This window comes from Candidatus Wallbacteria bacterium (assembly GCA_028687545.1).
GTDB lineage: Bacteria > Muiribacteriota > JAQTZZ01 > JAQTZZ01 > JAQTZZ01 > JAQTZZ01.
This window is the reverse complement of sequence record JAQTZZ010000032.1, coordinates 1-46504: the sequence shown is the minus strand read 5'-3', so window position 1 is coordinate 46504 and position 46504 is coordinate 1. Positions and strand designations below refer to the sequence as shown.

Genomic DNA, 46504 nt, shown 5'->3' with positions numbered 1-46504 from the left:
TAAACAGGAGATACTTCAGCCTGGAGTCAATGGAACTGATTAAGGGCTTGTATTGCAAGGAATTGAGGGCTGCTTAGGTTGACAGGAGTAGCCGATGGAAATTTACACCACTTGACGGGACGTAGCTCTTTTTTATACAATTTTAACATATTAACAAGTAAAGCATTATTCAGAAATTTACTTATTGTTTTTTCGAATTTAGACAATTAAATATTTACTTTTGATCGGATCGAATAATCCGGAAAATATCTCCTTAGCCCTTAGCGGATGGGATTGCACGATTATAAACATCCACCAATAAAAAAATCGCTCCAAAATAGGCGGAAAAACGGGGTTGTGTGAGAAATCCACTAAGAGTTTTTTACTGCCTGCGTTCACCGCGTCTGATTTCCCGCGCGTACACCGGGTAGATTGAAAACCGGTACCACCGGCACGGTCGAAGCCGGGAGGGCCGTATCCAATTATCCTTCCTCTTATTTTTCCGTCAGTGTGTGAGACCGACAAGACACGCCCAGTGAAAGACAAAGCAATCAGATATTTCCGCCAGTTCTATCCCTCGTCGCGCTTTCCCCTGAAACCGATCTGCGGTTTAGGCTTTACGGGTTGATCTGTGATCTGCGTTATGATCCGCTTGAGCACCTCTGAAATCTGTATAAGCTTCTGATCGTGTTCGTCGATCTTTTTCTTGATTTCTTGGCTCGTGCTCAGGATTTCCCTCAGCCTGGTAAACGTCCTCATGATCTGAATATTGACCATGATAGCGCGTTCACTGTTCAGGACGGATGACAGCATAGCTATGCCATTTTCCGTGAACGCATAGGGTAAATACTTAGTGTTTCGGCCTCTTCCGCTGTTCAAGGTCACAATTTGTGACCTTGAATGTTGTATCTCGTTGTCTTTCAACTGAAACATGAAATCACGGGGAAACCTTTTCAGATTCCTTTTCACAGCCTGGTTCAACACTTTCGTCTCGACCTCGTACAGCTCGGCAAGGTCTTTATCAAGCATCACCTGCTTGCCCCTGATCATGAAAATTTTGCTCTCTACAATCGGCTTCGTTGTCAACTCGGTTTTCTTTTTCGTCATGGCTTTACTTGGTTGTATTTATTTACAGGATGCTTTTCTGTCCAATCAGCCGCCATTTTTTGAGCTTCCGCAATTTGTGCAAAGTCCAATACTTCTAAAAAAGCATCTCTTTTCTTTTTCACTTCTTCGTTTCCAGAAGCTGCTGCAAGGTTATACCAGAGATAAGCTTTCATAAAATCTTGTGGAACGCCATCACCAGAGCCATAAGAATTCCCAAGATAAATTTGGGCATTGACATGCCCCTGATCAGCGGCTTTCTGAAACCATTGTATAGCTTGACTTAAGTCTTTTGCTCCACAATACCCTAAAAGATGAAACAAGCCCAGACGGAACTGCGCGTCTGCGTGATTTTGATCAGCAGCTTTCTTAAACCACTTAGCAGCCTGTGAATAATCCTGTACTTCCCCTTTCCCAATTGAATATGCAACTCCCATACGGAATTGAGATTCTGCAAAACCTTTCTCTGCTGATTTCCGAAAAAGCTGAACAGCCTGTTTATAATCTTGTTGCACCTGATCACCTGTATAATATTCACAGCCAAATACGTATAAAAGTTCCGCTTCAGTCAATGTGTGGTTGTCTTTTTTACCGGCATAACTTTGATCTGCTATTATCAGAATTACCAGCAAAATTAGAGGCATTGTAAAAAAACCAAGTTTCATATCATCACCTCTGCTTTTTTTATCTATTTTAACATAAAAATTTGCAGGATTCCTGAGCATCAAATCAATATCTTTTATCAAGTAAACATCAACTGTTACCAAAATAGAGCAAACCCTGTATTTGCAAAGGATTTGTCAATGTCCTATAAGACCTATTACGCAACCTTTGAATGCACTCTTGGCCTGGTATTGTTTTTACTTCAAACTGAATTGTGAGTAATTTACTTCGCAGATTATTTTTATTCTAGCCGGATCGTAATTCGATGAATTGCTTTCGCATAGCGGAACAGGGATAAACTTGCCTTCTTCTTTCATTACATCAAAATTCACCTGTTCTTTTTGGTAACTGCTGGAATTCTGATTCGGTAAATCTAGGTAATTAAAACTCATAGATAAGCATCCTCTCTCATGTTTAATTTTACATCAAAATAATGTTTTCGTCTAATCCATTTAAACCCTTCATGCCTTGTAATTGTTGCTATTTCTACAGGACCTCCAACTGTCTGCGCTCCTGGCATGAATCTTGAATAATTTATGGTCAGATTTACTAAAAATTCAGTGAGATCAATCGCATCTTGTATTGGCATTGCTGGAGAAGTTATCGGGGCTTCAAGTTTAGGTAATAGAGTTGTAGCCAATTCTAGAATTTTGGGTTCGGGAATTTGAGCCATTTCCAGTATCTTAAAAATATTTTGACTATATCCTTTCACTAAGCGAAAGATCGGTTCCGGTTCTCCGCTCCAATTAATTCCGCATTCTTCTTTTTTCCTTAAAAGTAATGGGCCGCTACATTTTCCATTAACAATATTAATCTGCCATTCTTCAGAATGAATACTTCCACTGGAATAACCTGCAATTGTGAATCCAATCAATGGTTTTAGAAGCCAGGTATTAAATTCTTTCTCATATAAATCGCAGATGAATTTATTGAAATGGTTGGCAATTTCTTCTATCGTATAATTCTCTTTTAATTCTAAGGTTTTCCGGTAATCCTTGATAATTGTGGAAATTGATGATAATCCCATACTACCCGCGCCCCACGTGATAATTCCGATCGGATGCCCTTTTTTCAGATTAAACAACTTATTGGCATTATTATAAACATTGACTACGCCTTGTTTACCATCCGCTTCCTGAGCTACGAGTGTGGAAGCACTATCGGTAGCTAAAACAAGACCATCATTGACTTTCACGCTGATTGCAATGGTCATGTTGCTTCCTTTGATTTCATTGATAGGGAGTTACCTGATGCGGATGATTGTGAGCTGATGTTCATGAACCCCCGGCAGCCAGCGCCCGGCTGCAGAATTAGTATCTCACATTCTTTATTGTTCGGTCAAACAACCCGGAAGTTAAATTTCACATCCAAGCTGGTTGTTCATTTTTCACATGCTGTCTCCAGCATGTGAATGAGGGTAAACTAACGCTAAGGCTTTCTTGAGATTTTAATAACATCCCCGGATTTATATCTCGGATGTTTAATTGGTTTCTCAATATATTGCCTTTGCACATCAGATTTAAAGTAATCGCTTGATTTAGAAACGAAAAACAAATTGACGAAACGTCTCCATTGACCAGAACTCAATACTGAATTTCCCATTATTGTTTCATCAAAAAAGATATGATGTTTTTCTTTGATTAAAAATAACAAGGCCCTGCCTAGTGCATAAGAAAAATCAATTATAGCACTGCAATTCAGAGGATCATGATAAATATTAATTGTGAGCGGAAACTTTTTATGGATTCCAATAGGAACTGGATATCTTGTTTCAATATAAGCTGCTTCCAAGCATGTCAATGCTTCTTCTCCTGATAAATTGTCATACTTTGTTTTCAAGATAGATGGGATATCACAATTCGGATTATCGATTCCAATTTTTTTAATTACTTTCTCAATTTTGTGACTGATATCTTTTGCTATTTCGTCAATTTTTGTTTTAGCTTTTTCAAATTCTAAACTCGAGAAACTTGCACTGTTTTCTGCAATGATGAAAGCTTTACACAAAAGTTCAATTCCCATATAACAAAAATAAGGCTCAAAATGTGAATTTATTGGAGAAACATCATCTATTTCTTCTAAAGCTTTACCTGCAACAAAATGTAAAAAACTATGGTAAATCCACCAATTAACAGCTTGCTCTTTTGAAAGTTTATCCATCGATGACCCCACTCATGGTTCACTTCATAAACTTCAACACCTTCGAAAACTCATACGAAATATACTCTTTCTCAGCGGTTTTCAAATAGGCTTCTTCCTGGTGGGACAACTCGCTCGCTTTTGTTGCGGACATTGCTGTAATCTTCTTTTTTACAGTTGCCATTACTTCCAACTCTTCGGGGCTGAACATTGATATGTCGGGATTTTTAGCTGAAGTATAAACCTCCCCAATGCAGCTGCCGGAAAAATCAATTTCTTTTACCTTGAGAATCCCATCATGTATAGCAACAGCATAAATAAATTCGTAATCATCCGGAACTGGGCCAAACTGGAGTTTGACGTATCTGGAACCTGTGATTGAGAGATTGTATTTTTTAAAATTCAGAAAATCAGAATAAAAAAGAGCTTTATTGAGTATTGTTTTCAGCATTCCTTTCCCTGAGCATAGAAACAGAATAGCATTTTCCATTCTGCTGAAATCATGACTTCTGTTTCCGTTAGTATAATCAGGCGGAAAATTCCCCAGGTGACTGTTCAGTATTTTTTGCCAGCTTCCTGAAGAAAATTTATTTTTCCATATACAAAGCAGTTCACGTTTTCTTTTTTCGGCAATGCTTGAATTGGTTTCCATAAGCCGGATCAGATTTTCCGGATTTTGCGCCAGTTTCAATACCTGATCATGTGTTTCGTCCTGTAATGCTCCATTTTCATATCTACTTAAAGTAACCTCACCAAAACCAAGCAATGAAGCAAGCTCTTTTTGAGTCAAGTCATACTCTTTTCTCAATTTCCGGATTTCTTCAGGTTTCATCCATTTGAATTTCTCCCGGTAGATCTCATAAGCCATTTTCAGGCAATCTTCTTTGGATTCAGGATCTTCAAATTCCTCATGACATTTTTTACATTTCAGAAGCTTGGTTTTTACTTGAATAGCTTCATTTCGAATTTTGAAAGTCTCGGTTTTAGTGATCCTCTCAACCTCGCGTTCATCTTCACAATAAGGGCAGAAGTTTAAAATTTTGTTCATCGAAAGCCTCCAGTTTTTCGGCGGATCAAGCCTTATCGTAATGGATAAGTCATTCCGCTCTCTGCTTCATGGAAAGAGATGCAGATTACTTTGCATTGTCCTTGCACAATTTTCACTTTTATATATATTTCTCTTCCCATCAACTCTTTCCCAAACTCCCACACTTCACCCGGTTTGTCCCGATCAGGGGTCGGTCCCTGGTAGTAATTTTCAGCTTCAAGTTCCCGGACAGTACTTTTTATCATTTCTCTGGTAATTCCAAGTTCAGCTGCGAATTTCAGATTTTTGTCCCTGTCAATCAGATAGAATTTTCCTGTGTCTATGACTTCCTTCAGCTCACTCAAAAAATCGACGACGGCTTGCCTTATTTTCTGCAATTTCAAAGTGTTGAGACTAATTTTACCGCTCACAAGTTAATTATATATCATATGATATATATTATCAATAATATTATCATATGATAATTTTTCTTTGCGCAATTTTACTGAGTTTAAAAAGGAAAGCACCCCTAGTTTCTTGAATACATAAGCCTTTGATCGTGTGCCTCCCTAACTTGGAATCACAATTTGTGATTTCAAGTGTCCGATATCGTTGTCCCTCAACTGAAACATGAAGTCAGACGGAAACCTTTTCAGGTTCCTTTTCACAGCCTGATGCAGTGTCCTGGTATCGATCCATTGAGATGATTATTATTAGAGCCTATTTCTTTTTCTTCCCGTCCTTGACCGGAACGCTGAAGTCGAATCCGTAGACGTCGGTATGCCAGGCCGCATTGCGGCCGGAAATGCCGTAAGTGATCTGCATGGCCAGCAGCTGATTCCCGTATCCGGCGTTTTTCAGAAATTCCTGGAACGAATCATCCTGATGCTTGTCCAGATCCATGCTGTCTACCCGTTTCCTGAAATCCGCGGACATGTACCCGAAGCCGCCTGTACCTCCGTCAAAAATGAAAACCAGGTGGCAGCAGTGGCTGGGCTTTACCCTTTCCTTTCTATCTCCGGCAATGCTCTTCCCGCAGACTGGACAGTGAACGGCAGGAGGTCCGTTTTCGAACGGCTGCTCGATTTCGACAAACTGGGGCTGTACTGCTTTTTTCGCCATGATTTCTCCTCATTAACTGTTTGTTCAGAAGTTTAGTTTACTCAATCCTGGGGTTTAATAAAATATTTCTGGATTAATCTGAAGTCCCCTGTTCGTGTCTAGGATTTCCCGCAGCCTGGTGAATGTCCGCATGATCTGGATATTGACCATGATAACAGGTTAGACTTAATAATGATTCCTTCTTCATTTTTCTCTAAAATTGCCGATAATTTCCATGATACACAATGGGCCTGACCGGAGAAAAGCAAATGATATTGATTGATGCAAATTGATGCTTTACATGCCGGCAGAAGTATTGGATTATGTGCAAAAGGGGGAAGAGTGAAAAAGATTGTATCAGTCCTGTTCGTCTGTATCGTTTTCACCAGTATTGTTTCAGCTTCAGAGACAGCCGGCTTGTGGAGCGAACTCGGGACATGCCTGAGAGCGGACCTGCTGTCAGGGCTTTATTCTGATCAGGACCAGCTGGTGATCCGGAATGTAATCAAGAGCGCTGAACAGAAAAGCATTTCCTTCATCTATTCCCCATCCCTGGACGGGATGATAGTCGGCCCGGCAAGGTCTCAGGATTACAGGGGTGATTTTTACAAATCCCGTAATCCTGAATTCAGGGAATTCCTTTTAAGAATTTTAAACATCCTGAGGGATAAATACATTCCTGATCATCAAGGCAGAGAATTTGAATGCACCTTGAACATTTCCAGGGGGGCTGAATTCGAAGTCAGGGCCAGATTCGACTTCACAGGCGAAGACATCCCGGCAGGTTTCAATATTTCACTAGCTGAATTCGAAACCATGCTCCTTGGAGAATCCCTGTAAATTGCTCAAAGTCCTGCAGCCTTACTCTGATGTTTCTCGATCCACTCAGCCGCCATTTTTTTGGCTTCAGCAATCTGTGCAGGTGTCATTTTTTCTGCCAGAGCTTCCCGTTTTTTTCTTGCTTCTCCCAGTCCTGAAGCAGTGGCCAGATTAAACCAGAAGTGAGCCTTCACACAGTCTTTCGGCACTCCAGCCCCTTCGGCATACAATCCCCCAAGATTGTATTGAGCCTCAGCCACACCCTGGTCAGCGGCTTTCTGATACAGTTCCACAGCTTTCTTGTAATCCTGCGGCACTCCCCGGCCTGTGTCATAGATGACACCAAGATGGTACTGGGCCTGGCTATCTCCCTGATCAGCGGCTTTCTGGAACCAGGCTGCAGCCAGCTTGTAATCTTTTGGTACGTCTAAGCCGGTTTCATAGATTAATCCAAAACTGTACTGGGCCCGGGCAATACCCTGATCAGCGGCTTTCTTAAACCACTTTGCAGCCTGCTTGTAATCTCTGGGAACCCCCCCGGCATTGCCATACATAGTCCCAAGATTGTATTGTGCATCGGCATTACCCTGTTCAGCTGCTTTCTGGAACCAGACTGCTGCCTGTCCATAATCTTGAGGGACTCCCAGGCCATCTTGATACATTAAGCCAAGGTTATATTGTGCATCAGCATGTCCCTGATCAGCAGATTTCTGATAGTACAGCATAGCTTTCTTGTAGTCCTGGGTTATACCCAGTCCCACCTGATACATGTAACCAAGACTGTACAGGGCATCAGCATTGCCTTGATCAGCGGATTTCTGGAACCAATCCATGCCTTTCCGGCAATCCTTTGATACGCCCTGGCCATTGTAATACATGACAGCAAGATCATACTGTGCCACAGCCGCTCCCTGTTCAGCTGCCTTTTGAATCCACTGCAGGGCCTGCTTGTAATCCTGTGGTACTCCTGAACCTCTGAAATACATGTCGCCTAGACTGCACTGTGATTCTTTATCACCTTTTTCAGCTTTTTCCATCAGTACTTCCAAAGTGCTTTTTTCTCCGGCTGGACATTGTTGAGAAAATGCCAGAAATATCAGCAGGGCTGCGCTGATTGTGACCAGAATCTGTTTCATATTCCACCTCAGCTTTTTCCTCCATTTTAACAGATCATAGAATTTAAGTCAGGCATACATAGACCTCATTCTGGAATCAAGGTCCAAATTGAATCCTAAATCACTGTTGTGTAAACTGGGATTTAAATCCACTGGAGGAATCATGAACAAAATCACATTTTTTTTACTGTTCTGCGCAATCACAGTTTTTGCGGCTGACTCAGCCCTGGCGCCGATCAAGCTGAATCAACCACGCCTGAACCATGGCAAGCTCCTGATGGAAGCGCTTTCCGCGCGTCACACTGAACGCTCGTTTGCCACCACTGAAATCACGATTGAAGTGCTCTCAGACCTGTGCTGGGCGGCTTTCGGGATCAACAGGGCTGACGGGAAGCGGACTGCCCCCAGCGCGATGAACAAGCAGGAAATCGACATATACGCCGCCATGGCATCCGGACTTTATCTCTATGACCCTAAAAACAATCAGCTGACACCTGTTTTATCCCAGGACCTGCGGCCGCTGGCAGGGAAACAGCCTTTTGTCGCTTCAGTCCCGCTCTGCCTGATCTATGTGGCGGACACAGCCCGCATGGGTAAAGACAGCGCTGCCAATGATTTCTATTCCGCTGCTGACACAGGATTCATCAGCCAGAATGTCTATCTGTATTGCGCTTCAGAAGGCCTGGTTACAGTGGTGATGGGCATGGTGGATAAGGAAAAGCTGGCTTCTGCAATGAAGCTGCGCCCAGAACAGAAGATAATCCTCTCTCAGGCAGTGGGCTGGCCAGGAAAATAAAAGTTCCTAGAACCCCTGCTCTGCTTTTGCCTTTTCGAGCAATTTCACGATCTCATCGTATTTGTTAAGCCTGGCGATCCCCAGAGGCGTGATTTCTCCATACATGTCCAGTTGCGGGCGCCGCTCCAGAATCAACTTCACGATTTCGGGTTTTCCTAGAGCGCAGGCATACATCAGAGGGGTCCATCTGTTATAGTCATGCGAGTCGTAATTCTGGGAATTGACATCTGCGCCTTTGTCCAGCTGTTTTTTTACTTCAGCCGTATCTCCGGAATTAATCGCCTTAATCAGTTCAAGAACCAGATTCTCATCCTGCGCTGGAGACTTCACTTCTTCAGTGACCTGGGGATTTCTCAGAAATTCCCGGATGGATTGATTTCCAAAATACAGTTCTTCCAGAGCAGCTTTGCCACCTAACACTCTCACTGTAACATAGGCATCTCTGCGCTTGCCAGAGCTGAATTTCCGGTAAGCTTTCTCAGCTTCAGGAGCCAGGTCCTCAGGTAGAAAATAACGGTTGAAATTGAAATTAATCGTGGCTGTCTTCGTGGTATCAACCTTTTCTTCAGATATCCACCCCATCTTGGTCCTGATAAAATCACCCTGAGGGCAGTCGGCGGTTACAGCCTCGACTTTGGCAAAACCCTCAGCATCGTTCGCAATCAGGGCATAAGCCCACTGATTGCTTTTTACGCCGCGGCAGCATTCAAGCGGAACAGTGCCTGCCTCCATTTTGAGTGCGACATAGCGCCCCCTGAAAGCGTCATACGGATCAACAGGTGCGGTTCTGAATTTGAACTGGTGTCCATCCCTTAGAATGATTTCCCGTTCGTAAATCATCCAGGCAGGAACCAGCAATTGAATCAAAGCCAGCAGCAGGAAAACACAGACTGCCTTTTTAACCATTCGCCCTCCCTGAGCGGAATCCGCTTTTCGAGACGAACAGATTGACTCCCAGAAACAGCGATCCCAGCACGATGAAAATCACTCCTCTCGTTAGCAGACCCAGGTCGCTGTCGAAGAATCGCGCCATGATCAGGACCATCACTGCGATCATGCCCAGATTCAATGTACTGAGGCGGCGGACTTGAATCCCCTGCCAGATTTTTGTGCATCCCAGAGCGAGGAAAAGCAAATTATAAATCCAGTTCATCCAGCTTCCAAGCGGTCCGAAACCCGAGGCTGCAAAGGCGGAAGTTGAAAGCAGGGGAACCGCCAGTACCAGAGATTCCAGTTCAAGCCTGTGCAGATATCGCGCGGCCAGAATCAAAAAGCCTGCAAGCAATAATCCCGCCAGCACATAGTCCATCTGCCAGGTGGTATAATCGATTCTCCATGTGTAAGCGCGAGGGCTTTTATCCCAGCCGATGTCTCTCCAGGTATCTGAAAAAGTCAGGATAAAGCAGATTATCAGGGAAACAAAATAACCGATCAGGCGCAGCGGATTTTTTTTTAGGCTTTCCATCCGGTCGAAAAACAGCCTGCCGCAAAGATACATGCTCCCGAAAAGAGAACTGTAAACCACAATCCAGAGTCCCCGGACATGTCCTCCAAACGTGCAGGCCACAGCCGGAGCGAGCCAGATCGAAAAAGCCCAGGTCAGGATCAAGCTGCGAACCGAAAATAAATCCCGCTTTAAAACAATCAGCAGGTAGATAATCGCCACAGTTGAAAGCAAACTGAAAAACAGATAAAAAAAAGGCAGTTCGTTTCTGCCGTATTCTGTCCAGAAGAGGATGCCATACAAATAAAAAATTGAGATTGAGGCAGAATCCAAAATAAAGATCAGAGGAGCTGAAAGCAGCATCCAGGTAAGCACAAATTTTCCAGGATCACCTTCAATGTGATATGTCTGTCCGACAAGAGCGATTGAGGAACCGATGGCGAAAAAAAGTAAGATCCCTGCACCTTCTTTCCAGGGAATCGAATCCTTTTTTCTGTACAGGGTGAACAGAACCGCACTCTGCCCAATCAGCAGGGGAATAAAAGAGAGAAAAGTCCTGGCAGGCCTCGACAATAAATCCCAGTTGTGAGCCAGAATCAGGATCACGCCCGAACCGATCAGTGTTGTTCCGATGATGCTCAGCAGCACCATCCCCCAGTTAATCCCCGGCTTTACTTCTTTCCCATAATACTGCCTGAGATTTTCAATGGCATCCTCCTGCAGTACGCCAAGTTTTTTTAACTGCAACAATTCATTCCGCAGCCATTCTGTGTGATTCATCGATCCTCCGGCTTTTAAACTTCCCGGATTTCAGTATATCCAAAACATTAGTTTGATAAAACTGCCAAAAATGGTCTTCCGGTGTAGTTAAATTGACCTGTTTCAGATGCAATCTCGTCTGCGTTACACCGCAATTATTTTTAATTCTTAACAAATTGCAGCTTTATTTGTTTCCTGCTTTCAGGTATAATTTAAACAGGTCAACTTGAAAGCGAAATGGGGATCGCCTCAAGTTGGAACAAAAATTCTTGACGGAGGTTTTGTGAGTCCCAAAAAGGTCGGGAACGGTAAAAAGAAGCAGAAAAATTCAGTCGGTGCAGTAGTGAAACCAGAGGGGGGCGAAACAGTTCGACTTCAAGTGCAATTTTCGGATAATCAGAATCAGATCAAATCAAAGTCGCTGCAACGCCCGAAATAAGATCACCCTCCTCCTACGGGGATCATCAATTGCAACGAGTCGCCCTGGGTCAGCAGTGTGAAATGGCTCAGGCGTTTGTCGTGCCTGAAAACCTGAATAAAGTTCAGCTGTTCTTTCTTGAAATGCAGAGTCTCGAGAAACTTCCTGACCGAGATTTTATCCGCAACATCGAATTCCTGAATTTCACTGTAAGCCCCTCTGTCAATGGCTCCGATAAATTCAACTGTGATTCGCATGGTCACCTCCGTCGCATCCTTTATTGATCATTAATGCCGTAAAGTATACCTTGAAATTCCTTCGGCACTATGGTGCCGTTTTCGAAAATGTTATAACTTACGGCGCAAATGCTCAGTAAGATTGCCGCACACATGGCAGGCCGGGTTCCGCTCTATTTTCATTTTCTGGAATCTGTTTTTCCAGGCGTCAAATACAATCAGTCTTTCCTCGACTTCTTCTCCAAGCAAAATCTTCAGCGCTGTTGTACAGCTCACTGCGGACATGATCCGGACGATTGAATTCAGGATCCCACAATTATTAACCCCAGGATAGTCGTCAGAGTCAGGAATGTCCGGCATGAAGCAGGAGAAACAGGCGCCATCCGGCTTAAATGCCAGCGACTGCCCGCAAGCTCCGGTTACTGCAGTATGCACCCAGGGCAGGGATAATTCGAGGCAGGTCTGATTGATCAGGAGTCTTGCCTGAAAATTGTCGGTAGCATCCAGCACCAGGTCGAACCCTTGTAAAAGTTTCCGGATATTATGCTGATCAGCTCTGACAATCACAGTTTCCAGGCGCACTGAAGAATTGATCCTGAACAATTTTTCTGAGGCAGCGAAACATTTCAATCTGCCAAGATCACGCTCATCGAAAAGGGTCTGCCGCTGGAGATTGGAAAGCTCCACCCGCTCCGGATCGATCAGACGCACTCTGCCTATGCCGCCCCGTGCAAGCTGTTCTGCCAGGTTTGTCCCAAGTGCTCCAGCTCCAAGGATCACTACTTCTGCAGCAGACAGCACTTTCTGCCCTTCCAGTCCAATGCCTGAAAAAGCGATCTGCCTCGAATAACGTTCTAATCCCATCTCTGAATTTTATTCAATTTTACAGTTTAAAACAACTCTGATATGCTGTCTTCAAATCAGTTGAAAGGAAATATGATGGGAAAAATAGTGATTTTGATGTTTTCAATCGCGTTCTGCACCTGTCTGCTGGGAGAAGATAAAGTGCCTTTGGCCGGAAGCAATGAAATCGCCTCAGACAAGGACATCCCTCCGGCAATTGCCAAAACAACCTCGGAAACTGTAGTGGAAAAACCGAAATGGCAGAGATTTGAAAATGAGTCTGCTGTGATCAGCCTGCTGTTCGACAAGGGCAAGAGTTTGCACTATATGAAGCTGAGCAAAACTTTCACGCTGGGATCGACTTTTTTCGAATTCTGCGCTTTTTATCCCTCCTCCAAGAAAGGCACAGCTGAAGTAAAAGGCGGAATTTCCACGATGATTGTGGAAAGCACCGGCTTTGACGCTCTAGGTACTCTGTATTATAAGGAAAATCAGAATCACATCCAGCGGGACTTGGAAAAAAATCCAAAAAACATCACTGAAAGCCTGGACAAGTTGAACTCCGAATTTTTTAAACTTGATAAACTCAACGAAAATTTTTTCAACGAATTTGTGGTCTCAGTGGCACAACTCTCAGAGTATCAGCATGAAACAAAGGAATATTTCTGCCCGCTCGGGAAAGTATTCCTGGAAGGATTTGTAGTGCTGATCGAGCGTTACGAATACAACAACGCTCTCAAGGCATCGCTGCTCCAGTTTCCGGAAGTGGAATGAATTTTCGGATCAGTCGCCCAGAAATCCTTTCTGCTGAAAGTACTTCCTCGCCCCTGGGTGCAGCATTCTGATTGAGATTCCCTTCAGGGCTTCAGAGAGCTTGATATCAGCTGCCCTGGGATGCAGGGTAGCCAGATATGGCGTATTGTCAAAGATCAGGCTGAGCATGGAATGGATCATTTCCTCATCGATGTTGTCAGTGGTAGCGAGAATCGCCCGCAGACCAAGAGAATGGATCTCGAACTTCTGCCCGTAAGTGCCTGCCGGGATAGTTTCCTTGCTGTAGCAGGAATATTCTGACGAAATTTTTTCCAGGATCGGATCCGGGAAGGACAGGATCCGGATCGGTTCCATTTTTGCGAGCATGCTCACGCCTTCTCCGGGAATGCCGCCGGTCCAGAAGATGGCATCGACATAACCATTCTGCAGCGCATCAGTGGCCTTGGTGAATTCCATGTATTTTGCGTTGTAATCTGTACTTTTCAATTCGAAATACTTCAGTACAAACTCTGCGTTCACCGCTGATCCCGAACCCTGGGCTCCAGGAACGATGTTTTTCCCCTTGAGATCTGCAATGCTTCTGATTTCAGAGGATTCCAGCACGATCACATGAATGATCTCGGGATACAGAGAAAGCACAACTCTGAGTTTAGTCACAGGCTGCTCGAACTTTCCCTGTCCCTTGAAAGCGTCCAGCAGTACATCGCTCTGGACAATGGCAAAAGCGGCATCGCCTTTATCCAGGTATTTGATATTGTCAACTGAGCCGGTCGTTGGTTCGGCGAGAGTAACAATCTGAGTGAGCCTGGAGTTGAACAGTTTGCTGAGTGCAAGACCTACAGGGTAATAAGTGCCATTGATGCTTGCCGTGGCAATGGAATAGAACTGCTTGGAGGAAACGATCTGCAAGGCTTCCCCGGCTCCTGCAAAGTTCAGACAGGAAAGCAGCAAAACCAGAACCAGCTTGTTAACTTTCATTTTTTTCTTCCATTACATCTCCCATGTCTTCATCGTAGAGACTGGTGCGGTTTCTCCCGCAGGATTTTGAACTGTAGAGCGCAATATCGGCGTGACTGATAAGTCCCCCCTTGTCCCCTGCCATCTTTGGATATTCCGCCAGGCCAAGGCTGATGGTGACATGCAGAGGATTATCCTGTCCGGGAAAAGGATATGATTCGACCTTTTTGCGCAATCTCTCTGCCAGGATCATGGCCTGTTCTGCTGCGGTGTTGGGAAGGATCACTCCAAACTCTTCGCCCCCATATCTGCAGGCTATATCGGTGGCCCGGGCTGTGGCCTGGATTATGCCTGCCACCTCGCGGAGAACGATATCGCCCTGCTGATGACCGAATTTATCGTTGAAGTTTTTGAAATGGTCGATATCCACCATGATCAGAGTGAGAGGATCTTTATAACGCCGGGCGCGGACTATCTCTTCGTCAAGCCGGATCTGAAAATACCGGTAAATATATAACCCCGTCAATCCATCGCGGATCGCCAGTTCATAAAGCTTGGAGTTGTCAAGTGAAATAGCCATCTGGGTCGAAATGGTCAGCAGCAATTCCATGTCGCTCGCTGTAAAGCTCGAATTATCGGTCCTGTCCGAGAGGTTGATCACTCCGAATGGCTTGTCCTTTACCACGAGCGGCACTGAAATCAGGGTACGCGGAGGTTTTAAATTTGAATTTGCAACATACTGCTTGAAGCGGGGGTCTTTGCTGCAGTCGACAGAAAGCACAGGAATTCCGGTTTTAACAACTTGTCCGGCAATCCCTTCTCCATATTTTATTTCAATCTGTTCCTTGAGTTCACCACTCATGATACTGCCGTCTTCACTGCGGAACAGCTTGACACTGGTCAGTTTGAGAAGATCGTTTTTATCCGAGAGCAGCATGATGGAACCCCTGCGCGCACCGAACAGCTTAATCAGCTGGGTCAAAATTTTATCCAGTACTTCCTGATATCCTGAGGAATGGCTGATAATCTGTGAAATCTGAAAAAGCGCAGATAATTCGAAGATTTTCTTTAAAATTTTTTCTGCCATATTGTCTATGCATCCGGCCAGAAAGCCTATTTCATCCTTCCTGGGAAGGTTGAGCCTGACCGAGAGATTGCCGTCTGAAATCTCATTGACTTTCCCGGCAATGAAAATGATCGGAGAAGTGATTTGAAGCGAAAAGAAAATGCCTGACAGAATCGCCAGAATTCCGGCCAGCAGGATTGCCATCTTCACGTTACGCTTGATGGTTGTGACAAGTGAGTAAATCTCCTTAGCCTCCTGCGTGACAATCACTTTCAAACCATAATGCAGAAGGGGGAGTACGACAGCCACTTGTGTGATTTCATTGCGGCCAAAGTTGATATCGTATGCTCCATAAGGCTCACGGATCATGCGGTTGATGAGTTCGAGCGGAAAATCCTTAGTTTCCAGTATATTATCTCCTTCCCTTGTAACCAGGAAAATCATGAAAGTCGTGCCGACCGCGATCCTGTCAAGAGATTTGCGTAATTCAAAAAAAGAAACTGTCGCGATGATTAAAGCATTATTCTGATCACCGGCTCTCACTTTGAAAAGCCATTTACCTTGTGAAAAATAAAATTCATCCTGTGAAGTCAGAAGTTTTTCTTCGTTTACAGTCAATTCAGGAGTACCTTCTGTGGAACATCCCATCACTCTGCCGTCCATTCCCGTAACTATAATCCTTTCAATGAACTCAAATTCTTCATCAATCTGGCGGGCTGCGGCTGAAATCTGGCCTGTATTTCCGCTTTCCAGCCTCTTGTCTTTTTTCAGAAAATTCATGATAGTCATGTAATGAGAGACAAAATTATCGACTTCTGTCTTGACCTGCTGCACAGCCTGTAAGTTAGTCGTGATCATCAGGTCCTGCGATAGTTTGGCCAGAGTATTGAAGGAATAAACACCGAGTATTACAAGTGGTGTCACTGCGATAATGAAAATACCCAGCAGTGTTTTAAGCTTGATACTTGAATAAAAAGGGATTTTCCCTCTGGTTGAAGAAGAAATTACCGAATTGTCCGCTCTTTTCTCAGTGTTCATGTTTTGTTGCCCGGCACATTCAGAATATCCGCTGAAACATCCGCTGTCAAACGAACAGCCTGCAGATAAAGCTTTGCAACACTAAAAAAAGGACCGGAAAAAATCCGGTCCTTGATCTGACAGTTTACTAATCGTTTTCAGTACTATGGCTGCGCTGGTTCCGGCCAATTCACTGTAAGGATGGAATTGTGGATATATCCGACTTTTCCGCTTGGGATCACCACTTTGAACCAGTTGCCGTTCTTTTCGGTCACCACTACCTTTGCTCCCTTGCCGAGCGTGGCAATCACGCTGAAATTAGTGCCCGGCCCTGAACGCACATTAGCGGTTTCCCCGGAATTGACATTGACGGAACCGATCTTCTGCTTGTCGTTGTTCAGCTTGATTTCCAAGACTTTGCTGCCGGTCGAAACCCCCTCGTGCAGCATTTCGATCTTGATGGAAGCGCTGGAATCCAGCAGTGCATCTTCTGCAATGCGGCCAAGCGGCAGAATGATTTTTCCGGTTTTCCGTCCCAGGACCGGATCAGCGGAGAATGATCCCGCAGGATTGACAGCGGGATTCGAGCTTTGGATGTTGAAAGTCAGAGTCTTGGAATCCACAAACCCAAAGTTGGCTGCCTGCACAATGATTTCAATCGATTCCCCGGCAGTGAAGATTCCATCTCCACTGGTTTCGGTCACCAGCGCTTTATACATTTCCAGCACTGCTGCTTCATTGTATCTCTTATCGGCGGCAGCTACTCCGGAATCCTTACCCTGGGCATAGGCAACAGGGTACACTTCAGCAGCTGTCTTATCATAGCCGGCGCGATAGCCGTTATCATAGAGCTTCTTGCAGTTTGCAGCATAACTTTCAGACTGGCCTTTCCGGTATCCGTCGTCATGCCCGCGGGTACGCTCTGAAGCATATTCCAGATTTCTGTAGGAATTGTAGGTGTCGTTGTATGAGCGGTCATATGTTTCCTGATAGGCAGCCCCGTAAGCCTGGTCTTTACCCTGCTGGTGTCCGCTGCCGTAACCTATCTGATAAGAGAATCTGTAAGCGTTGTCGTATGCGGCCTGATAGGTCTGGCGGTATCCGCGATTGTATGACTCCTGATATGTCTGGTTATAGCCTGCCTGATATCCGGCATTATAGCCCTGCTGATAGTAGACTGAGTCATGCGGGCCACGTGAGTTCCTAAGCATTGAAAGTTCAAAATCCACTCCGTCTTCAACAAGACAGGCGGTCAGTTCCTCTGCTTCGCGTCTCTGGTTTTCTGACCAGAACTGGTCTCTGATCTGCTTCTCTTTCTCTGCAAATCCGGCTACATATCCTGCTTTGTTTCCTTTATCCTGTTCAGCGGTCTGCGCATCTGTGGTGCCTTTATTATAACCCTTGTCATAGGAACCTGACTGCTGGGCATCCTGTGCTCCCTGAGCCTGGCCCTCGGAGTTTCCCGAGGTATAACCTTCGTTATAACAGCGCTGCTCGCCTGCGACTTTGCCGTTCAGAGCTCCCTTGGCTTCACCGTCTGCCCTGCCCTGCCTGATTCCTTCAGCGCGGCCTTCACTCTCTCCATCGCGCTGTCCGGCAGCATAGCCCTGATTCCGGCCATCATTCCTGCCTCTGTTATCGCCTTCGCTGCGGCCGGCATTCTGTCCGTTCCGGTCGCCCTCGACTCTGCCCTGCATCTGGCCGTTTCTAGTGCCATCCTGATAGCCGGCATTGTATTCAGCCTGGGGATTCGGCTGTGGAGGAGGCGGAGGATTGGGATTAGGATGTGGGTTGGGGTTGGGGTTAGGATTAGGATTCGGGTGCGGGTTGGGGTTAGGATTAGGATTCGGGTGCGGGTTGGGATTTGGGTGTGGGTTAGGATTTGGGTTGGGGTTAGGATTGGGATTTGGGTGCGGGTTGGGATTAGGATGCGGGTTGTTGTGATCGCTTTGACCTGGATTCCATTGATTGGGGAAAGGCCGGTCTCCTGCAGTATCAGCAAAACAAAGTGAAGCTATGAACAGCATCACCACAATAAACGTAAGTTTCATTACAAAATCCTCCTGATTCAATTTGTCTTGGTGTAAATATACCCGGCTCTGAAAGAATGTAAAGCATCAATTTGCATCAAATATTGAATTTGGGGAATTTAAGGTGAATGAACCTGATAGTACAAATGTTTGAGGCTACGTCCAACCGGGAAAATAAAATCAGTTCAGTGATATTCTGTCGATTTCTATGTCAGCAGGTTTGGTTTTGAACCAGCTGTCGTGATGCGCAATCACTGCTGTCCCATGCTCACTGCAGTAAACACCCAGTTCAGGATGCACATCATCAGGACGCACGAGCCTGCGCTTGGGGTAGATTATATATTCTCCGCCGGCCGGGCAGACCGGCAGGATTTGAGCTGGAAGAAATTCTTTGATTTTTTCGATGATTTTCTGATCTATGAAAATCTCATCGTACTCGCAGCGGTCTTCATTATATTCAAACCTGATCAGCTCGCAGTACTTTCCGGTGTGGTTGAACATCAGAAGTGCATCTTCAATCACATGGCAATTGACGTTGCAGGCAGCCTGTTCAGTGATCGGGGCTGAAAACAGACCTGAATTAGCCGGATAATCTCCCATCCGGAGAAGGAAACGGGCGACATCGCTGTATCCTAACTGTATCGCGTATTTAAGAGGCGTCAGGTTCTTCTCGTTGATGGTGTTGATTCTGGCGCCGGCATTGATCAAATCCCTGATCCTGGTCATGTTGCGTTTCTGGATCGCATCCATCAGTTCATCCTCGAGCGCTCCGGCATAAATACTGAAAGCAGCCAGTAAAAGCACAGTCAGGATTTTAGTTTTCATCATGCCCCCGTCATTGGTCAGGATCTCCATGCACACTGCACCAGGCACCGGTCTTTGGGTCAAAACAGTAAACTCCGCCGTCAGGACAAACAGGCAGCTTTCCGGAATCAAGATACAGACCGATCCTGTCCTTGATCTCTGAAAATCTTACTTTCCCCCGTATTCTCCGCTTCTTTGACCTGCCCAGATTGTACATATCCACCGCATTCTCAAGTCTCCTGATATTAATTTTACAGGAGTCCCGATTCTGTCTCACTGAACTGAAAATGTTGCTTTCCTGCTCCATGTTTTTCGGGTACAGTGCTCCCTGGCTTTCCAGAAAACGTGTGATCCTGTCATATCCGTTCCTGAGCGAAAGCTGCAGTGCAGTTTCACCAGAACTGTTCACAGAGTTCACATCAATACCCCGCAACATTATCTCCTTAACTCTGGTCAAATCATTTCCCATTACCGCCGAAAAAAGATCATTTTCCAGGGGACCGGCGGACAAAGAACCGGCGAGTAGCCAAAAAAAAACAAACACTCTAATCAGTGCCTGCTTCCTTCGTTTGAGCGTTGAAATGTATGATCTCACTGGTAGCAGCCTCAGAATACTGATCAATGTCTGTGAGAAGGTTTTCAATCTGTTTTCTTTCTTTGTCAACAGAAGCAACCGGCAGGTAAAGCTGAAAATAATGCTTGGCTTCCCTGGGTCTGCCGATCTTCAGATAGTCCAGCCCCAGGTTTCTGAGCGTAGTATCGTTGTCCGGGTTGATTTCGATGGCCTTCAAATAGCAGTCGATGGATTTCAACAGCAGGGTGTTTTTATCTGCGCTGGTTTCAGCAGTTTCCTTGTACATGAAACCGAGATCATTCCAATAAATAGCCACTTTAGGGTCTGACGACACAGCCCTTTCCATCATCAAGATTGCTCTTGGCTTGTCGATCTTTGAATCCCAGTAAGAACTACCAAGCTTATACAACACATAAGCATTCTTTGGATCGACCTGGATGATCGTTTCGTAAAGGGCGATCGCTTTCTGGTAAAACAGGTGCGCCGACTTGGGATAACCTTTGGCATCCTTATAACAATAATCAGCCTGCTGGGTCAATTCAGCGACTTTGTCATAATTCAAATCCTTGATTTCAGTACTTTCACCACTTGTCTCACCGGTTGAGGAACCCCCGTCATAAGCCGAGAAAGCATCCTTTATGCTCTGCGTAACTCCGCCGCTCCCAGGGTCTGGTTTCTGAGTGTTAGCAGTGATTTCCCCGGTTCCGGCATGCACAAGACCCACAATAATCATTAAAGCAAACAGAAGCATCAACTTCATGGCTACCTCCAGCTATAAGATAATTATAGCCTAAATCCAAAAAACAGTATCATTTACATACTAATAATAATCACTCAGGAATGAACTGCGCAAGAATTTGGTCAGAGGTCTGTTTCATTTAAGGGAGGTCGGGTATAATAAGAAAAAATTACTCCCTAGGGAGATCCAGATGATTGAGCGCTATTCCCTCCCCGAGATCAATGCCGTCTTTTCCGAGCAAAACAAGTATGAAACCTGGCTGAGGGTTGAACTTGCTTACACTGAGTCTCTGGTCAGTTCAGGCATTGCCCCTCTTTCATGTTTGAACGCGATCCTGGAAAAAGCCAGAATCAACCCGAAACGAATCCAGGAAATCGAAGTCCGCACCAACCACGATCTGATTGCCTTCCTGGAAAGCCTCAGCGAAACCGTAGGGGATTATGCCCGTTTCATCCATCTCGGTCTCACCTCTTCGGATATCGTAGATACTGCTCAGATGCTGATCATGCTGCAGGCGCTCAGTCTGATCGAGAAAAAAATCCTGAGGCTGACTGACCTGTTGCGCGAACTGGCTCTCAAGTATAAAAAACTGCCTGAGATCGGCCGCACACACGGCATCCATGCTGAGCCGCTTACCCTGGGTGTGAAATTTCTGCTCTTTCATTGCGAATTCAAGCGGCATCTGGAGCGGCTCGCTGAAACCCGGAACCGCCTGTCTGTAGGCAAACTCTCCGGGGCTGTCGGCACTTACAGCCAGAACACCCCTGAACTTGAAAAAAACGCACTGGCCAGTCTGGGATTGTCCCCCTGTCCTGTTACCACTCAGGTCATTCAGCGCGACAGAATCGCAGATTATTTTTACCTGCTTTCAGTGATCGGAGCATCGCTCGAAAAAATCGCCACTGAAATCCGCCATCTGCAGCGGACTGAGGTCAGGGAGCTGGAAGAGCCGTTCGGCAAAGGCCAGAAGGGATCTTCAGCCATGCCTCACAAGCGCAATCCGATCATCTGCGAGAGGATCTGTGGGATCTCCAGGCTCCTTCGAAGTTACCTCATACCCTCCCTGGAAAACATTCCTCTCTGGCATGAGCGTGATATTTCCCACTCTTCCGTAGAGCGGGTGACAATCCCTGACGCCAGCATCCTGGCTTATTATGCCCTGGAAAAGATGACAGGGGTGATTTCCGGCCTTACAGTAAATGAAAGTCAAATCGAGCGGAATCTGCATCTGCTTGGTGATGCCTTCTTTTCCCAGCGGATTCTTTTGCACCTGGTGGAAAAAAAAGGCATGGCCAGAGATAAAGCCTACGTGATGCTTCAGGAAGTCACTCACTGTCTGTACCAGGGTGGGATGGATATCCGGAAAGCCCTGGCTGAACATAAAGACCTGCGTGCTGTCCTGAGCCAGGAAGAAATCAGTGATCTTACCGACATTTCTCACTTTTTCCGGAATCTGGATGCTATATATGAAAGGGCATTGAAGTGATGATTCGAGTCCAAGAATGCAAGATGTTGGTAAGTTGGTATGTTAGTAGGTTAACGTTTATTTCCGATTCCCAACATACAAACATACTAACCTGCTGACTTCTTTGCGAATGTTAGTTTTCAGATGTTTTCGAAAGTGAGGATTAACCCCATGTTCCAAGCTGAAGTGTTAGTGTATCTAAGGCCGTCAATTCAAGATCCCCAGGGAGTTGTAATCGAGCGAACTCTGCAGCAACTCGGTTTCGCGGATCTGCAGAAAGTCCGGACAGGCAAGTATTTCCGGTTGTCGCTTGCTGCAAAGAACAGTCACGATGCCCAGAAAGAAGCTGAACGGATGTGCAGGGAACTGCTGGCCAACACGGTGATTGAGGATTACAGAGTGGAAGTGAGGGAAGCATGAAAGCTGCTGTCATCCTGTTCCCAGGTTCCAACTGCGAGCGCGACACTTATTATGCCTTGGAACAGATGGGTTTCGAGCCATATTATCTCTGGCACAGGAGCGAAAAAATGGAGGACAGGACGGTACTGGCCGTTCTACCCGGCGGCTTCTCTTTCGGCGATTACCTGAGGACCGGTGCCATCGCCTGCCATTCGCCTGTGATGAAGGCTGTGCGGAAATTCAGTGCAGGCGGAGGGCTGGTGCTGGGTATCTGCAACGGTTTCCAGATTCTCACTGAATCCGGGTTGCTCCCTGGAGTGCTGCAGATCAATACATCGCTTCAATTCCATTGCCATGATGTATTTCTGACCTGTGAGAATTCCGAAACCCCGTTTACATCCGGAGTGAAGGGAACCCTCAAACTCCCCATCGCCCATTACGAGGGGAATTATTTTATTGAGAAGAAAGATTTTCCAGGGCTTACGAAAAACAATCAGATCGCCTTCAGTTACGCCACTCCGGAAGGAAAAAAAAGCAGGCGTTTCAATCCAAACGGCTCCATCTCCGATATCGCCGGAGTCATGAATCGTGAAAAAAACATCCTGGGCATGATGCCGCATCCGGAACGCGCGATAGAGCAGATTTTAGGCGGATCTGACGGCAGCATGATTTTCAGGTCCCTCTTTGCGTCCCTGAAAAAAGGAGGTAGGAAAAAATGAACCAAGCCGAGCTGGCCAAGTTGAACCTCAAACAGGATGAATATAAAGAAATCTGCAGACGCATGAAGAGGGAGCCAAATTTCGTCGAACTGGGAATTTTTTCAGTGCTCTGGTCAGAACACTGTTCATACAAAAGTTCGAAAATCTATTTGAAAACCCTGCCTACCAAAGGCGAACATGTGCTGCAGGGGCCGGGTGAGAATGCCGGGATCGTCGATCTCGGCAAGGGCGAAGCCCTGGCTTTCAAGATCGAGTCGCACAATCACCCTTCATATGTGGAACCATTTCAGGGAGCTGCCACAGGTGTCGGTGGTATCCTGCGAGACATTTTCACCATGGGTGCCCGACCGATCGCACTGCTTGATTCGATCCATTTCGGCAATCCGGATAAATCCAAGAAAAACAGCTATCTGTTTGAGCGGGTGGTCGCTGGTATCTCCTGGTATGGCAACTGCATCGGTATCCCGACAGTAGGTGGAGAAACCAAATTTGATGACTGCTATTCCCGGAATCCGCTTGTAAACGTGATGACCGCCGGTCTGGTTGCTTCGGACGGCATCAGGCGCGGTGTTGCATCCGGAGTAGGAAACCCGGTGATCTATGTGGGCAGCAAGACCGGCAGGGACGGTATCCATGGTGCCACCTTTGCTTCGGACCAGCTCGACGACCAGTCGGACTCAGACAGGCCGGCAGTGCAGGTAGGAGATCCGTTCAGTGAAAAATTGCTGCTGGAGGCCTGCCTGGAACTGTTCCAGACGGATTATGTCGTAGGTATCCAGGATATGGGCGCCGCAGGTCTGACTTCGTCCTCAATCGAAATGGCTCAGCGGGGCGGAGTGGGTATCAGACTAGATCTGGACCTGGTTCCTCAGCGCGAGGAGAGGATGAGCGCTTACGAAATCATGCTGTCTGAGTCTCAGGAGAGGATGCTGCTCGTAGGAAAAAAAGGTGCAGAGAAAAAAATCGCTGAAATTTTCCATAAATGGGACCTCAACTATGCAGTGATCGGTGAGATCATCAGTAAACCGGAAGTCCGGATCCAGCATCTGGGAAAATCCGCGGCAGTAATTCCGCTTGCTGCGCTTGAAGCTCCGGAATACAAGCGTCCTGCGAAACCGCGCGTCAAAAGTGCTGCAAAGCCCCTGAATCTTGTTAAACACTCCAATCTTCAGTCGGATTTCATAAGACTGCTGGAACAGTCTCCCGGACTGCGCTACCTGGGAGATGTTTTTCACAAGTACGATTATCAGGTGGGCACAAATACAGCAGTAGGACCTGGAGCAGACACGTCAGTGCTGAGGCTCAAAGGCGGTAAAAGGGCTGTGGCCCTTAATCTGGAAAGCAATGGACGGCTATGCTACCTGAATCCGTTTGAAGGCACCAAAGCGGTCCTCTCAGAAGCTGTGATCAACCAGGCCTGCATGGGAGCATCTCCGCTTGGCCTCACTAATTGCCTTAACTTCGGCTCTCCAGAGAAGCCTGAAATCATGTGGGAATTCGCGGAAGTCATCAGAGGTATGCGGGACACCTGCAATTTTTTCAAAATCCCCGTAACTGGCGGCAATGTGAGTTTTTATAACGACTATTCAGAAAACTCCATCTATCCGACCCCGGTTTTCGGCCTGGCCGGTCTGATCAATGACTGCAGTGTCCTGCCTGTGATACAAGAGGGTTACCTTTATCTTGCCGGTGAAAGTTCGTCACTGGCAGGTTCCGCTTTTCTGAAATGCTTTCCACAACCGGATCCTGATTTCCAGGTGGATCTGGAAAAAATCCAGAATCTGCAGAAATTCATTCTCTCGTCTTATGACAAAGGACTGCTCACTGCTGCGCATGACATCGCTGAAGGCGGGTTGTTTTTCTCTCTGCTGGAATCTGTGGCCCTGCGAAAAAAAATCGGAGTGGACATTACCTTGCCCGAAGGTTTCTCTGTCTGCGATATTTATGCCGAACTGCCTGGAAAGGCTTTACTCATAGTAAAGCCTGATAAGCGTAAATCTTTCGAAAAAGCAGCCGGATCTGTTGACTTTCCGGTCAATCTGATCGGAAAAGTCGTGGGAAAAGAACAGTTTTCGATCAACGGAGAAAAATGGGATTTCAGGAGATTGAAAGATCTCTATTTCAGAAAATGCCCGAGGTTGAAATGCTTTTTGACAAAATGAGCGAAGAGTGCGGGGTTTTCGGTTATCATTCAGCGACGCCGGACGCTTCGATTGCCAGTCTGATCTTTTACGGTCTGTTCGCGCTGCAGCACCGAGGCCAGGAAAGCTGCGGAATCGCCGTGAATCGGGACAGAAAACTAATCCTCAGTAAAAAAATGGGACTGGTGGCTCATTCCTTTAATGCAGCTGAACTTTCTGGTTTGAACGGCAGGATGGGGATTGGTCATGTGCGCTATTCAACAGCCGGAGATTCGGAAATTGCCAATGCCCAGCCTCTCTGTGCCGAGATCGGAAAATCATATACCGATTTCATCGCCCTCGGCCATAACGGCAACCTCACCAATGCGGCGGAACTGAAGGATGAGCTGAAGAACAGCGGCTCCACGTTCCATTCCACTACAGACAGCGAAGTGATTTTGACCCTGATCGCACGAGCCAGGGAAAACGACCTGATCGGAGATCTTAAATCCTCTCTGGCCAGGCTGAAAGGTGCTTTCTCCCTCGTCATCCTCACCAGCGACTGCCTGATAGGCGTACGGGATCCATATGGAGTACGTCCGCTGGTGCTTGGAAAACAGGGTCAAGACTGGGTGCTGGCCTCTGAAACCTGCGCCCTGGACATCATCAAGGCCGAATTTGTGCGCGAACTCTCCCCTGGAGAAATTCTGATCATCGATAAAAACGGCCTGAAAAGCGAATTTCTTCCTCCTGTTAATGTCAAGAAGCAGTGCGTGTTCGAGCTGATCTATTTTTCACGGCCTGACAGCTATCATTTCGGTACCAATGTCCATATCGCCCGGGAACGGATGGGGGCTGCACTGGCGAGGCAGGACAACGGACTTCAAGCGGATTACGTTATAGCCATACCTGACTCGGGCGTAGCGGCATCCCTTGGTTACGGACAGGAATCAGGTATCACCTATGAACGGGGATTCACCAGAAACCACTATATCGGCAGGAGTTTCATCCACCCCTTCCAGGACCAGCGGGAAATGGTAGTCAAAGTCAAACTGAATCCTGTTTATCCCATTGTCAATAAACATGACCTTGTAGTGATCGACGATTCACTGGTGCGCGGTACCACCTGCCGGCAGATCGTAAAAATTCTGAGGGACTTCGGCTGCGGAAAAGTGCATCTCCGTTTCGCCTCTCCACCGATCAGGCACTCCTGTGTCTATGGGATCGACACCCCGCACAGAGAGAAACTCCTGGCAGCCAACATGGATCTGGAAGGTATCAGAGAATTCGTCGGAGCGGACAGCGTCAAATACCTGAGCCTGGAAAATCTGAAAAGCTGCCTGGCCCAGCCCGACGATTTCTGTTACGCCTGCTTTGATGGGAAGTACTTTTAGTGTCAGTTAAAACTGAGCTGCTGCGAAGTTTTTACTGACACTTATCCCCGGAGTCCTTTTGTATACTGCAAAAGGACGGAGTGGGATTAACCCCCGGAACCCTTCATGTAATGCTTCAGCATTGCGTCGATGATTTCGCGGTTCTCGTGATTTGGTTCGTTTTTCGCCAGCTGCTGGAAAATGAATACCAGCGTAGAATTGTGGAAATTGCCCATCCTTTTGATCGCCACTCTGCGGGCCAGCGAATCCGGATGCTTCTTGGCGATCTCAGCCAGCACGAAAATCATTTCCTCGCCGCATTCATCGCAGAGTTTGGTAACTACATACAAGGGAGATCTGAAGGCTTCTTCGATCAGCCGTTTGCCCACATCCCGTGTTTTCTGAGTAGTGGCGGATAAGAGCTGAGAGGCCGTGCTGCGGCTGCAGACCGAATAATTGACGGTCCGGTGCGTGATCATCTCTATCTGGTCTCTGAGCGTGAGATTCAAGGGGTCGCTGGTAAGAATCTCGATTTCATTTCCTGTTGCATCGAGAACGAAAATCTTGTTCTGTTTGGCAAAGATTGAAGTCAATCCCGACTGGTCCTCAGGGATACTCTCCTGTTCCAGGCGTTTTTTAGCTTCTTCCAGAGAGTGGTAGCGGATTTTAAGCTGCTCGGCCAGTGTCTGGTACAGCACTTCCTCGTCAATGAAACCTTTGCGCACCAGGAGCTCCCCGATGAATTCCTTGGTTTCAGCCTGTGCCTGCAGGCACTCCATCAGCTGGTCCTCTGTGATCAGATGTTTGTCCACCAGAATCTGGCCAAGCCTCTTTTTTTGAATAAATTCAGATATGAAGTCAGTCATTCCATCTCCAAGTCGAATCCGGAATCTTAAATGTTGCAGATTCCCGTCTTGATATATAATATATGTTATACAACATTTCGGCAAATTGATGAAAAATCCCAGATTATGAGTCTTTATCAGAAATACAGGCCACGGAAATTTTCCGAACTTGTCGGGCAGAACCACGTAACAGGCGTCCTGAAAAACTCGCTGAAAACGGGAAAGCTCACCCATGCCTATCTTTTCTGCGGCCCAAGGGGCAGCGGAAAAACCTCCACAGCCAGGATACTCACCAAAGCCATCAATTGCCTGTCTCCCATCGATTTTGAACCCTGTCTATCATGCTCCAACTGTCGTTCGATCGAACAGGGTACTTTCGTGGATTTGTTCGAAATCGACGCGGCCAGCAACCGCAAGGTGGAAGACATCAGGGACTTGAGGGAAAAAGTGATCTTCGCCCCCCAGTGCGGAAAGTACAAGGTGTACATTATCGACGAAGCCCACATGTTGACCAGGGAGGCTTTCAATGCCTTTCTCAAGATGCTGGAAGAGCCCCCCAGTCATACAATCTTCATTCTGGCCACCACTGAACCGGAAAAGCTTCTCCCTACGATCATTTCCAGGTGTCAGCGCCACAATTTCAGAAGAGCGAGCCTGCCGGAGATCGCCGGTCACCTCGAAAAAATCTGGCTGCTGGAAAAAAGCGAACGCGGTCTCGGTGAAATTGAATCTTCTGCCTTCATGACAATCGCCAGACTGTCTGACGGTGCCTTGCGCGACTCTCTCTGCCTGCTTGAACAGCTTACCCTGCTGCCTAAAGATAAGATTACAAGCCCTGACCTTGATCTTCTGTTCGGATTGCTCCCTTCCGAGACCTGTCAGATGATAGTAGAGCTTCTTTCCAAAAAGAATTACCCGGACCTCGACAACCTGGTCAATCGAGTGCTGGACGGCGGCACATCGGTCAATTTTCTGATCCAGGAACTGATCACCCATCTGAAAGAGAAAATCCTCTCTGCTGAAGCCGATTCCCAGCTCCTGGTCTATCTGCTGGAAAATCTGATCTGGAGTCTGGAAAAGCTCCGCTGGCACCCTTTTCCCCGCCAGGTGCTGGATCTTGTGTTTATGAAAACTCTTTTCCAGGGGGGTTATTCCAGGGAGCAGAGAGCCTCCCCTGAACCCGCATTAAGGCGCAGTTCTGAGACCACCATCATTAAGCCTCCTGCTCAGCCGGTGTCACCGCCGACTCCGTCTGTTTTGGAAGACAAAAAAATCGACACTCTCATTTTCCAGTTGTCCAACTCTCACCCCGGGCTCGCAGCAATCCTTAGAAACGCCAAAGTCAAACTCTGGTCGCCCGAAAAACTTTCTCTTTCGTTCTTCACTCCTTTTGAATTCAAGTTCGCAAGCCTTCAGGACCAGAAAAAGATCATTCTGGAAGTGCTTAGTAAACACTTCAACGAAAAGCCTGACCTGGACATATCGCTCGATAAGCCTGCCTCCAGAGCTGACAATCTCCCCCCGCAGGTGAAGAAGCTTCAGGAAATGTTCGGGGCTGAAATCATAGATATTATCAACAATTAGAACATCCGCTACTGCAACAGGTTTATAAGTTCAAATGATTTTAAGTTTATAAGTTCGAAGAAGATTTGTTTTTTAAACCTCCCCCGGTATAAAATTTATTAACTTACTAACTTACCAACTTACCAACTTACAAACCTCTTAATGTTTTGTAAGAATTTTATGCAGGAGTGATTTATGTCCAAAGGACCTTTTTTCGGCGGTGGACAGATGGGTAACCTGATGAAGGAAGCCCAGAAAATGCAGAAAAAAATGCTGGAAATGCAGGAAGAGCTGGAAAACAAGGAAATCGAAGGCACAAGCGGCGGAGAGACCGTAAAAGTCAAGCTTAACGGCAAAGGCGTGCTGATTGGAATCTCAATCGCACCGGATGCGATCGATCCTGAGGACCCGGAGATGCTGCAGGATCTGATCCTGGCCGCTTACAATGACGCCCACAACAAGGTCGAGGAACTTTCCAAGGACGAGATGTCCAAGATTTCCGGCGGACTGCCCATTCCCGGCCTTTTCTGAGCCATGGAAATCAGGCTTCCCAAAAATCTCATGCTGCTGCAGGAATTCATCGGAAACTTCCCTGGGGTGGGTTCCCGCAGCGCTCAGAAGATCCTGGTGCATCTGCTCAAACTTCCTGCAGGTGAACTGCAGAAATTCGCAGGTCTTTTATCTGGAATCGACGGAACAATCCGCTACTGCGGACAATGTCATTTTTTTCTCTCTGATTCTCTCTGCCCATTCTGCCATAATGACTCGCGCGACAAAAGCCTCCTCTGCGTTGTGGAACAGTTCAGCGACATCCTGGGGATTGAGAAAACCGGAAACTATCAGGGCCTGTACCACATACTTGGAGGAGTGATCGCTCCACTCAGGGGCATCGGCATAGAAAAACTCCATCTCAATACTCTGACAGAGAGGACCAGGCACGGCACCAAAGAAGTGATTCTGGCTCTCAACCCTGAGACCGAAGGAGAAGTGACCATGCATTTCCTGACCGGGTTGCTCAAGAAGGAATCGTCTGATTTAATAGTATCCAGACTGGCTTTCGGACTTCCGGTTGGAGCGAATCTTGAATATTGTGACACCCGGACATTGTCAGAAGCTCTTAATAACAGAAAAACGATCTAGGAGGAGTAAAAGTGAAAAAGGAGAACTGGACCAGCAAAGCGGGGGTAATTCTGGCTGTGGCCGGGAGCGCGGTTGGACTGGGAAACTTCCTGCGATTCCCGCAGCAGGCTGCCCAGAACGGGGGCGGAGCCTTCATGATCCCGTATTTCATTGCGCTGTTGCTTTTAGGCATACCACTGATGTGGGTGGAATGGTCCTTCGGCAGAATGGGAGCAGAGCATGATCAGCATACTCTGCCAGAGATCTTCCAGAGCCTGCTGAAAAAACCGTTTTACAAATACCTGGGGGTTCTCGGCCTCTTCATCCCCTATGTAATTTTCGTCTACTATACTTACATCGAGTCCTGGTGCCTCGGTTACGCCGTGTTTTCAGCGAGCGGAAAATATTTCACAGTCCCGCAGAGCCAGATCGGCAATTTCTTCGGGAATTACCTGGGCATACAGGGCGGAGAATGGTTTTCCGGTTTTTTCGTAGCCATCACCTTTTTTCTGATCACAATGGCGCTCAACCTCTACTTTCTCTATGGAGGAATCACGGGCGGGATTGAGAAGCTCTGCAATTTCGCAATGCCTGTCCTGTTCGTGCTTGGCTTTGTGATGATGTTCAAGATCTTTTCCCTGCCCAACATTTCCCTGGGCATGGGATTCCTCTGGAATCCGCGTTTCGAAGTCCTTTCAAACCCCAAAGTCTGGCTGGCTGCGGCAGGCCAGATTTTCTTCACTCTGTCAGTAGGTTCAGGCATCATCCAGACTTACGCATCCTATCTCAAGAAGAACGACGATATCGCCTTATCCGGCCTGACCAGCAGTTTTCTCAACGAATTCGCTGAAGTGATCATGGGCGGCACGATCGCCATCCCGGCCGCTGTGGTATTTTTCGGCGCAGCAATGACTGCAGAGATCGCCCAGAAAGGCACTGTCAGCCTAGGTTTCAACACCCTGCCCCTGATTTTTCAGCAGTTCGGCTATGGCTGGTGCAAATTCTTCGGTTTCATCTGGTTCGTGCTTTTATTCCTGGCAGCCATCACATCCTCGGTTTCCCTTGCACAGCCGATGTTCGCCTTTATCCAGAAACGCCTCAATCTCAGCAAGGGAAAAGCAGTGGCAGTTTTCGGCCTGTCCTCGATCGTCTACTGCCTGCCAGTGATCCTCTGGTTTGATAAGGGTTTCATGGACGAAATGGACTTCTGGGGCGGGACCTTCCTGCTGGTGGTACTGGCATTCATAGAACTGATAATTTATGGCTGGGTGATCGGAGGGCAGAAAGGCTTTGACGAGATCAACAGGGCTGGGAAAATCCGGGTTCCAAAAATTTATCGCTACATCATCCAGTACATTGCTCCAGTCTACATCGGTGCGATCCTGCTGAGCTTCATCTTCATAAATCTGCCTGATGTGCTCAAGGCCAGCTCGCCGCATATCCTGCTGTCAAGAGGGATCATGGTGGTGCTGTTCTGCCTGATGTGCCTGCTTGTGAAGTATACCGTCAAGGAGGATGAATAACATGGAACTGACTTTAGGCGGATATCTGATGCTCGGGATTTCCTGGGGAATCATTTTCATCGGGGTCGTGATCCTGGTGAAGAAGAGTTTCTTCGAATAACCGGCTCCAATGTGTGAGGACCGATAGATTCACAAGTCTATCTGGTCGATACGCTTCAGGCCCCTGCGGTTGAGCACGATCCTAAAGCACTGTAGACGGTCGGTTATGCCTGAGTGCAGATGTGTGACCAGATGCACGTGATATAGTTTTTCACCCTTCTCGCAGGTGTATGCGCCATTGTTTACCGCAAACACTGGTACATCCGGCTCGTCCATGTTGCTGAGGAATTCCTTGAAGTTCAGCCTGGTGATATCTATGATTCCGGAAACTCCATCGTACAGCTTAGAAATTTCACCGGTGTCGAGCCTGATTTTTTTCTTGTAAAGAATGATGTTTTCCCCACTCAGCTCGCGTTCCAGTTGATAAAAGTCATTCTGCTCTGTAAATTGTGCGATTTTTTTCGGAAGGTCGTGCCTGAGCTGATAACGGATGTATTCCCTGCATACTCCCACAGCTTTCTCAGCACCTGGTACTGATATCATGATCTTGTGGTCATAATAATGGCGGCTCAAGATGTTCCTGAAATAGTCCTGACCCAGCACCTTGATACGATCCTTGAACATATAAGCAATGATGCCGGCCACGAGCATAGGGAATGAGAAATTTCCATAGCGAAGGTTGAAGTAATAAGCTACTGCTGTGGCAAAGATCATTGAGATTCCAGCTGAAAGAGCAAAAAGCAGATGCTCCAGCTTTTTGCTTTCCTCGTTCACGCTTACGTTCAGAAAAAGTACGCTGGAGACGAATTTCTTAAGTATCCTTTTTCTGAATACATAGGACTCATTTGTGCCATTCTCTCCATCTTTATGGTGGAGGAGCTTTTCCCTCGCGCTGTTGTTCTCGGCAATCAGATTCAGAAGTTCTGCATTCAGGTCAGGCTCGTCGTGGATGTTGAGCTTTTTATTCAGTATTTCCAGGATATCGAAGCAGCTTTCATTGACAAACATGTTAACAGCCTCTTCCAGCCAGAGAAATTCACTCTGCAGGTCCCTGGGAATCTGAGGAATACAGACCAGAGTCCAGATCTTTTCCAGGCCGGCTATCACTTCCTTCGAAGAAGAGATGAAATCACCTATCAGCCGCTCTCTGTCTCTGCGTGTGATGCCATTGTCCCTGATGAAGGTGGTCAAGTCCCGCAATGTACTTCTGGTGATCGAGCCGAACATCTTGAGTTCATGTTCATAGGCATTAACCACTTTTCTATCCCCCGCACAGCGGCCGAGAGATTCGACTATGGTTTTGAGCTTGCAAAGCGGGGAACCCTGGCTGCTGGAGATCAGATTTGAAACCGGTATTTTGGGATTCCTGAACCTGACGTAGTTCTTGATCCAATGGTAAATCTCACTTTTCGGATAAGCCCGCTCGTTAATGCCGAGGTTTTTGGGAATGAAGATGTAGTTTTCAATCCTGTATTCGCTTTCCCGGTCCTGCCCGTCCGGAAGATAAGCCATCTTCTGCTCTATGTGATATCTGTCGTGGATGTGCAGCCTGCATTCGATGTTGGCGGGATTGATCAATTCTAACAGACCTCAAATGATTTTAGGAATTCATTCTAATTCCTTCCCGGGTTTTTGACAATAGGCACAATTTCATTCTGGTTCGACATAAGGGGTGTTACAAAATCTGACAAAGGAAGATTTTGTTACAGCCCATTGTCCCCGGAGCGAAGCGAAGTGGGATTAAAAGCCCGTCCAGCGTCACATAACTGGCGCTGGTAACAACGTTTCAATTCCATTCTGGTTCGATTAAAAGTGCATTCTGTTAGGTACAGCTATTACAGGGTTAGACGTTTCAATTCCATTCTGGTTCGATTAAAAGAGGTACAGATATCGTGGATAATGTATTCCACATGTAGTTTCAATTCCATTCTGGTTCGATTAAAAGGGCTGCCGAAGCTAAGGGTGAGCAAGTTCAGTTCAGGTTTCAATTCCATTCTGGTTCGATTAAAAGGTAAGCTGATATATGAAATCCCTAATCTTTGATATGTTTCAATTCCATTCTGGTTCGATTAAAAGTCGGTCCCTGGCTCTGATGAACATGATTTATAACCTGTTTCAATTCCATTCTGGTTCGATTAAAAGTCAGGACGGCGAGATCATCACCTTGCACCAGAATTACGTTTCAATTCCATTCTGGTTCGATTAAAAGGCGAGTTTCAGCCGTGTCAAAGCAGATTTCTCCAGAGTTTCAATTCCATTCTGGTTCGATTAAAAGCCTTCCTGCAGGTGCGCAGGGATGGCCTTCGTTTACGTTTCAATTCCATTCTGGTTCGATTAAAAGGATGTGTCCGGCCTCAGGGGCAATGTGTCCGGCCTCGTTTCAATTCCATTCTGGTTCGATTAAAAGTGCGCCCGCGCGCGTGAAAGTTAATTTTGTCAAGGTTTCAATTCCATTCTGGTTCGATTAAAAGCCACGAACTTGTTGATCTCATCGTACCCGCTGGCCGGTTTCAATTCCATTCTGGTTCGATTAAAAGGAAAAAGGCATCTCAGTTTACGATGAGGATGAGGCAAGTTTCAATTCCATTCTGGTTCGATTAAAAGGTTCTACGCTCAGGCGAAGATGGCAGATCGTGGCTAGTTTCAATTCCATTCTGGTTCGATTAAAAGATCATGATCGACGACAAGGGGACTCGCGATTTTGTCGTTTCAATTCCATTCTGGTTCGATTAAAAGCAGAATAACCGCCTGCCCCGCCTTCCGCCTTTTTCGTTTCAATTCCATTCTGGTTCGATTAAAAGCCAGCTGTTTTCATTGCAGCCCTAACCTCTGCGAGCCTGTTTCAATTCCATTCTGGTTCGATTAAAAGGGATCAGCCCTCAGCCGCCCTGCGTCCAGGTGAGCGGTTTCAATTCCATTCTGGTTCGATTAAAAGTGCTGCAACCACAACTGGTACGACTCCGTTTCCAGGTTTCAATTCCATTCTGGTTCGATTAAAAGTTTCAGACGGTGATAAATACATCTCGGGCGTAAAACGTTTCAATTCCATTCTGGTTCGATTAAAAGCATGAATAACGGTTGCAAAAGGCCGCTCTGAATTTGTTTCAATTCCATTCTGGTTCGATTAAAAGAAATAGGGGGAAAGATGAACACCAGCGAAATTCTCGTTTCAATTCCATTCTGGTTCGATTAAAAGGAGTCGGTTTTTCCTCCTTGCGGCTTTTTGGTGCCGCGTTTCAATTCCATTCTGGTTCGATTAAAAGCAGAACCGCAGAAGTAATCCTAATAGCGTGGAGGCAGTTTCAATTCCATTCTGGTTCGATTAAAAGAATGAAAATCAATTATCCAAACATATTAAGTTCAGGTTTCAATTCCATTCTGGTTCGATTAAAAGTGTTTTCCCGGCTGCCATGCGCTTCGGTACGATCTGTTTCAATTCCATTCTGGTTCGATTAAAAGCTTCGAGCGGCACCTAATTTCATCCGCGAGATTGGTTTCAATTCCATTCTGGTTCGATTAAAAGCTAATTCCTTTGTCAAGCAGTCTGCACATAATGACGTTTCAATTCCATTCTGGTTCGATTAAAAGCTGCCGCCCCGCGGAAAGTGTTCCTGTTTCTACGCAGTTTCAATTCCATTCTGGTTCGATTAAAAGTTACATAGTAAAGAAGGGTAATGCTGTTGTTAATGCGTTTCAATTCCATTCTGGTTCGATTAAAAGTATAATATTAATATAGTTACAAGTGCCTATTCACTAGTTTCAATTCCATTCTGGTTCGATTAAAAGGTCATAGTTTCAATAATTGCACTGGACCTATCATCGTTTCAATTCCATTCTGGTTCGATTAAAAGGCCGATTTTGTGCCAGGATCCGATGAGTTTTTCATCGGATAGCTGGTCGCACCACTCCGAGATATAATGGAATGCAGACAAAATTCGGCGGATATTATTGTGGATCAACAAAATCAATTAATGTCAAAGACCATTGCCAGTCTGTCGCATCCCCATGGTTTTTGCTTTACCTGGGATCGACGATGTTTTTCAATCAATCCGGCTTTACACCAGATAGACTTAGAATATCACACATCTGCAGTCACTTCAAAGCAGATTATCTGTGGTGTTTTTCTCCACGCCAACAATTTCCCGCTCTGTATAACGCAGATCGCCAAGTTTGTAAATGATCACAGAATCCAGGCCTGGATTCATCTTTTTCCTGAGTTCGCTTTTCATCTCTTCCATTTTACCTTCAGTCATTTCACCTTCAAAGACAGAATTCTGAACCCAGGTAAGATAGCGCTTCATCAATTTATGGATTTTCTGAACGCGCTCTACTTCGACATCGTAAAAGAGGATTACATGCATAAATTCACCACCAGGCCTGGAAAGCCTTGTATTCAGCGTCCCCGACAATCGTTTTCTCTATTTTATAGCACTCCATCCTGATCAGCCTCCGATAGGATACATTGCGCTTCAGGTGGCGGTGCTTGATAGTAGTGGAAAGCCGCTCGTCATATTCACGAATGAAAATTTTTCTTCCGTTTTCCGAGAGATAGCAGCAGTTGGCGTCCTGATCAAAGTCTTTTTCAGACAGCATTCTGGTATTGATCAGCTTGAAGATTACATGATCAACAATTAATGGCTTGAAAACCTCGGAAATGTCTAGACTCAGGGAAAACCGGCGGTTCCCCGGCTCGTGCAGGTAACTGATAGTGGGATTCAGTTGAGTATGATAAATTTCCCCCAGCACAGTTGCGTACATCAGGGAATTACCGAAAGAGATCAGGGCATTCAGCATGTTGTCAGGCGGTCGCTTCACCCTTTTTTTATAAGGTTCAGGTAAGTCAAGAAAGTCATTGAAACTCTCATAATAACGATCCCTTATATGGCCTTCCCATGCCATTAGCTCCATGATGCAGGAGACTTCAGGGAGCTTGTTTTTGTACTTCTCGATTTCTTCGATGTGGCCTTCAAGGCCGGCACGCCGGTTCTGGTAATACTTAAGATTGCAGAGAATGTTGTGACTGGCACCGGTAATCAGCTCCCTCGCTATTTCCAGCCGCTTCTCCGGATTCTTGTATGCCTCGACCTGATTCACCAGCACGAATCCGGAATTCAGATATTCCCGGGGATAGTATGATCCGGAATAGTATCCGTAATAATTGAAGACATGCAGCGGTATCTTTTCCTGGGACAGGAAGTTCAGGAGTTTGGTATTCAAATCCATTTCCCCGAAAAGATAGAAAGCTTCCACATCTTCGATCGGCAGGTTCTTTTTCTCGCCGTTCTCGTATTCTAAGCAGATGGTATTGTCCTTTCTACGGATGCGCGAGTTTTTCAGCAGATAATAATTACGTTTCACCGACTTGCTCCTTATGCGAAACAGAATTCCTCATACGCGCATTTCCGGCAGATTTTCGAAACAAGAGTCGCGGGCGGATCTTGAGATTGCCGGACTTTTTCAACTTCCACCAGTTTCCGCTCAATTTCAGCTTCTTTTTCCGGTGTATACTCGATTTCCACCGTGCGTTTCTGCTTGGGGTAATTGATCACACCTTTATTGACTTCCACACCCTTTTTACGAAGGATGTAAACATAGTACAACACCTGCCAGACATGAGCATCTTCCATGGAGTCGCTTTTCTTCACCTCATGCACACCTTCCCCGTCCATGAAATCGATCTTCACCAGCCCATCGATCAGGATTTCCTTCTTTTCCCGCTGATAGGAATTTTCGTGGATCAGCTTTCCCATCAGCACTGCGTCCGATTCCCGCTCCATCTCGATGTCGTGGGAAAAGAGCCAGAGTTTCCGCTGGCAGATGTGGAAATAGTTGAACTCAGTAGCTGTGATGTCAGGGAGATTGCTGCTCATCTTCAGCCTGCCTTCATTGTTTTGTTACTTTTTCAAGGAACTGGCTGCAACCTTTTTCAGGATTTCGTTTTCCATTTTAATATCAGCGATCTCTTTAATCAATCTGGCTTTCTCGCGTTCCAGTTCAGTGGGCGATCTCTTCCTGCCGCTGAAAATTTCAGGATCAATTTCATACAATATAATCCATTTGCGGAGCGTGATCTGGCGAATGCCCAATTCTTCAGCCAGTTTTGCGATATCGCAGCCCGGCTCCAGCGCTCGGCGGACTGCGGAGAGTTTGAAGGAGAGGGAGTAAGGGTGCGTCAATTTTCTTTTCATGTATTATTCCTCAAAGAAGTTGATTATCATTGGACAAGCATATCCCTGTTCTTGAGTTGTAATGTTCCTTGCTGAGTTTCAAAAGACCAAAGCATGGTTCACTACTAACTACAGGCTTGCTGTCATCTTTCTTCAATCGGATCTGAACAACATGATCTGCCATTTTTTTTAACCGTTTATCGATTTCAATCAGCTTCAGTTTTTTCTTTTCAAAGTCATTGAATTTGATGGATTTCAATTCATTGAACAGGTTTTCAAGCTTTTCAAATTCAGTATCATCTTTTTTAACCGGGATGTAATAGCGAAATTCTTCACCAAAATCCTCGTCTATTAATCTGAATTTACCGACCTCTGAAAAACTTCCTTTTTTTATCTCAGCAACAAAATCAATTTCTCCATCGATGAAGCAAGAGCCATAGTGAACACCGAACAGAGTTTCTTTCCGGACATCGCTAAAGAACAATTTCTGCAATTCAAACAAGCCTGGTTCTTCATATTGGGTTTCACTCAGCTTCTGTTTACTGAAATTCAGAAATCTGGAATCTCTCCCTCTATATATCAGGTCTGCTCGACTTTTCTTGTTTTTTTGGAGTTCAAACAATACAAGCCTTCCAGGGATTTCGTTCGATCCATTCCGGTTGCACCTGCCTCCTGATTGTATAATACTTGGCATAGGACAGATATCACGGTATACAACTGGGAAATCAATATCTACACCAGCTTCAATCAGTTGGGTGGAAATCAAGATAATTTTTCTTTTCAACTTCCGGGACTTATTTGCTGCCAATAACTTCTTACAAATATTAATTTTCCGTTTTCTGTCAAAAGGCTTGAAATGCGTATTCAACAAAAAAACAAGAGTTGAAGGTTCTCTCTTCTTAGTCAATTCTGCAAATAACTCTTTCGAATCCTGGATTGTATTCAAGATCACTAATGTTGAAGAAAAGTCAGTTTCAATCATCACGGATAAGTCTGATGTTTCAATTGGATGAGGGGCTGACACTTGATATCTGTTGAAGATATCGTTTCCGAAGTATCCAAAATCAAGCAACTCCGGAGGAGTTGAATAATCCTTAAAAATGGCAGCTAAATCGTGTCGGTTGTTTTCGGGAAGTCTGAAGTTCGGCATAGTTGCGGTGGACAGAACAGCATATGAACCAAATTTTCTGCAGAAAGTGTCAAGGTATGCCACAAGAAAGCCATAGAGTCTCGGAGGGAGCGATTGGATCTCGTCGATCAAGAAAATTGATTTGGAAAAATTAGGCATTTTCAGCAGTGTTGCATTCCTGTTGCTCAACAGGGTTTCAAAAAACCTGACAAAGGTAGTAATAACAAACGGATAATCAAATGAGTCTTCCTTAAATTTGGCATCAAGAAGAGACTTTGAGTCAAACATCATATCGCCATCTGAATTTTCTTGTTGTTGTTGGAAATCCCGGTTCTCGGTTTTGGAGTCAATTCGTCTGATGTTACTTTCCAGCCCTTTGAAAATATCGAGGCAAACCTTTTCTACTTGCTCGGTAATGGATAAAAACGGAAGAATGTAGATAATCCGGTGATTACCTTGCTGTTTGATGATTTCACCTGCCAGTGATAACAGCATGGTCGTTTTACCTGAACCTGTCGGTGCAGTTAGAGAGAAAAGTCTGTGTCCATTCCCAAGTTTTTCATGGATACATGCTTTCGCTTTATTCCGCATTTCCTGCCTTAAAAGGTCCAGTTCCGAATTGTTTTTGAACTTGCTCAGATAACTTTCCAACGAATCGCTGAATTTAGTGCAATACACCTCCAGTTCTGATTTATCCAGTTGGTGATTACCAGCATCCGATTTATCTGCATTGATCAGACAGGAAAATGAAAACTGAGTATCAAGGTAGTTATCTACGGTCATTCCTCTTTTGCTCTCAATACCAGCATAGAGAACACTTGGCACTCTTTCAAGCAGGTCGCGATTGTTTCCAGATAAGGTCAATCTGACTTCCTTTAACTGAACATTAGTCTCAATTGCTTCTGCAATTACGTCACTGCCGCTATCCATAAAATTCAATAACTTCTGAATCTCATCTGTGTTTAAAATTCTTGAAAAATCCGGCAAGTCGCCATGATGATGCACAATAGCTGCTAAAATGGAGGCTATTTTTTCATGACTTCGAAATAAAGCCTGATTAGCAGCGCAGTATTTCAGAAAGTACAATCCTGATAGGAGAGAATGATTTGAATAACCGTTTGATCGAAAGCCTTTGATTTTCTTCTGAAAATTAGGATTAACTTTGCCGAAATCATGAAACAAGCCGGCGTATTCAGCAATTTCTAATGATGTAAAGTGCTTTATTTTTTCAAGAACGCCCAAAGTATGAAAGGATAGACTCTTATCGGGATGAGAAAGAAAATCATCTAAACAAGCCACCAGGCTTCACCATCTGAATGTTGATAATAATCGCCGGTTACCGAGATCTCACGATGCTCAGACGGATACACAACTTCAACATATTTTTCCGGAAGGTTCCAGAAATCATCATTCTGGAATGTCGGAATTTTTTCAAAGCCGATTCTGAATGTCCTGGTCTCATCCAAATTGAGAGTGTGTCTGGTGGAGACAAATCCCTTGGTCTTGAAAGCACCGCTTTTTTTATCTGTAAATTCCCCGTTTGCTTTGAAACTCAAGATGGCGGGGCAATTATGCAAACCAAGAACAGGAGTAAACATGGCGCGTGATTCAACAACGAATCGCGTGAATTCAATGAACTCTTTTTTTGACCGGTCATTTTTTAGACATACTGCAACCTCAAATCCGGGATTTTTAAGAAGTTCCATATATTTAGGAGCTTTCTCAAACAAATTCACCGCTTTTCTCATCGTGAATCCCCAGGATTCTTTTTTTACCGGATTGACAACCTTCACGCCATAGAGCAAATCTTCGCTCAATTGAGGAAACAAAGGCTTCATTACATCCCTGTCTTTCCCTAAGACAGCTCCGATCAACCCAATCAGAGCTGTTTTGGTAATGAAATCATGGGTCAGGGGATTGTTATTGGTTTCAGGCTTTTTGAAATGCCCCCAATTGCCGGAAACCGATAAAATCAAATCCTTCATGGCACGCTCTTGAAAACAATCTTCGAAAAGTCCATTTTCTCTAATTTATTTTTCCCCTTTGTAATTGATGTAATTGAACTTGAAATTACATCAATATCCGAATACCAGCGGACTTTTTCGACTTTCTGGTCTTCAATTATTTTTTCGAATTCTGCGAAATTGAAGGTGTAATCTGCAATACTCCTCAACTGTTCGTCTGTTTTATCGTTTAATGGGGTATGCGTGATTTTCCGATCCATGCCGTAGATTTTGCTTGTTGGGTCAGCATAGATGACCTGAATCAGAAGCGGAGAATTCTGATTTGATTTTGTGCGCGTATTGGCGGAATTGATGCTTTCCCAGAGCGCTTTGAACATGATGTTCACGTCTTCATCAGACAAGTCAGTATGTTTTGCGGAATAGGGATTGGTCCAGCCGTGGATTTGGTTGATGCTGTATGGGACAACGGTGGTAGTACCGATTGTTCCTTGCTCATTTTTAATCGCAGATGGGAACACACAAGTATTTTGATGCGGTCTTAATTCTGTTGTATTGAGTGATGGATTTAGAAGAGCAAATTGTATTGGTCCTGTAATATTGGCTGCATCACCTTCTTCAGTAGATATCCCACCAAATAGTCGGACATCAATGCATTTTTTTAAAACATCCGCTGATTTCTTTAATTCTGGGTATTTTTTCTTCAAAGATTTAATCCGCGCCGCTGAACCTGATTCTTTTCCGTCTTTCGATGCTTCAGATTTATCTAATAACACATAGATTTCCTGGTCTTTTTCGTGAAGATAGTTTCTAATAAATCTTTTGATTCTAACATCACTTACCAGTACTTTTTTCGACTCATTATCATAGCGCTGCTCACCAGTGAAGGGATCTCCATTGGGAATAGAGTATGTGCTTTCGTAAAGAAAAAGTAGCTCCGATTTTTTGCTGATAACCCGATTGTCTGAATTGCTCATTTAATTCCTCCCTTAATTATTCGAATCTGTCAAAGAATCCGTAATCTGGTTTTGTTTCCCTGAAAAAGGGGCAAAATAGCTCTCGAAAAAACCAAAGGCGCACTCATTTTTATTATATTTTTCAGTGCGGTTTTTTATTTTTTCAGTCAATTCCAGAGAGGTGGTTCTGACGTTTTCAAAATTCTTCTCATGCATTACCAGTTTTTCTTCAATAAATGTTTTGAATTTCAGAAGATCACTAATTGATGCAATCCTCCTTGTTAAGTTTCCGACGTAACTCTTTTCAAATGATTTTATTGGAGTTTCATGCCCGGCAAAATTTTGAGCCAGTTTACCAAGAAGAACACCCAGTTTGTAACTTTGAGATTCAACGATTTTCATAAAATTTCCCCCTTTTACTTTGCTGTTCTGGATGAATGTGAGAAAAATGAAATCATACTTCAACCGATGATAAGTCCAAAATGCCTGATTTTCTTCCGCTGATCGTATGCTTTTTTCAATCACGGAAATCAGTGCGGGAAGAAGTAACTGATCGTGATAATAAGTATCGGAATAAATCAATGGTAGCGTTTTAAAAAGGTGGCTCTGATATTTTTTCACTGCATCTGTGCCGTCATTAAGAATTCTGTAAAATGCTTTTGTGACTGAGAACGGCGTGGATTCAGCTTTGAGTTCCCTGCTTCTTTTTTCTTCCAACTCCACTTTGACACTGCGAATTTTTTCACGAATAAATCTAAGGTGGCTTTTTTGAAGACCAGAAAGTTCAATCATGTCGATATCTGGTGTTGTTTGCCCTCCTTTTTTGCTAAATATCATATCGAATTTGACTATGTGCTCGATTGTATTTTCCAGCAAAGGAGAGAATAATTCATCGAATTCAACCGAGGAGTTTTTAGCATTTACATTTTCTTCCAGAGTTTCCACTTCATTTTCAGATGCTTTTGTAAAGAAATTTTCATAATCAATTGATTTCAGGCCATCTCCTTTGGGAAGGACGACAATCTTTATATCTGTTTTAGGTATACTGATCAGAGCTTTTTTTGAGTAATCAACAGCATAAATCAAACTCAAAATATCATCAAAACTATTGAAGCACTTGTTTCGATAACGACCGGTAGCGCTGAAATAGGGAAATTGTAAATCTTTTTCAGGAGAACTCAATGTTTTATACAGATATTTTTTTAGCATGTATTGGTTTGTAGCCTGGTCTTTTTCTGCAAATTCCTCCAGAAGCTTAGTATTGATGGAAATAAATTCGTGATCGAATTCATACCAGTGTTTTCCGTTAAAATCGAAGTGGATAAAAATATCACCTGATAAGAAATTCGCGAGTCTCAACTGAGAAATCGGGTCTTTTTCTATTTGATCCCATTGAGGGTTCTCATTATCCAATACCTGCTTAAACAATTTTTTCGAACCTTTATTTCCGCTGAAGTTTTTATAAACAAATTTTGAAGCATAAAATATTAAATTATCTTCTGAAAAAAGAAATTTACTGAATGTGATAGGAGAGTTAATTTTATCCTGCAAAAAATCTGCAATACCACCATGGTAGCGTAACATTCGCTCGATATAATCGATACTCTCTTCTAAAGAGATGTGAAAAGACGATACCATCGATTTTGCTTTGATATTCCCGTATTGTTTGATAAAAATATTTTCAATTTCCTTACAATCTTCATTTCCTCTGTAAAAAGAAGAAACTCGATATCCTTTAGACTTGTTATCCAGATCCGCCATCCTGTAATAGCCGCCTTCTTCCTGCAATCCCTTTTTTATAGAGGTAGAATAAAAAATGTCACCAAATACATACTTTACAAGACCATCCGAATCCGAGGTTTTATACTTCAGATAAAACAACTTGTCTCTGATAATATTTTCATCCGTAATTTCTTTTACATTGTCAAAATCAAAAACACATTTGTCACCATTGAAAACTACAGGTATGGACAGCCTTAAAATTTTCTGTTTATCCGTATCTTGTGGGCACGGAACTACATAGCGGTGATGTTTCAATCCGTCCGGCGATTCTCGAAAAGCCTTGCCTATCTGAAGAACTGTATCAAGCATGGTTTATTTCCTTTCCGTATCCACAAACGGATTCCCAGTCCATTTTAATTCATTCATTCCGATTCTCCCTTTTCCTATTTAACTCATCTTTACGGGTGAGAGTGGTGCTGCGGATTCGGATGTCTCAATGCCAGATCAGTTTCAGAAATGAAAGAGGAAATCGCCGTATATACTGTTTCAGGGTCAGTATTGATCGGTTTCTTGCCAATTTTCTTGCCGTGCGCAACCCAATCCCGGTAATCTTTGATTTGAAGCATTTTGGAATTTGTACCGGGGGTCATGCATTTGAAAAAATGAATCACATCTTTATTTTTCCACCATTCAATTTCCTTTTCCACATATTCATACAGCCTGGCACCGAAATCTGCTGGTAAAATCGTTTTTAAAACTCCCATCTGGTTTAAGACCAGGTCATGCATCCATGTTTCAAATACAGAAAACATGGATAAGATAATCAGATCGTCAAGCTCATTTCGTGTTTCTAACGAATTTGTATTATACTCTCCATCCGTTTGCACTTCGAAAATTGTTCCTTTTAACAACCGACTCTGAGCTGGGGATTTATAACCCCTACCTGTAACTTTAAGGCTGTCTCGTAAAATAGTGTAATGCATGTATATTTTATCAATATCCGGTTGGCTCATTTGGCATTCTCCAGCAGATCGATGAACAGATCTTTGTCAAGAGGAGGGTGTTTTCGACGTTGTGGATTGTCTATCCAATACCATCCTTCAACAGTCTCTTCAGTGAGTGGCCATTCTGTTTTGTCTATAATACCTTTGCCGTCAGAGATTGTTCTTTCGAGCTTGGCACCGTTAGGTTTAAGATATACAAACATTTCCCTTCCCATGACACTCACAAGATCGACACGGCCAGAAGCACCTATGAGCCAGATGCCATACGGTTCTAAACGTGCCATTTCCTGATTGTCAGCGTCGAAAATGCGGAGTTCCTTTGTATCATATGGCCCGCTTTGGTTCTCGTGGTTTGTCCTCTCATAAACTTTCCACTTTATTCCCACTTCATCCAGCCATTTGGCTACATTTTCAAACAACATATCCAGGCGTGAATTAAAAAGACCAATCTTTTCTCCCGCATCTTTAACCATCATTTACCTCCATAAAAAAACTCTGTCCCAGATTTAAAGCATGTCATAAAACATCTTGGACAACAAACAGAAATGGTTGGAATTCGTGATTGAGCAAAACCCCGCCGGGGGCCCGAAAGCTGATCCGACGGGGAGCAAGTCACTAATTAAATTATAACTCCCGGCAAGGTATAAGGCAAGACACGACCGGCGTACCTCTCTTAGCAACGGCACATTCATCGAACTGCCTCCACCATTCCGAAACCCATGCTGCCCTTTTCGCCGAAGCCGGCTTCATAGCCGAGTTCCAGCAGCTTCGGACTTCCAGTGACTGTAAATGGAGCGAAATAGCCTGCGATTTTAGCTTTTTTGAAGGCAATGGTCTTCATGACTTTTCCGGCATGTCGATTCATATAGTCATTGTCGATTCTGACTTCAAATGCGCTGTCCCTCAGCTTTTTTCCGTGCACGAGCTCGTATTTCCGCATCAGATTATGCTTGATGGCGTCTGAAAATCCTTCTTCCCAGGGCCGCAGGTAATGGGGAAGGCCATTGTCTCCACTGACGCTAACAGTAGCGGGGGATAAACAGACGAACTTCATTTTCCGGGTGAATTTCGGGTTTTCAAGCGTTTCCACAGACTCGATCCTGAATCGCCCCCTGCCGGTCGAAGGTCCGATTTCCAGGTTTGCGCCTCTGCTGAACAGGCCGTTTACCAGATGCTGGACGAATGGCATCACCGGCGAAGACAGCAGGAGCGTGACCGGACCTGTAAAAGAAATCAGAGCGCCTGTAATCGTGTGGTGCCCACGGAGCATGGAATAGGTGAAAAGCTTGAATCCCTTCCGGCTACCGGACAACCTGTAGCCGTAATCATGCAAAAAAGCGGAAAATTCCTGCGAGGATGCGGCCAGGAACCTGTAAATCATGGCAGTGATGAAGTAATTATAATTAATGGGGATGGATGCTGGAATCAAAGTCGATAAAGTTAACTTTATTCTCATTATTTCTGCCTGTTCTAAGTAAAGTTTAATTCTTTTTCTCCAAAAATTCAACCTGACATAATTTAGCAGAGGACGTGCCAAAAATGATAAAGACATCAACCATGCCTATTTTTAGTTTAAAATTGAAAACATTTATGTGTGATCATCATTTTGTGATGATCAGATAATGATCGTTTTGTGACGGGGGCAGATCTTAAAACCATTTCAGCTGCACTAGGCCCTGTCAGGGGTTGAGAGGGTAGCTCCAGACCTTGGGTAAAGACGCAGCGACTTCTTTAATCAGATAAACATTTCTATTATCAAACATGTGTAAGAACGCTCTGTGTCAGAAGCACAATCCCTGCACTCCCCGCAAGGGGGTGCAGGGGGACAAAGTCCCCATGCTGGGCGGGTTCCCTAAGGGAGGGTCGAAGATCCTCCCTCATATGGATGACCTGCCTGTCAAGAGGAAACAACTTTCAAAACCTGTTTATGAGTTCCGTGAACTTTCAACCTCATATTCGCGTGCTGGTTAACGCAGTAAGCTCAGTCCGAATGTGA

44 protein-coding genes and 1 CRISPR repeat array are annotated in these 46504 nt (G+C 45.1%); of the genes, 13 read left to right on the top strand and 31 right to left on the bottom strand.

Annotation, left to right across the window (positions count from 1 at the left end):
* Positions 1-549: 549 nt before the first annotated feature.
* The 7 genes from PHW04_12900 to PHW04_12870 form a co-directional block, all read right to left on the bottom strand.
* Positions 550-1086 (bottom strand): ORF6N domain-containing protein, encoded by a 537-nt coding sequence (locus PHW04_12900; protein MDD2716784.1) that lies wholly within the window; start codon positions 1084-1086, stop codon positions 550-552.
* Positions 1083-1829 carry a tetratricopeptide repeat protein gene (locus tag PHW04_12895; protein ID MDD2716783.1) on the bottom strand — a complete coding sequence of 249 codons (747 nt, stop codon included), beginning with the start codon at positions 1827-1829 and terminating at the stop codon, positions 1083-1085. Before PHW04_12895 ends, PHW04_12900 begins: the two co-directional genes overlap by 4 nt.
* Positions 1830-2134: 305 nt before the next feature.
* Positions 2135-2959 carry a hypothetical protein gene (locus tag PHW04_12890; GenBank protein ID MDD2716782.1) on the bottom strand — a complete coding sequence of 275 codons (825 nt, stop codon included), beginning with the start codon at positions 2957-2959 and terminating at the stop codon, positions 2135-2137.
* A 215-nt stretch (positions 2960-3174) separates the two neighbouring features.
* On the bottom strand, positions 3175-3906 hold the full coding sequence (locus tag PHW04_12885; protein MDD2716781.1) for a hypothetical protein: 732 nt from the start codon (positions 3904-3906) through the stop codon (positions 3175-3177).
* 19 nt (positions 3907-3925) lie between these two features.
* Complete coding sequence (locus PHW04_12880) at positions 3926-4933, bottom strand: DUF4065 domain-containing protein (GenBank protein ID MDD2716780.1); 1008 nt, start codon at positions 4931-4933, stop codon at positions 3926-3928.
* 32 nt (positions 4934-4965) lie between these two features.
* A complete protein-coding gene (locus PHW04_12875; GenBank protein ID MDD2716779.1) occupies positions 4966-5343 on the bottom strand; it encodes a type II toxin-antitoxin system MqsR family toxin in 378 nt (125 codons plus the stop codon).
* Positions 5344-5632: 289 nt separating this feature from the next.
* Positions 5633-6034 (bottom strand): hypothetical protein, encoded by a 402-nt coding sequence (locus PHW04_12870; GenBank protein MDD2716778.1) that lies wholly within the window; start codon positions 6032-6034, stop codon positions 5633-5635.
* A gap of 321 nt (positions 6035-6355) precedes the next feature.
* On the opposite strand from PHW04_12870, the gene PHW04_12865 reads away from it, so the two are divergent.
* On the top strand, positions 6356-6853 hold the full coding sequence (locus PHW04_12865; GenBank protein MDD2716777.1) for a hypothetical protein: 498 nt from the start codon (positions 6356-6358) through the stop codon (positions 6851-6853).
* 5 nt (positions 6854-6858) lie between these two features.
* On the opposite strand, the gene PHW04_12860 is transcribed toward PHW04_12865, so the two are convergent.
* Positions 6859-7968: an SEL1-like repeat protein gene (locus PHW04_12860; protein MDD2716776.1), complete on the bottom strand. Its 1110-nt coding sequence runs from the start codon at positions 7966-7968 to the stop codon at positions 6859-6861.
* Between the two features lie 142 nt (positions 7969-8110).
* Between PHW04_12860 and PHW04_12855 the strand changes: the two genes are divergently transcribed.
* Positions 8111-8743: a SagB/ThcOx family dehydrogenase gene (locus PHW04_12855; GenBank protein ID MDD2716775.1), complete on the top strand. Its 633-nt coding sequence runs from the start codon at positions 8111-8113 to the stop codon at positions 8741-8743.
* A gap of 6 nt (positions 8744-8749) precedes the next feature.
* Here PHW04_12855 and PHW04_12850 read toward each other — a convergent pair whose 3' ends face one another.
* Positions 8750-9649, bottom strand: coding sequence for a GDYXXLXY domain-containing protein (locus PHW04_12850; protein MDD2716774.1), 900 nt, complete (start codon positions 9647-9649; stop codon positions 8750-8752).
* Entirely contained in the window at positions 9642-10967 is a 1326-nt protein-coding gene (locus PHW04_12845) for a DUF2157 domain-containing protein (protein ID MDD2716773.1), read from the bottom strand. Before PHW04_12845 ends, PHW04_12850 begins: the two co-directional genes overlap by 8 nt.
* 262 nt (positions 10968-11229) lie before the next feature.
* Here PHW04_12845 and PHW04_12840 point away from each other — a divergent pair, with 262 nt between their 5' ends.
* A complete protein-coding gene (locus PHW04_12840) occupies positions 11230-11385 on the top strand; it encodes a hypothetical protein (protein MDD2716772.1) in 156 nt (51 codons plus the stop codon).
* Between the two features lie 2 nt (positions 11386-11387).
* Here the strand turns inward: PHW04_12840 and PHW04_12835 are convergent, their stop codons facing one another.
* Together PHW04_12835 and PHW04_12830 are read right to left on the bottom strand one after the other, a co-directional pair.
* The gene (locus PHW04_12835; protein MDD2716771.1) at positions 11388-11621 is read right to left on the bottom strand and encodes a hypothetical protein; all 234 of its coding nucleotides are present in this window, start codon (positions 11619-11621) and stop codon (positions 11388-11390) included.
* A gap of 90 nt (positions 11622-11711) precedes the next feature.
* The gene (locus PHW04_12830) at positions 11712-12464 is read right to left on the bottom strand and encodes a HesA/MoeB/ThiF family protein (protein MDD2716770.1); all 753 of its coding nucleotides are present in this window, start codon (positions 12462-12464) and stop codon (positions 11712-11714) included.
* A gap of 75 nt (positions 12465-12539) precedes the next feature.
* Here PHW04_12830 and PHW04_12825 point away from each other — a divergent pair, with 75 nt between their 5' ends.
* Positions 12540-13217 (top strand): hypothetical protein, encoded by a 678-nt coding sequence (locus tag PHW04_12825; GenBank protein MDD2716769.1) that lies wholly within the window; start codon positions 12540-12542, stop codon positions 13215-13217.
* A 9-nt stretch (positions 13218-13226) separates the two neighbouring features.
* On the opposite strand, the gene PHW04_12820 is transcribed toward PHW04_12825, so the two are convergent.
* The 6 genes from PHW04_12820 to PHW04_12795 all read right to left on the bottom strand — a co-directional run bounded on the left by PHW04_12820 (position 13227) and on the right by PHW04_12795 (position 20425).
* On the bottom strand, positions 13227-14195 hold the full coding sequence (locus PHW04_12820; GenBank protein MDD2716768.1) for a TAXI family TRAP transporter solute-binding subunit: 969 nt from the start codon (positions 14193-14195) through the stop codon (positions 13227-13229).
* A complete protein-coding gene (locus tag PHW04_12815) occupies positions 14185-16278 on the bottom strand; it encodes a diguanylate cyclase (GenBank protein MDD2716767.1) in 2094 nt (697 codons plus the stop codon). The genes PHW04_12820 and PHW04_12815 overlap by 11 nt, the downstream gene beginning before the upstream one ends.
* A gap of 143 nt (positions 16279-16421) precedes the next feature.
* The gene (locus tag PHW04_12810) at positions 16422-18308 is read right to left on the bottom strand and encodes an SH3 domain-containing protein (GenBank protein ID MDD2716766.1); all 1887 of its coding nucleotides are present in this window, start codon (positions 18306-18308) and stop codon (positions 16422-16424) included.
* A 159-nt stretch (positions 18309-18467) separates the two neighbouring features.
* The gene (locus PHW04_12805; protein ID MDD2716765.1) at positions 18468-19112 is read right to left on the bottom strand and encodes a hypothetical protein; all 645 of its coding nucleotides are present in this window, start codon (positions 19110-19112) and stop codon (positions 18468-18470) included.
* 10 nt (positions 19113-19122) lie between these two features.
* A complete protein-coding gene (locus PHW04_12800; GenBank protein ID MDD2716764.1) occupies positions 19123-19524 on the bottom strand; it encodes a hypothetical protein in 402 nt (133 codons plus the stop codon).
* A 112-nt stretch (positions 19525-19636) separates the two neighbouring features.
* On the bottom strand, positions 19637-20425 hold the full coding sequence (locus tag PHW04_12795) for a hypothetical protein (GenBank protein ID MDD2716763.1): 789 nt from the start codon (positions 20423-20425) through the stop codon (positions 19637-19639).
* A 169-nt stretch (positions 20426-20594) separates the two neighbouring features.
* On the opposite strand from PHW04_12795, the gene purB reads away from it, so the two are divergent.
* From purB to purF, 5 genes are all read left to right on the top strand, one after another.
* Complete coding sequence (purB, locus tag PHW04_12790; GenBank protein ID MDD2716762.1) at positions 20595-21890, top strand: adenylosuccinate lyase; 1296 nt, start codon at positions 20595-20597, stop codon at positions 21888-21890.
* Positions 21891-22040: 150 nt separating this feature from the next.
* Complete coding sequence (gene purS / locus PHW04_12785) at positions 22041-22289, top strand: phosphoribosylformylglycinamidine synthase subunit PurS (protein ID MDD2716761.1); 249 nt, start codon at positions 22041-22043, stop codon at positions 22287-22289.
* Entirely contained in the window at positions 22286-22987 is a 702-nt protein-coding gene (gene purQ, locus PHW04_12780) for a phosphoribosylformylglycinamidine synthase subunit PurQ (GenBank protein ID MDD2716760.1), read from the top strand. Before purS ends, purQ begins: the two co-directional genes overlap by 4 nt.
* Positions 22984-25149 (top strand): phosphoribosylformylglycinamidine synthase subunit PurL, encoded by a 2166-nt coding sequence (purL, locus tag PHW04_12775; GenBank protein MDD2716759.1) that lies wholly within the window; start codon positions 22984-22986, stop codon positions 25147-25149. The genes purQ and purL overlap by 4 nt, the downstream gene beginning before the upstream one ends.
* Positions 25131-26501 carry an amidophosphoribosyltransferase gene (gene purF / locus PHW04_12770; GenBank protein ID MDD2716758.1) on the top strand — a complete coding sequence of 457 codons (1371 nt, stop codon included), beginning with the start codon at positions 25131-25133 and terminating at the stop codon, positions 26499-26501. The genes purL and purF overlap by 19 nt, the downstream gene beginning before the upstream one ends.
* A gap of 86 nt (positions 26502-26587) precedes the next feature.
* On the opposite strand, the gene PHW04_12765 is transcribed toward purF, so the two are convergent.
* The gene (locus PHW04_12765; GenBank protein MDD2716757.1) at positions 26588-27346 is read right to left on the bottom strand and encodes a hypothetical protein; all 759 of its coding nucleotides are present in this window, start codon (positions 27344-27346) and stop codon (positions 26588-26590) included.
* Between the two features lie 105 nt (positions 27347-27451).
* Between PHW04_12765 and dnaX the strand changes: the two genes are divergently transcribed.
* The 4 genes from dnaX (at position 27452) to PHW04_12745 (ending at position 31530) form a co-directional block, all read left to right on the top strand.
* Positions 27452-28909 carry a DNA polymerase III subunit gamma/tau gene (gene dnaX, locus PHW04_12760; GenBank protein MDD2716756.1) on the top strand — a complete coding sequence of 486 codons (1458 nt, stop codon included), beginning with the start codon at positions 27452-27454 and terminating at the stop codon, positions 28907-28909.
* Between the two features lie 174 nt (positions 28910-29083).
* A complete protein-coding gene (locus PHW04_12755; GenBank protein MDD2716755.1) occupies positions 29084-29419 on the top strand; it encodes a YbaB/EbfC family nucleoid-associated protein in 336 nt (111 codons plus the stop codon).
* Positions 29420-29422: 3 nt separating this feature from the next.
* Positions 29423-30028: a recombination mediator RecR gene (gene recR / locus PHW04_12750; GenBank protein ID MDD2716754.1), complete on the top strand. Its 606-nt coding sequence runs from the start codon at positions 29423-29425 to the stop codon at positions 30026-30028.
* A gap of 11 nt (positions 30029-30039) precedes the next feature.
* Positions 30040-31530, top strand: coding sequence for a sodium-dependent transporter (locus tag PHW04_12745; protein MDD2716753.1), 1491 nt, complete (start codon positions 30040-30042; stop codon positions 31528-31530).
* A gap of 129 nt (positions 31531-31659) precedes the next feature.
* Here the strand turns inward: PHW04_12745 and PHW04_12740 are convergent, their stop codons facing one another.
* The 12 genes from PHW04_12740 to cas6 form a co-directional block, all read right to left on the bottom strand.
* Positions 31660-33147 carry a hypothetical protein gene (locus PHW04_12740; protein MDD2716752.1) on the bottom strand — a complete coding sequence of 496 codons (1488 nt, stop codon included), beginning with the start codon at positions 33145-33147 and terminating at the stop codon, positions 31660-31662.
* Between the two features lie 139 nt (positions 33148-33286).
* Positions 33287-35420: direct repeats of the CRISPR family, unit length 30 nt; unit sequence GTTTCAATTCCATTCTGGTTCGATTAAAAG.
* A gap of 246 nt (positions 35421-35666) precedes the next feature.
* The gene (gene cas2, locus PHW04_12735; protein MDD2716751.1) at positions 35667-35930 is read right to left on the bottom strand and encodes a CRISPR-associated endonuclease Cas2; all 264 of its coding nucleotides are present in this window, start codon (positions 35928-35930) and stop codon (positions 35667-35669) included.
* 4 nt (positions 35931-35934) lie between these two features.
* The gene (gene cas1b, locus PHW04_12730) at positions 35935-36927 is read right to left on the bottom strand and encodes a type I-B CRISPR-associated endonuclease Cas1b (protein MDD2716750.1); all 993 of its coding nucleotides are present in this window, start codon (positions 36925-36927) and stop codon (positions 35935-35937) included.
* A gap of 11 nt (positions 36928-36938) precedes the next feature.
* Entirely contained in the window at positions 36939-37439 is a 501-nt protein-coding gene (gene cas4, locus PHW04_12725) for a CRISPR-associated protein Cas4 (GenBank protein MDD2716749.1), read from the bottom strand.
* Between the two features lie 24 nt (positions 37440-37463).
* A complete protein-coding gene (locus PHW04_12720; protein ID MDD2716748.1) occupies positions 37464-37757 on the bottom strand; it encodes a transposase in 294 nt (97 codons plus the stop codon).
* Positions 37758-37767: 10 nt separating this feature from the next.
* The gene (gene cas3, locus PHW04_12715; GenBank protein MDD2716747.1) at positions 37768-40164 is read right to left on the bottom strand and encodes a CRISPR-associated helicase Cas3'; all 2397 of its coding nucleotides are present in this window, start codon (positions 40162-40164) and stop codon (positions 37768-37770) included.
* Positions 40152-40850 (bottom strand): CRISPR-associated protein Cas5, encoded by a 699-nt coding sequence (gene cas5, locus PHW04_12710; GenBank protein MDD2716746.1) that lies wholly within the window; start codon positions 40848-40850, stop codon positions 40152-40154. Before cas5 ends, cas3 begins: the two co-directional genes overlap by 13 nt.
* On the bottom strand, positions 40847-41803 hold the full coding sequence (gene cas7b, locus PHW04_12705) for a type I-B CRISPR-associated protein Cas7/Csh2 (GenBank protein ID MDD2716745.1): 957 nt from the start codon (positions 41801-41803) through the stop codon (positions 40847-40849). Before cas7b ends, cas5 begins: the two co-directional genes overlap by 4 nt.
* A gap of 12 nt (positions 41804-41815) precedes the next feature.
* Positions 41816-43873, bottom strand: a complete 2058-nt coding sequence (locus tag PHW04_12700) for a hypothetical protein (GenBank protein ID MDD2716744.1) — start codon at positions 43871-43873, stop codon at positions 41816-41818.
* Between the two features lie 89 nt (positions 43874-43962).
* Positions 43963-44517: a hypothetical protein gene (locus PHW04_12695; GenBank protein ID MDD2716743.1), complete on the bottom strand. Its 555-nt coding sequence runs from the start codon at positions 44515-44517 to the stop codon at positions 43963-43965.
* Positions 44514-44981, bottom strand: coding sequence for a hypothetical protein (locus tag PHW04_12690; protein ID MDD2716742.1), 468 nt, complete (start codon positions 44979-44981; stop codon positions 44514-44516). Before PHW04_12690 ends, PHW04_12695 begins: the two co-directional genes overlap by 4 nt.
* A gap of 215 nt (positions 44982-45196) precedes the next feature.
* Positions 45197-45964: a CRISPR-associated endoribonuclease Cas6 gene (gene cas6 / locus PHW04_12685; GenBank protein ID MDD2716741.1), complete on the bottom strand. Its 768-nt coding sequence runs from the start codon at positions 45962-45964 to the stop codon at positions 45197-45199.
* Positions 45965-46504: the final 540 nt, after the last annotated feature.

What these genes read in the sequence shown, in the direction of transcription:
- purS (MDD2716761.1), top strand. Translation starts at nt 22,041, where the DNA reads ATGTTCCAAGCTGAAGTGTTAGTGTATCTAAGGCCGTCAATTCAAGAT.
- recR (MDD2716754.1), top strand. Translation starts at nt 29,423, where the DNA reads ATGGAAATCAGGCTTCCCAAAAATCTCATGCTGCTGCAGGAATTCATC.
- purL (MDD2716759.1), top strand. Translation starts at nt 22,984, where the DNA reads ATGAACCAAGCCGAGCTGGCCAAGTTGAACCTCAAACAGGATGAATAT.
- PHW04_12820 (MDD2716768.1), bottom strand. Translation starts at nt 14,195, where the DNA reads ATGAAAGTTAACAAGCTGGTTCTGGTTTTGCTGCTTTCCTGTCTGAAC.
- PHW04_12830 (MDD2716770.1), bottom strand. Translation starts at nt 12,464, where the DNA reads ATGGGATTAGAACGTTATTCGAGGCAGATCGCTTTTTCAGGCATTGGA.
- purF (MDD2716758.1), top strand. Translation starts at nt 25,131, where the DNA reads ATGCTTTTTGACAAAATGAGCGAAGAGTGCGGGGTTTTCGGTTATCAT.
- PHW04_12835 (MDD2716771.1), bottom strand. Translation starts at nt 11,621, where the DNA reads ATGCGAATCACAGTTGAATTTATCGGAGCCATTGACAGAGGGGCTTAC.
- PHW04_12880 (MDD2716780.1), bottom strand. Translation starts at nt 4,933, where the DNA reads ATGAACAAAATTTTAAACTTCTGCCCTTATTGTGAAGATGAACGCGAG.
- PHW04_12825 (MDD2716769.1), top strand. Translation starts at nt 12,540, where the DNA reads ATGGGAAAAATAGTGATTTTGATGTTTTCAATCGCGTTCTGCACCTGT.
- PHW04_12845 (MDD2716773.1), bottom strand. Translation starts at nt 10,967, where the DNA reads ATGAATCACACAGAATGGCTGCGGAATGAATTGTTGCAGTTAAAAAAA.
- dnaX (MDD2716756.1), top strand. Translation starts at nt 27,452, where the DNA reads ATGAGTCTTTATCAGAAATACAGGCCACGGAAATTTTCCGAACTTGTC.
- PHW04_12720 (MDD2716748.1), bottom strand. Translation starts at nt 37,757, where the DNA reads ATGAAAAGAAAATTGACGCACCCTTACTCCCTCTCCTTCAAACTCTCC.
- PHW04_12850 (MDD2716774.1), bottom strand. Translation starts at nt 9,649, where the DNA reads ATGGTTAAAAAGGCAGTCTGTGTTTTCCTGCTGCTGGCTTTGATTCAA.
- cas5 (MDD2716746.1), bottom strand. Translation starts at nt 40,850, where the DNA reads ATGAAGGATTTGATTTTATCGGTTTCCGGCAATTGGGGGCATTTCAAA.
- PHW04_12690 (MDD2716742.1), bottom strand. Translation starts at nt 44,981, where the DNA reads ATGGTTAAAGATGCGGGAGAAAAGATTGGTCTTTTTAATTCACGCCTG.
- PHW04_12765 (MDD2716757.1), bottom strand. Translation starts at nt 27,346, where the DNA reads ATGACTGACTTCATATCTGAATTTATTCAAAAAAAGAGGCTTGGCCAG.
- PHW04_12805 (MDD2716765.1), bottom strand. Translation starts at nt 19,112, where the DNA reads ATGAAAACTAAAATCCTGACTGTGCTTTTACTGGCTGCTTTCAGTATT.
- PHW04_12810 (MDD2716766.1), bottom strand. Translation starts at nt 18,308, where the DNA reads ATGAAACTTACGTTTATTGTGGTGATGCTGTTCATAGCTTCACTTTGT.
- PHW04_12885 (MDD2716781.1), bottom strand. Translation starts at nt 3,906, where the DNA reads ATGGATAAACTTTCAAAAGAGCAAGCTGTTAATTGGTGGATTTACCAT.
- PHW04_12795 (MDD2716763.1), bottom strand. Translation starts at nt 20,425, where the DNA reads ATGAAGTTGATGCTTCTGTTTGCTTTAATGATTATTGTGGGTCTTGTG.
- cas7b (MDD2716745.1), bottom strand. Translation starts at nt 41,803, where the DNA reads ATGAGCAATTCAGACAATCGGGTTATCAGCAAAAAATCGGAGCTACTT.
- PHW04_12855 (MDD2716775.1), top strand. Translation starts at nt 8,111, where the DNA reads ATGAACAAAATCACATTTTTTTTACTGTTCTGCGCAATCACAGTTTTT.
- PHW04_12890 (MDD2716782.1), bottom strand. Translation starts at nt 2,959, where the DNA reads ATGACCATTGCAATCAGCGTGAAAGTCAATGATGGTCTTGTTTTAGCT.
- cas4 (MDD2716749.1), bottom strand. Translation starts at nt 37,439, where the DNA reads ATGAGCAGCAATCTCCCTGACATCACAGCTACTGAGTTCAACTATTTC.
- PHW04_12900 (MDD2716784.1), bottom strand. Translation starts at nt 1,086, where the DNA reads ATGACGAAAAAGAAAACCGAGTTGACAACGAAGCCGATTGTAGAGAGC.
- cas6 (MDD2716741.1), bottom strand. Translation starts at nt 45,964, where the DNA reads ATGAGAATAAAGTTAACTTTATCGACTTTGATTCCAGCATCCATCCCC.
- PHW04_12695 (MDD2716743.1), bottom strand. Translation starts at nt 44,517, where the DNA reads ATGAGCCAACCGGATATTGATAAAATATACATGCATTACACTATTTTA.
- PHW04_12700 (MDD2716744.1), bottom strand. Translation starts at nt 43,873, where the DNA reads ATGCTTGATACAGTTCTTCAGATAGGCAAGGCTTTTCGAGAATCGCCG.
- purB (MDD2716762.1), top strand. Translation starts at nt 20,595, where the DNA reads ATGATTGAGCGCTATTCCCTCCCCGAGATCAATGCCGTCTTTTCCGAG.
- PHW04_12815 (MDD2716767.1), bottom strand. Translation starts at nt 16,278, where the DNA reads ATGAACACTGAGAAAAGAGCGGACAATTCGGTAATTTCTTCTTCAACC.
- cas2 (MDD2716751.1), bottom strand. Translation starts at nt 35,930, where the DNA reads ATGCATGTAATCCTCTTTTACGATGTCGAAGTAGAGCGCGTTCAGAAA.
- PHW04_12860 (MDD2716776.1), bottom strand. Translation starts at nt 7,968, where the DNA reads ATGAAACAGATTCTGGTCACAATCAGCGCAGCCCTGCTGATATTTCTG.
- PHW04_12755 (MDD2716755.1), top strand. Translation starts at nt 29,084, where the DNA reads ATGTCCAAAGGACCTTTTTTCGGCGGTGGACAGATGGGTAACCTGATG.
- purQ (MDD2716760.1), top strand. Translation starts at nt 22,286, where the DNA reads ATGAAAGCTGCTGTCATCCTGTTCCCAGGTTCCAACTGCGAGCGCGAC.
- PHW04_12870 (MDD2716778.1), bottom strand. Translation starts at nt 6,034, where the DNA reads ATGGCGAAAAAAGCAGTACAGCCCCAGTTTGTCGAAATCGAGCAGCCG.